Raw genomic sequence first — 56,781 nt, forward strand, 5'->3', positions numbered from 1 at the left:
TCGGCGCGCATGCCGGCGAGGCGCATTTCCATTTCCAGCGCGTCCGAGCGGCGCGCGTTCGCGCTGCGGTCGCGGTCGGCGTCGAGCGAGGCGAGGCGGCGGCGATAGGCGTCCATCACGCGTGCGGTCGTGTCGGCGGCGTAGGCGGCCTGCGATTCGTCGAGATCCTCGCTCACCTTTTCGTGCACCGCATCCACGGCGCGGATGGCCGCCTGCGCCGCCTGGATGCGCGCCGCGCGCTCCTCGGCCGCGTGCGGTCCCTGCGCGCCGCGCCGCACGCCGCGCAGCAGGAGCGGCAGGCCGACGATCGCCACCAGCAGCGAGGCGAGGATCACCCCCGTCGCGATGAAAATGGCGCTGTCGCGCCCGGGCAGCGGGCTGCCGTTGGCGAGCGCGACGGGCAGCGAGAGCACGCCCGCGAGCGTCACCGCGCCGCGCACGCCCGCGACCGTGGTGATCGCCACGGTGCGCAGGCCCGGCACCGCGTTCGCCACGCCGTGGCGCGCGGCGCCGCGGCTCGCCACCCAGCGCAGCAGCCAGACCCAGCCGAAGCGCATGGCGTAGAGCGCCGCAAGCACGGCGGCGATGTAGCCGATGAGGCGCAGCATCTGCACGTTGCTCGTGTGGTGCGCGTCGAGCAGCGCCTTGCCGAGAATGCCCGGGAACTGCAGGCCGAGCAGCGTGAACACCATGCCGTTGAAGACGAACTCGATCATCGACCAGGTGCTCGTCGCGCGCACGCGTGTCGACACCGGTCCTTTGTGCGCGACGCTCGTGAAGTTCATCGTCATCCCGGCGGAAACGGCTGCGAGCACACCGGACACTTCGAGGTGCTCGGCGAACAGATACGCCGCGAACGGAATCAGCAAGGTGAGCACGACGCCGGGCGCGGGGTCGCCCTCTTCGGTCGTGTTGAGAAAGCGCGCCGACACGAAGCTGAAGAGCCAGCCGATCGCCGCCCCAAGCGCCAGACCGCCCGCCGCGATCACGACGAAGCTGAGCGCCGCCGCGCGCAGCGAAAAGTAGCCGGTGAGCGCGGCCGCCACGGCGAACTTGAGCGCGACGAGGCCCGAGGCGTCGTTCATCAGCGCTTCGCCTTCGAGGATGTGCATGAGCTGCGCGGGAATGCGGTCCTTGCCGGCGATGCCCGCGAGCGCGACGGCGTCGGTGGGCGAAAGCACGGCGGCGAGCGCGAACGCCACGGGCAGCGAGATCTGCGGCACGAGCCAGTGCACGAAATAGCCCACGGCGACGACCGTCAGCAGCACGAGCCCGAGTGCGAGCATGAGGATCGCGCGGCGCTGCAAGAAGAACTCGCGTTTGGGCATGCGCCAGCCGTCCGCGAACAGCAGCGGCGGAATGAACAGTGCCATGAAGATGTCGGGATCGAACGTGACGTGCGGATTCACGAGCGGAAACGTGAGCAACGCGCCGATGCCGATCTGCACGAGCGGCAGCGGAAGCTTGAGGGGCACGGTGCGCGCGAGGATGCCGGACACGGCAACGGCGAGCAGCAGAATCAGAACGGTGAAGAGAATGTCCATCGAAAAACGTAGCGGGGGCCAAACGGGACCAAACGAGGCCAAACGAGGCCAAACGAGGCCAAACGGGACCAGGGGGAAGCGTCGAAGAGGGGACGACGCCTCTTTTCACGCGCGGTGCGGCACGGCGTTCTGGCGCGCATTAGAGGAGGGCGCGCCGGTCGAGGGACAGTGTAGCCTGACGCGTCTGTAAGCTGCCGCGAAGCGCGCAGGGCGAACGCGTCGCAAGCCCGATATGTGCCGAAAATGCGGCAATTTGTCCGCCCTGTGTGCGCCACCACCGAAGCAAAGGCCCGTGGAAAGGCGCACGATATCGGTGCGCCGTGCGAGGTCTCGCGCGGTGCACGGCGTGCCCCTTCGCGGCGCACGCGATGGGCGCGAACGCATTTCGCGATGCGTGCCAGATCGCAGTGCGAGCGAGCACGGACCTTGCTTAACCCCTCCTGTGACGCAACGAAAATCAGGCTATGGAGGACGAGCGCGGGCCGTGCAGAGGCTGTGCGGACTGCAGCGTCCTTCCTACGCGCTAGAGGATGGCATGATCACAGAGCAACAGGACAAAACAGCCGTGACCCCTCACGGCTTCGATCTCAGCGTCACTTCGGGGCTGCAGCGCTACAGCGCACACCATGGCGACCTCACGCTCACGAGCGTGTTCCAGCCGGTGTTCAGCCTCTCGCACATGCGTGCGGTGGGCTACGAAGGGCTACTGCGCGCGCACGATCCGCTCGACCGCCCGGTTTCGCCGCTCGACGTGTTCGGCGACGCCGCGCGCGTGGGCGAAGCGCTGCTGGTGGACCGGCTCGCCCAGGGGCTGCATCTGGAGAACTTCGCGCTGCTCGGCGCGGAGCGCGAGTGGCTCTTTCTCAACGTGCATCCGGGCACGCTGATCGAGGCGTATCACTCGGCGGCGCTGCTCGCGAACCTGCGGCGGCTGAACATCGCGCCGCGGCGCGTCGTGCTCGAGGTGCTGGAAGACGACGCGACCGATCTCGACGCCCTCGCGCAGGCCGTGGCGACGTTTCGCGAGCGCGGCTTTCTCGTGGCGCTCGACGACTTCGGCGCGGGCAACGTCGATATCGGCCGCGTGTGGCAGCTCAATCCCGACATCGTGAAGCTCGACCGCATCATGCTCATGCACGCGCAGCATCGCGCCGACATGGCCGCGACGCTGCCCGCGCTCGTGGCGCTGTTGCACGACGCGGGCAAGCTCGTGCTGATCGAGGGCGTGGAGACGGAACACGAAGCGCAGCTCGCGCTCGCGTGCAACGCCGACTTCGTGCAGGGCTTCTTCTTCGCGCGGCCCGCGCCCGGACTCGCCGACGCCGCCCAGGCGCAAGCCGTGATCGCCGAGGCGACCGAGCGTTTTCGTCAGCAGACCGAAACGCGCGAGCGCGGCGAGACGAATCGCCTCGTGCCTTATCTGCGTGCGTTCGAGCGCGCGGCCGAACGGCTTTCGGCCGGCGAATCGATGGAGGAGGTGTGCTGGAACTTCCTCGCGCTCGATCATGCGGCGCGCTGCTATCTGCTCGATTCGAACGGCCGGCAGGCGGGCCGCAACGTGGTGCTGCGCGTCGATCGGGCCGAGCGCGATGCGCGCTTTTTGCCGCTCGAGGACGCACAAGGCGCGAGCTGGCTGCGCAGGCCGTACTTCCGCACGGCGCTCGTCACGCCGGGGCGCGTGCACGTGACCGGACCGTATCTGTCGATCAACGAGGCGCTGCCGTGCCTGACGCTTTCGATGGCCGTGCAGGTGGGCGAGCGCCTGTGCGTGCTGTGCGGCGACATCGACTGGTTCGAGTAGGCGTGCATCTGCGATCATGTCGTGTTTCTCACGACATGGCGCGCAAACATGCCACATGAACGGGTGCTGCTGGAGGTCATCGCGACCACCGTCGCCGATGCGCAAGCCGCCGAGCGCGGCGGCGCGGATCGTCTCGAACTCGTCACCGCACTGGGCGAGGGCGGCCTCACGCCCAGCATCGGCATGATCGAAGCCGTGGTCGCGGCGGTGGCGATTCCCGTGAACGTGATCGTGCGGCCGCACAGCCGCGCGTTTATTTATGATTCCAACGATTACACGGTGATGCTGCGCGACGTGCGCGCCGCGAAGCTCGCGGGCGCGCATGCGGTCGTGATCGGCATGCTCACGCCTTCGCATGAAGTCGATCGCGAAGGACTGCAGCGCGCGATCGAGGCCGCCGACGGCATGTCGCTCACGTTTCATCGCGCGTTCGACGAAGCGCGCGATCTGCAGGAGGCGTTCGACGTGCTGCTCGGTTTCGACGCCGTGACGAACGTCCTCACCTCGGGCGGCAAGCCCTCGGTGCTGGACGCGCAGGCGCAGATCGCAACGCTCGTGCAGCGCGCGGCCCGCACGCATTGCACGGTGCTGGCGGGCGCGGGACTCACGCTCGACCGCGTGGCGCAATTCGTGAGCGCGACGCGCGTGCGCGCGGTTCACTTCGGCTCGGGCGTGCGCATCGACGGCAAGGGACTCGCTCCCGTCGACGAAAACAAGGTGCGGCGCGCGCGGAACCTGCTCGACGCCTGACCCATAAAAAAGCGCGCGCCATGCAGATGAACGGCGCGCGCCTGCCGGCTTCACTTCACCTTATTTCGCCACGACCACCGGAATGCCGCGCAACGCGCCAGCACCCTTGAACGACGCGAGGGCTTCCTGGACCGCGGCGCTCGTCTTCACGTCGATGGCAAGGCGCGCCGCCAGTTCGCGCTCGCTGCGTTTGACCGCAGCGACGTTCGCCAGCTTGACGTGCCCATAGCCGCGCACACGTTGATGCAGATTCGCGAGCTTGGCGATGTCGTCGGCGTTTTCGGCGGTGAGGCTAGCGAACGCACCGCGCAGCGTCGCCTCGTAGTCGCCGGCGAGGGCGCGCTCCATGCGGCGCTCCAGTGTCTTGCCGAACGGATCGAGCCACGTGCCGCGCACGCTGCGGCCCTTCTTGAGCAGCCCGAACGCACTCCACATCCACTGGCCGAACTGCATCTTGCGCGGAGGCTGGCCGTTCTTTTCACGCGCGATGAGCGGCGGCGCGAGGTTGAACTTCACGGTGAAGTCGCTGCCCGCCGTGCCCTCGAACTGCGCCTCGAGCGCGGCGCGCAACGCCGGGTCGGCGTGCAGGCGCGCGACTTCGTATTCGTCCTTCACGGCAAGCAGCCGATAGAACGTGGTCGCGACGGCGCGCGCGAGCGTTTTCTCCGCACTCTTGTCGGCGCTGCGTGCGGCATCGACCAGCGCGCGATAGCGCTTCTCGTAGCTCGCGCCGCCATACGCGAGCAGACGCGCTTCGCGGTCGGCGATCAGTTCGTCGAGCGTTTGCGTGAGCTTGCGCGCCGTGGCTTTCGCGGCGGCTGCACGTTGCGTGCCGAGCGCTTCGAGCGCAGCGGGATCGGCGGCGGCCATGCGGCCGATGGAGAACGCGAACAGGTTCGCCTGCACGGCCACGTTGTTCAGTTCGATGGCGCGCGTGAGCGCCGCGAGCGAAACCGGCACGAGACCAAGCTGCCACGCGAAGCCGAGCATCACGATGTTGGCGCCGATCGTGTCGCCGAGATAACGCTGCGCAAGCGCCTGCGCGTCGCATGCGGAGAGCGGATCCTGTGCGTTCGAAGCACCGCCGGTCGCCGCGTGCCGCATCTTCGCGAGCAGCGCGTCGGCGTGCAGGTTCGCTTCGGGGTTCTGCACGAACGACGCGTTCGGAATCTCATGCGTGTTCACGACGATACGCGTGCGGTCGTGCCGCACGGTTTGCAGCGCGTCGGCGCTCGCGCCCACCACCATGTCGCAGGCGAGCAGCAGGTCGGCCTGCTGCGTGTCGATGCGCACCTGGTTGAGCAGCGCGTCGGTCGCCGCGAAGCGCACGAACGAGAGCACCGAGCCGCCCTTCTGCGCGAAACCCATGAAGTCGAGCACCGAAGCGCTCTTGCCTTCCAGATGCGCGGCCATACTGATGAGCGCGCCCACGGTCACGACTCCGGTGCCGCCCACGCCCGTCACGAGGATGTCGTAGGGCGCGTTGTCGAGATGCGTGGCCGGCATGGGCAGCGCATTCACGCGCGCGGTGAGCGCCTGCGGATCGAACGCGGCGCCCGCGGCCTTCTTGAGCTTGCCGCCCTCGACGGTCACGAAGCTCGGGCAGAAGCCGTTCACGCACGAATAGTCCTTGTTGCACGACGACTGGTCGATGCGGCGCTTGCGGCCCAGCTCCGTTTCCACGGGCTCAACTGAAAGGCAATTCGACTGCACGCCGCAATCGCCGCAGCCTTCGCACACTTCCTCGTTGATGAAGAGACGCTTGTCCGGGTCGGGGAATTCGCCCTTCTTGCGGCGGCGGCGCTTTTCGGCGGCGCAGGTCTGGTCGTAGATCAGCACGGTCACGCCCGGCGTTTCGCGCAGTTCGCGCTGCACCGTGTCCAGTTCGCTGCGGTGATGGAACGTCGTGCCCTTCGGGAACAGACCGTGATGGCCGTCGTACTTCTCGGGCTCGTCGCTCACCACCACGAAGCGCGAGACGCCTTCGGCTTCCACCTGGCGTGCGATCTGCGGCACGGAAATGCTGCCGTCCACGGGCTGGCCGCCCGTCATCGCCACGGCGTCGTTGTAGAGGATCTTGTAGGTGATGTTGGTCTTCGCCGCGACTGCCTGGCGAATCGCAAGGATGCCTGAGTGAAAGTAGGTGCCGTCGCCGAGATTCTGGAACACGTGCGGCATCTTCGTGAACATCGAGTGCGCGGCCCAGTCCACGCCTTCGCCGCCCATCTGGATCAGGCCCGTGGTGTCGCGCTCCATCCACGAAGCCATGAAGTGGCAGCCAATGCCGGCCTGCGCGATCGAGCCTTCGGGCACCTTGGTCGACGTGTTGTGCGGGCAGCCCGAGCAGAAGTAGGGCGTGCGGCGCACCGCGTCGGCGGCGTTCGAGAGGATTTTCGGCGCGACGAGATCGACCACGCGCTCGCGGCGGTCGAGCGCCGGACGGTGCTTCGCGAGCCACGCGGCGAACACGGGCAGGATGCGCGAGGGGCGCAGCTCGCCCAGCTCCGAGAGCAGCAGCGTGCCGTCTTCGGCGTGCTTGCCGATCACGGTGGGGCGCGCGCCTTCCTTGCGGTTGTAGAGGTAGTCCTTGATCTGCTGCTCGATCACCGGCCCCTTCTCTTCGATCACGAGCACGTCGGTGAGGCCCGCGACGAACGCGTCGATACGCGACATCTCCAGCGGGAACGACAGGCCCACCTTGTAGATGCGCACGCCCGCGCGATCGAGGTCGTCGACGGTGAGATCGAGACGGCGCAGCGTTTCCATCAGGTCCAGATGCGCCTTGCCGCAGGTGACGATGCCCACGTTCGCATGCGGGCTCGGCGCGATCCACTTGTCGATGCTGTTCATGCGCGCGAAGTGGCGCACGGCGTCGAGTTTGGCGGCGAGGCGCTGCTCGATGGCGAGACTCGGCAGATCGGGCCAGCGGTTGTGCAGGCCGCCCGGCGGCGGCGTAAAGCCCGCAGTGGCCAAATCGGGTGCTTGCCAGTCGGTTTTGATGGCATCGAGATCGACGGTCGAGCCCGACTCCACCGTCTCCGAAATCGCCTTGTAGCCCACCCACGCGCCCGAGTAGCGCGAGAGCGCCCAGCCATACAGGCCGAATTCGAGCATGTCCGCGATGTTCGACGGATTCACCACAGGCATGTGCCACGCCATCAGCACGACGTCGCTCTGATGCGGCATGGACGACGACACGCAGCCGTGGTCGTCGCCGGCCACCACGAGCACGCCGCCGTGCGGCGACGACCCGTAGGCGTTGCCGTGCTTGAGCGCGTCGCCGGCGCGATCGACGCCCGGGCCCTTGCCGTACCACATCGCGAACACGCCTTCGACGGTGCGCTCGGGGTCCGCTTCCACGCGCTGCGTGCCGAGCACGGCGGTGCCGCCCAACTCCTCGTTGATGGCGGGCAGGAAGCGCACGTCGGCGGCTTCGAGCAGTTTCTTCGCCTTCCACGCCTGCTGATCGACCATGCCGAGCGGCGAGCCGCGATAGCCGCTGATGAAGCCCGCGGTGTTCAGGCCATGCGCGCGGTCGAGTGCGCGCTGCATGAGCGCGAGGCGGATCAGCGCCTGGGTGCCGGTCAGGAAGATGCGGCCGTGCGTGGCGGTGAGGTTGTCGGTGAGCTTGTAATCAGCGAGGGGCGGCGTATCAAGCGGCGAGGATGTGTCGCCGAACGCGGGGCGCGCGGTCATTGGGGGGAGTCTCCATATATCGACCGCAGTGAGCGCTTCAGCTGTCGCCCGGAGTTAGTGCTTCAGCACTTACCCCGGGCCCATGCAGAGCACTTGCTGCGATCTCATGCTTAGCTTTGCTGTCGTACGCCCTCCGAGGAGAGCGGCGAAAGAGACTCTATTTTTTCTCGCCAATGACGGAAATTTTTTGCTAACTCTCCGGCGCTGCCGCCTATTCGCGCGAGAGCCTGCCCGCGCCGGGCGAATTTGGAGAGAGATTTTCCCTGCGCGGCCGCGATCCCGCCCGGATCGGCCTTCGGGACAATCCGTCAGATCGTCCGCGGTGCGTAGGGCTTCGCGCGATCGAATGGCACGACATCGTGAAAGTGCGTGTAGTCCATCGTGCTCACGCCGTCCGCGTCGCTCATCAGGTCGACGTAGCGGTAGTCCCAGCGGATCTGGCGGTCCGACCAGCTAAAGCGCGCCTGCATGGTCTGCGCGGTCGATTCGTCGGAGCCCTCGATCACGACATGCAGCGTACCGTGCTGCTCGGCCAGCATCTCGGGTGTGACGCCGTAGAGCGGGCTCGATTCGTCGATCACGTGCATGAGATTCCAGCCCAGCGTGAAGAGCGGATGCTGGTCGCGCACGAGCTTGAGGTCGTGGATGCGCCGCGCGCGAAAGCCGTCCGACGAGGTTTCGATGCGGATGAGCCGCAGCTTCGCGCCCGCTTCGGCGATCACGTTCTGGCGGGCGTTGGCCGCGCGCGCCATCAGCGTCATGCGGCCTTCGATGGGGTGCACCACCACCTGGCTCGCGAACATGATCTTGGCGCGCGGGCGCGAGAAGCGCGCGAACACGAGGCCGGTCGCCAACGCGATCCCCGACATGCCGACGAAGATCTCGAACGTGGCGACGATATGCGCGTAGAGCGTTTGCGGATGCATGTCGCCGTAGCCGACGGTGGCGAGCGTCTCCACGCTGAAGAAGAACGCGCCGAGGAAGCCCTTTGGATACTGGTTGGCGATGGGTGCGGCGCCGAGCTGGTAGAGGCACGCGAACACGCCGTTCATGAGCAGGAAGAGGGCCGCGAGCGACGCAAAGAAGGTGGGCCAGCGCATGGTGAGCGCCGTGTGATAGAAGTCGCCCCAGGACTGCGGCATGCCGTAGACGAGCACCTCGCGCGTGCCGATCATCAGCTTGCGCGGCGTGCCGCGTCTGGCTCTTTTCCTCGGCCCCGCGGGCGTTTCGGCCTTGCAGGCGTCCATATCCACGCCGGGCGAAGCCCCGGATGCCGAATCGGCTTGCTGGGCTGCTTCCTGGTTGGCGAAGCGCTCCGGCGTCTCGGACGTCATGATGGTCCCTGCGGATCTGAAGTAAGGAGAAGAGCGTAGCAATGCCGCAGGGACAGGACAAGCGGGCACGCGCCGACGGGCGCTGGCAGGGCGCAGGGCTAGCGCGACGAGAGCAGCAGCGAGACGCGGCAGGAACGGCGTCGAACGAAAGGCTTACGGAAACCCATGCGGCTTCGGAATGCCCGCGCCATGTTCGATATCGGCGATGGCCTGGCGGCGCGCGGCGTCCACGGCGAGCGTCGCCGCGTCGAATCCCGAGTTGCCGCCGACCGTGACCCACGGCTGCACGGCCTTGTCGCGATGCGTGATCTGATACTCGGCGTCCCAGCGAGCGCCCTGCAGTTCGAGCGGATGCACGTGGATGGCGTAGACGCCGTATAGAAAGAGCTGTTCGGACATGGCTAACCTCCTGTCGACCAGAGTTGGCGCTTTAGCTGTCGGCCGGAGTTAGTGCTTCCGCACTTACTCCGGGCCCATGCAACGCCATTACTCTGGCCCCATGCACAGCTGTCGACCAGAGTTGGCGCTTTAGCTGTCGGCCGGAGTCAGTGCTTCAGCACTTATTCCGGGCCCATGCAACGCCCTCACTCTGGCCCCATGCAGAGCCCCCGTCTCTTGCAGCGCTGCCGGCAGTCCCCGAGCGGGCCCTGGGCTCACCGGGCGACTTACAGCTCGAGTTCGCCGAGAATGCGATGCGCCAGCGCCTTGGCTTCTTCGAGAGCTTCTTCCGGCGTGCCCGATGCGGCTTCGACTTCATACACCGCGTTTTCGAGTTCCTCGCCGTCGTCGCGCGCCAGGGAGACCAGGCCCTGGTACTGGCCGGCGTTCATGGGCCGCACTGTGGCGACGGCCGTGTAGATCCCCTTGGTGTAGCTGACGTCTTCCATAACGTGCTCCTCGTGGAAGGAAACTCCCCTCGACGGGTCACAGTCGATGAAGGCGCGCAAGCGTCGCGCCTGACCCGCAACAAGAGGGAGATTCCATGCTAGCACGTTGCCCGCGCGGCTGCGGGACACGCATATGACGACGGCGCGGCGCTTTCATGTCAGCCCCGCGCCGTGTCCGGGCGGCGCGCCAGACTGCGCGCCGCGGGCGCCTTCAGTCGGCGAGCAACGCGACGACTTCGTCGAGCGTCGGCGAATGCGCGCCGGGCCGGCGGCACGCGGCCGCGCCCGCGGCGAGCGCGAAGGCGAGATGCTGGCGCCAGTTGCGCTGCGGCGCGCTCATGAGGCTGAACAGCAGCCCGCCGATGGACGCGTCGCCGGCACCTACCGTATCGGCCACTTCGACGCGCGGCGGCGCCGCCTCGATCACCTCGGTGCCCACATAGAGCGTGGCCGCCTGCGCGCCGCGCGTGACGAGCAGCGTGGCGGCCGGATTGAGCGCGCGCACGGCGTCGATGGCGTCGGCCTCGCTCTTGCCGGCGAACAGCATGCGCAGGTCTTCATCGGAGACCTTGATGAGATCGGCGAGCGCGGCCATGCGGCGAAGGATCGGCTCGTAGCCGTGCGCCATGAGGTTGCGGTAGTTCGGATCGAAGCTGATCTTCACGCCGGCCGCGCGCAGCTCGGCGGCGAGCGTGGCGAGCGTTTCGCCGAGCGGCTGGCGCACGAGGCTGATGCAGCCGAAGTGCGCCCACTTCGCATGCGCGCGCCAGCCTTCGGGCAGCTTCGCGGGATCGAAGGCGAGGTCGGCGCTGTGCTCGCCGATGAAGTAGTACGCGGGCGGATGCGTCTGATGCACGATCGCGAGCAGCGGCGCGCGCTCCACGCGCTGCATGAAACGCATGTCGAGACCGGCGGCCACGCTTGCGTTCCAGAGCTCGTCCGAGAAGTTGTCGACGCCGAGCGCTCCCACGCTCGCCGTGGGCAGCCCGAGGCGCGCGACCGCGCGCGCGACGTTCCAGCCCGCGCCGCCAGGATGCGCGCGCCAGTGCGAGTCCATGCCCGGTGCGCCGGGCTGCGACGTGTGCGGCGTGCCCTCGGGCGCGGGAGTGCGCACGAGATCGGTGAGAATGTCGCCGGCCGAGATGAAGGCCGGGAAGCCGGACGAAAAGTCCGGGCCGGTGCTGCAGGTGCTCATCGTCGTGTTCCTCTCTCTAGTTCTGGCCGCTCGTGCCCGTCATGCGTTCGCGCCACCGGCGTCGGCGGCGGTCGCTTCCTCGCGGCCGATGACCGGCGCCATGCCGCGTCCGGGCAGCGCGTTCAGCGCTTCGTAGCACGCGCCCATCGTGTGATAGTCGGTCTTGCCGGCGGGACTCTTCTCGTCACTGTACTTACGGTTGTCGCAGGTGAGGATGCGATACCACGCACCGTAACGATGATCGACGAAATTCGCCCAGCTGTAGCGCCAGATTTCGTCGTACCAGTCCCAGAATCGCTCGTTGCCGGTGCGCTTGCCGAGCAGCGCCGCCGTGGCGAAGGTTTCCGCCTGCACCCAGAAGTACTTGTCGTGATCGCACACGGTGCCGTCTGGGCCGAAGCCGTAGTAGAGGCCGCCGTGATCGTTGTCCCAGGCGTGCGCCATGGCGGCGTCGAACAGTTCGATCGCGCGCGGCAGCAGCCAGGGCAGCGGCCGGTGCCGTTCGAGCAGCAAGAGCAGCTTCGCCCACTCCGTTTGATGGCCCGGCTGGAAGCCCCACGGGCGGAAGATGTTCGAGCTGTCTTCCTCGTTGTAGTGCCAGTCCACCGACCAGTCCGCGTGAAAGTGCTCCCACACGAGCCCTTGCGAGAGCTTCGCCTGGCGCAGCGTGATGTTCGAGGCGACGCGCTCGGCGCGGTCGAGATAGACGAGATGGCCCGTCGCTTCGTGGGCCGCGAGCAGCGCCTCGGTCGTGTGCATGTTGGCGTTCTGGCCGCGATAGCCCGAGACGATCCAGTCGGCGCTCGCCTCGTCGGCGTAGAGGCCCGCCGCGCCGTCCCAGAAGCGGTGTTCCATCAGATCGAAGGTCGCGCCGATCATCGGCCGCGCTTCCTCGATGCCGGCCATCGCCGCATGCGCGTAAGCGAGCAGTACGAACGCGAGGCCGTAGCAGTGGCGCGTGGCGTCGAGCACGCGCTTCTTGCCGTCGCGCCAGTCGATCTCCCAGTCGTAGCCCTGCAGATGCGGGTCCCAGTGGCCCTCGCGCAGGAACTGCAGGCCGTGGCGCGCGTATTCGAGGTGCTGCGGATCGCCGAACTCGCGATACGCCATCGCGTAGTTGAAGACGTACCGGCAGCTGCTCACGAGGTGCCGCGAGTGCGCGTTGTAGATCGAGCCGTCGTCGCGGAAGTAGTGGAAGAACCCGCCCGAGGGATCGAGCACGTTCGGCGCGTAAAAGCGCAGCGTGTCCTGCACGTGGCCGAGCAGGAAGCCGCGGTCGCGAAAGCTCGCGACGCCCGGTACGGCGACGGGGTTTGCGGGGGCGGGAGTGGCGGTGTCGGCGGTCATCGTCATGGCTTTCTCTTCTGTCCTGGACGTGGCTTCAGCGTATTTCGTGTGTGTTCAGCGTGTTTTCGACGGCGCGCGTCAGGCGCTTTGCGGCGCGCCTGCAGCGTGGTGGACGGCCTGCGCGGCAACGAGATTCGATGACGCCGCACCCAGCGTGCTCGCACGCGCGACGAGCTGCACCGGCAAACGGATTTCGCTCGCGGCAGGCGTTTCTTCGAGCAGCAGTTCGACGCCGCGCCGCCCGAGTGCTTCCTTGTCGACGGCGATCGTCGAAAGCGGCGGCGTGGCGTGCGTGGCGCCCGCGATATCGTCGAAACCGATGATGGCGATGTCCTCGGGCACGCGCAGGCCATTGGCGAGGCACACGCGCATGGCAGCGAGCGCGGCGGCGTCGTTGTAGGCGAAAAGCGCGTCGGGCGGCGGGCGCGATGCGGCGCGCGCCGCGTCGATCAAGCGTTGCATGGCGAGCGACGCGCCCGTGTCGGGATCGAGGCCGCCGTCGATCGTCGTTTCGAGCGACGGGTCGAACAACAGGCCCGCCTCGAAGAACGCGCGCCGGTAGCCGAGGGCGCGCTGCGCGATGCTGTAGTGCGCGAGCGAGCCGCCGATGAACGCAATGCGCCGCCGTCCCAGCTCGAACAGATGCTGCATGGCGAGCGCGGCGCCCGCCGCATTGTCGATGTTCACCGAGCGCAGACCAGCCGCCCACAGATCGATCAGCACGAGCGGGCGTTGCAGCGCGACGAGCGCGGCGAGCATTTCCGGTTCGACGAAGCCCGCTACGGCGATGGCGTCGGGCGCGTGCAGGCGCAACTGCTGGACGGTGTCGTCGGCGGGGCCGGCGGTGAGCAGCGCGGGCACGATGCCGTGTTCGCGGCACGCGTCTTCCACGCCGTGCAGCACGTGCGAGAAGAACGGGCTCGCCGCGAAGTTGTTGTGCTGGCGGTGGAGCAGGAAGGTGAGCCGGCGAATGCGCGGACGCAGTTGCGCGCAGTCATAGCCGAGCGTGCGCGCGACCTCGACGATGCGCTCGCGCGTGGCCTCGGAGAGGCCCGGCTGATTTTTCAACGCGCGCGACACCGTGCCGATCGACACGTTGGCGGCCTGCGCGACGTCGCGAATGGTTGTCCCCATGATTCCTGGCTAGCGGTGGCGCGGTGAGCGTTCCGGGTGTGGTCAGGTGTGCGGCGATTGTATAGTAAAAATCTGTTCGAAAAACCGGAATCGACGTCTCGAATTCCAGGTAAATACCAGTAAACAATGAAATAAACGCAAACATTAGTGTTTAGTAAAATTAGCTAAACACGTGCGGGCACGACGGTTGCGGAAAGGCGGATGCCAACATTCGACTTTCGGAGGCCTCATGCTCGGCACCCTGCTTCTGGTCATTCTGATCCTGCTGCTCATTGGCGCGTTCCCGGCGTGGCCGTATAGCCGCTCGTGGGGCTATGCGCCTTCAGGCACGCTCGGCATCATCGTCGTCGTGGTGGTCGTGCTGGTCTTGATGGGGACGATCTAGCGACTGCGCAGCAGTCAAGCAACGCAAGCAAAACGGGCCGGCGCGCGGCACGAGCCGCGCGGCCGGCCCGTTGATGTTGCGGGCTGCCGCAGGGGAGGCTCAGGTCGCTATGCTGTACCGGCCGTTTCGCCTGATGCCGAACTGAGCGTGGGCACGAGGTTGGCGCTCGCGTTGCCGTCGGATCACGACGAGGCCGCTCGCTTCCTGTTTCGCGCGGCGCTTGGCGAGCGCCGCGAGCGAGGCGATGGCGTCGCTGCTGTGCTGCGCACCTTCGCCCGGTGCCACGTGCACGCAGCCGATCGCCATCGTCACGAAGGTGAAGAAGGTGGCGTTGCCGTGGCGATCCTCGCCGTGAATGCCGCCCGCGAGGCGGTCGCCCGGCGCGTAGAAGCGCTGCGCGCCCTCGTTGAACGTTTCGATCGCCTGGCGCGCTCGCTCGCGCCACGTCTCGCTCTGGAACAGGATCAGGAAGTCGTCGCCGCCCACGTGGCCGAGGAAGTCGCGCGTGGGGTCGCAGGCGTCGGCGAGCACCGTCGCCGCGAACTTCAGCACCTCGTCGCCCTGCCAGTAGCCGTACTGATCGTTGAAGGGCTTGAACTGGTTCAGGTCGACGTAGCACGCGTGAAAGCCCGCGTCGTGCGACAGCAGCCGCTCGATATGCGAACTGATGGGAATATTGCCCGGCAGGAAGGTGAGCGGATTGGCGTAGCGCGCCGCCTGGATGCGCACCTCCGTCACGGCTCGCACGAGGCTCTCGCCGGTGCCGAGCCCGGCGTACCGGCCGTTATCGGTGATGACGAAACCATCGGCGAGATAGCGCTGGTCGTCGCTGACGAGCAGCGTCGCCATCTGCTCGACCGTCATCGACTGCTCGATCACCACCGGCTGCGCGTTGGCGAATTGCAGGCAGGCCTTCTTGCCGAACAGCTCGCGGTGATACGGCAGCGCATAGCGGTCCATGAACGCGCGCCGGTTGATGAGCGCGACGGGCGCCTCGTCTTCCACCACGGCCACTGCGTGCAGGTCGGGTTGACCGTTGAACAGTTCGAGCACGTCGTTGTTGGTCGCCTCGCGCGGCAGCGCGGGCGCGCGCACGAGCATCTTGCTGGCCGGCGCGCCGCCACCCGCGGGCTGCGTGGCGGCGCTGCGGGTGGCCTCGGGGAACACGGCGATATGATCCGCGCGAATCGCCTCGCGCGCTTCGCGGGCGAGCACGCGCAGCGGCTCCACGTTGGGGCGGCCGAAGAAAAAGCCCTGGCCGCAGTCGATGCCCATGTCGCGCAGCACGATCAGGTCGGCCGCGTTCTCGATGCCTTCCGCCACGAGCCGCGTGCCGCTCGCCTGCGCGAAATGCTGCACGGCGCGCACGGCTTCGAACTTGAGCGCGTCGTTGGCGATGTCGTGGATGAAGAAGCGGTCGATCTTCACGACATCGGGCTGCAGTTGCACCCAGAGGTTGAGGCTGGCGTTGGCCGTGCCGTAGTCGTCGAGCGCGAACTGGGCGCCGGCCGCGCGCAGCGTCTCGACGACGGGCGAAAAGTTGCGCAGGTCGTGGATGGCGCTTTGCTCGGTGAGCTCGATCACGACGCGCGTGGGGTCGATCGGGCCGTCGAAGAGGGCGAGTGCGGCGTCGCCGTCGGCGGTGAGCTGGCGCAGCGCGTCGGCGCTGAAATTGAGGAACAGCTTGCCGGGGCAGTCGAGTTTCGCGAACGTTTCGATGCAGGTTCGGGCGGCGGCGCGTTCGAGCGAGGCGGTGCACTGTTCGTCGCCGGCGCGCGCGAAGAGGGCGGCGGGCGTTTCGAGCGGCGAGCCGGCCGGCCCGCGAATGAGGCCTTCATAGCCGAGGATCGCGCCACCCTCGAAATCGACGATGGGCTGGAAGACGGCGCGCAGCTGGCGCTGGGCGATCAGCGCCCCGACGCCGGGCGCCGCGTGCAGGAGTGGCGCGGGAGCAGACATGGACAGGCCGGAACGGGCGAAGACGATGAACTTAACGGCATATGATCGGATGAATTAAATGAAATTTTGGTGACAGCGCCGCGAAGCCCAATCTTTGGGCATGTGACGCGGGGAGGGGAGGCTGGCGGGGGAGGGTGAAATGCCGGGCGCTCGCCACGGCGTTTGCTGCGGCGGGGCGGCGGCTTCTCGCCGCCCCGGGTGACGTACTTGATGCAGATTAACGGCGCGCAGCAGTAGCCGTGCGCTCGTTCGCGCCGGCGCGCGATTCGTCGCCCGCGCTGGCGGCGCGCTCGGCGCTCATGTCGCGGGCGCCCCAGCGCTGGGCGAGCGCCGCGCACACCATGAGCTGGATCTGGTGGAACAGCATGAGCGGCAGGACGACCGCACCCACGGCGTTCGAGGCGAAGATGACCTTCGCCATCGGCACGCCGGCCGCGAGGCTCTTCTTCGAGCCGCAGAAAATGATGGTGATCTGGTCCGCGCGCGAGAAGCCGAGCTTCTTGCTCGTGAACATCGTGATGCCGAGCGCGAGCGCGAGCAGCACGGCGTTTACCACGAGCAGGCCGCCGAGCGCGGTGAGCGGAAGGTGATGCCAGAGCCCTTCGTTCACGGCCTCGGAAAACGCGCCGAACACCACGAGCAGGATCGAGCCCTGATCGACGAACTTGAGCACGCCCTTGTTGCGTTCGATCCAGCGGCCGATCACCGGGCGCAGCAGTTGGCCCGCCACGAACGGCACGAGCAGTTGCAGCACGATGTTCCACACGGTGTGCCAGGCCGAGCCGCCGCTCGCGCTCTGGTTCGTGACGATCAGGCTCACGAGCGCGGGCGTGACGAAGATGCCGATCAGGCTCGACGCCGAAGCGCTGCACACGGCGGCGGGCACGTTGCCGCGCGCGATCGAGGTGAACGCGATGGACGACTGCACCGTGGAGGGCAGCGTGCAGAGGAACAGCACGCCCGCGTAGAGCGCCGGGGTGACGAGCGGCGAAAGCACGGGCTTGAGAGCCAGGCCTAGCGCCGGAAAGAGCACGAAGGTGCTGAGCAGCACGACGATGTGCAGCCGCCAGTGCGTCGCGCCGGCGATGATCGCCTCGCGTGAGAGCTTGGCGCCGTGCAGGAAGAACAACAGGCCGACGGCCACATTGGTCAGCCAGTTGAAACCGGTGGCGGCCTGGCCGTGCACGGGGAACAGGCTCGCGAGAATCACCGTGCCGACGAGGCAAAGGGTGAAGTTATCGGGCAGGAATTTCGGACGTGCCATCGGACAATCTCAAGTGCGCGCCTGGGCGCCTGGCTGCGCGCAGATCGATGTGCGTGCAACGGGTGAATCGGATCGTCTATTGTCGGCGCAAGCCGATTGAAAAAGCAAATTCATTTGAAGCATCGATTAATGACGGATGCGCATGTATCGCCGGCATCGATCTCACCTTTATGCCGGATTCCTTATCGACGTGCGAGGGGCATTCCCGGGCCGCAAAAGCCGTCAGGACTCCGCGCATTCTTCAGATCTTCAGACGTCCATCAACCATAAAACGAACCGTTCCCGGACTTGCGCGGAGAGCCGTGCCTGGCGGCCTTCCCAGGGCTTGCCCGAAGGCAGAAAACCCAGCAGTAACATGGTGTTACAACCCTTCGGGCGGCATAACATCTTTTGGCTCGACACCCATACAGCACGCCCATAAATTACCGTCAATGGGACGCCGCGACCGTTGTGGCGGCAATCGTTACGCGCCAGCGCGGCGAGCGTCCCGGGACTGGCCCGCCATGGCCCGAACGGCGGGTGCCAGGCGCGAACGTCGGGCAGGTGAAACGTCACAATGCAGGCAGGGTTGTCAAAACTCGGACAGTGGGTCTTGGGGGCCGGATTTGCGGCCTTCGTTGCGCTCGCCCATGCTCAGCCCGGTATTCCAGGGCACGGCGGGGGCGGCGGCTTCGCGCGCGCCCCTTCCATGCCCACGAGGCCCGCCATGCAATCGATGCCCGCGCCGCGCGGCGGCGGCATGGCGTGGGGCAGCGGCTACCACGGCGCCCCTGAACGCGGCCGTGGCCCCGCCGCTTACACCGGTGCCGCTTCGCCCATGCGCGTGGCCGACCAGGGCGGCCGGTACGAGCGCGGCGGTAACCGCTCGCCGAACCAGTGGCAAGGCCAGGTTCAGCAGCCGGCCCCGCATCGCGATTACCGCTACGGCACGCCGTTCGGCGGCTACGGTGGCTATCGCGGCAATCCCATCACGCCCGTGAGCGCGGAATCGCGCCAGGTGCCGCATCCGCCGCCCGAGTCGCCGGTGCGCGCGGGCTCGATCCGCGAAGACGTCGCGCGCTACAACGAGGAGCGCGGCGGTACCTACCGGCCCTTCACGCGCAACGGCGGCGAGGTCCCGCGTCCGCCCATGCCTTCGCCCTACCGTAATTGAGCGGTGCCACGCCGCGCGCTTTCGCTTTCTTCCCTCCGCACGCTTTATCCCGCCGTCTTTGTTTGACTCTCCTCAGGATTCGCTTCAGGCATTGACCTGTTAGCGCCGCCGAAACACGTCCAAAACAAGTTGCGTTCGTCCACGCCGCGAAAACTGACGCGCGGATACCACACTTTTTTGGAAATCTCTCGTCATGCAGAACCCTTTCGTCTCAAATCTCGCTTTCGTTTTGGCGGCGCGTCATTCGCAGCTACGCGCGTGCGGCAGCGCCCCACTGGGCGCGGCGCGGCAGCCTGCGACTAACCGTGACGCAGCGCAGCGCAAAGCAAAGTCGACAGCGGCAAACCGGGTGCTATCGGCGGCAAACTAATCCGCCCGATATACCGGCAATAACACCGGTTATTTTTGACCATAAAAATGGTCCGCAAAGATGGATCCGCCCAGAACGGCCACGCCTGCGAACGACGAAAAAACCAGGCATTGCGCTAGCGCCTCAGCCGCCCGACACCCTTTTTTGACAAAGACTGGAGAACCCATGAATACAACGGTCAGCCGCGCGCTGCGCACTACCCTGAAGGCGAGCGCGCTCGCCGCTGTTCTTGCCGCCGCGTCGTCGTCGGCGTTTGCGCAGTCGAGCGTCCAGCTCTACGGCCAGGTCGACGAGTGGGTCGGGGCGACGAAATTTCCGGGCGGCCAGACCGCCTGGAACGTGAGCGGCGGGGGCATGTCCACGTCGTACTGGGGCATGAAGGGATCGGAAGATCTGGGCGGCGGCTTCAAGGCGATCTTCACACTGGAAAGTTTCTTCCGCGCGCAGAACGGTCAGTACGGCCGCTTCGCGGGCGACACGTTCTTCGCGCGCAATGCGTACGTCGGCCTCGAATCGCCGTACGGCACGGTCACGGCGGGGCGCCTGACGACGCAGCTGTTCGTCTCGACGATTCTCTTCAACCCGTTCATCGATTCGTACACCTTCTCGCCGATGGTGTACCACGTGTACCTCGGCCTCTCGACGTTCCCGACCTACACGACCGATCAGGGCGTGGTGGGCGACTCGGGCTGGAACAACGCCGTGCAGTACTCGACGCCTAACTTCAACGGCCTTTCGGGTTCGGCCATGTATGCGTTCGGCAACCAGGCCGGCCAGAACGGCTCGAAGAAGTGGAGCGTGCAGGGTCTGTACTTCCACGGCCCGTTCGCGGCTACGGCGGTCTACCAGTACGTGAACTTCAACAACACGCCGGGCGACATCGGCAGCATCGTGAGCGGCGACACGACCATCATCGGCCTGAAGAGCCAGGGCGTGGCGCAGGTCGGTCTTTCTTACGACCTCAAGTACGTGAAGTTCTTCGGCCAGTACATGTACACGGCGAACTGGCAGCAGGTGGGCAGCTGGCACGTCAACACCGCCCAGGGTGGCGTGACGGTCCCGGCCGGCCCGGGCACGGTGATGGCGTCGTATGCGTACTCGCGCGACGGCGGCGGCCTGAACCAGACGCGCCAGACGGCGGCGATCGGCTACGACTACCCGCTTTCCAAGCGCACCGACGTCTACGCCGCGTACATGTACGACCACTTCGACAACATGTCGAGCGGCCAGACCTACGGCGTGGGCATGCGCGCGAAGTTCTAAGCGGTGCAGCCTTCAAGGCCGGCGTTCGACGCGAAAACCCCGCGCTATTTGCAGCGCGGGGTTTTTTGCTTTCTGGCCGCCTCACATAGGAAGCGCGCCTGCGCGTTTCAACACTCGCATTTGATAAAACGAGGAAAATATCGCCGATTGATTCCCATTCTTTGATGTTCGAGTCGAAGGCCGCGCAATGGATACCCTCGTCAGCATGAAAGTGTTCCGCCAGGTGGTGGAGGCGGGCAGCTTCGTCGCGGCGGCCGAGCGCTTGAACATGTCCGCCGCGATGGCGAGCAAGCATGTGATGCACCTGGAGCAGCAGCTCGGCGCGCGGCTGTTGAACCGCACCACGCGCCGCGTCGCGCCCACCGAGGCGGGGCGCGAATACTACGAGCGCGTGGCCCAGGCGCTAACCGAACTCGACGAGGCCGGCCAGGCCGTGGGCGCGGCGAGCGTGGTGCCGCAGGGGCGGCTGCGCGTGTCGTCGCTCACGGCATTCGGGCTGCGTCATGTGATGGGCGCGGTCGCCGACTACGCCGCCGGATTTCCTCAGGTGACGGTCGACATCACGCTGTCCGACCGCGTGGTCGAGCTGATCGACGAGGGCTTCGACGTGGCGATCCGCGCCGCGCCGTCGGGGCTCAAGTCTTCTTCGCTGATCGCGCGGCCGCTCGCCACCGCGCACATCGTGCTGTGCGCCTCGCCCGAGTATCTGCGCCGCCACGGCGCGCCGAAAAGCGTGGCCGATCTCGCGCGGCACAACTTCGTCCAGTACGCGGGGGCATCGGCCCAGGAACTCGCGCCGTTCGCGGAGGGCGCGGGCGGCGTGAAGCCCAAGCCGGGCGGCAACCTCATCGTCAATCACCTGGAAGCGCTGCGTGTGGTGGTGCTGCAAGGCGGCGGGCTGTCGATGCTCGGCACCGAGGTGGTGGGCGACGATATCGCCGAAGGGCGCCTCGTGCCGCTGCTCGTCGACGCACTGCCGCCGCGCGAGCTGCCGATCTACGCCGTGTATGCGAGCCGCCGCCATCTGTCGGCGAAGGTGCGCTCGTTCGTCGATTTCCTGGCCGCGCGTTTTTCTGAGCGCGAGCTCTGGCCGGGCGTGGAGGCGATCCGCGCGGCGGCGCTCAATGCCGACGTCGCCCGTGTTGTGTCTACCCGGCGCTGAAACCGGGCGCGCCTCGCGCTCAGCGGCCCACGCCCAGCCGCGCCTTCGTCGCCTCGTACTCGTGCTTCAGGCGCGCCACGAGATCCGCCACCGAGGGCACGTCGTCCATCAGGCCCACCGCCTGGCCCGCACCCCACACGTCTTTCCAGGCCTTTGCCTTCGAGGTGCCCGCGCCGAAATCCATCTTCGACTTGTCCGACTCGGGCAGCGCATCCGGATCGAGCCCGGCGTTCACGATGCTCTCGCGGATGTAGTTGCCATGCACGCCCGTGAAGAGGTTCGTGTAGACGATGTCCGCGGCCTTTGCTTCGAGAATGGCGTGCTTGTAGTCGTCCACGGCGTGCGCTTCTTTGGTCGCGATGAAGCGCGTGCCCATGTAGGCGAGGTCCGCGCCCATGGCCTGGGCGGCGAGGATCGATCCGCCGTTGGCGATCGCGCCCGACAGCACGATCGGGCCGTCGAAGATGCGCCGTACTTCGCCCACGAGCGCGAACGGCGAGGTCGTACCCGCATGGCCGCCCGCGCCCGCTGCCACGAGGATCAGGCCGTCTACGCCCGCTTCGAGCGCCTTGGCGGCGTGGCGCAGGTTGATGACGTCGTGCAGCACGATGCCGCCGTAGCTGTGCACGGCGTCGAGCAGCTCGCGCGGCGGCGCGCGCAGACTCGTGATGAAGATCGGCACGTGGTGCTCGACGCAGACGCGCACGTCGTGCTCGAGCCGCGCATTCGACTGATGCACGATCTGGTTGACGGCGATCGGCCCGATGACGGCCTCGGGGTTCGCGTTCTTGTAAGCGGTGAGCTCCTCCCGGATCTGCGTGAGCCAGACACCCAGCTCTTCGGCGGGGCGCGCGTTGAGCGCCGGAAACGAGCCGACGATGCCCGCCTTGCACTGCGCGAGCACCAGCTCCGGATAGCTGACGATGAACATCGGCGAGCCCACGACGGGCAGCGAGAGGTTTTGCAGGACGGCAGGCAGTGCCATGGGGAGGTCTCCTTGCGGCGCTTCGATAGACGGCGTGGCGCGAATTCGGCCGTTCGATTATAGGCGCGGGGTCGTTCGGGCATCGCGCGTGCGGATCTCTCGTGCGGTATTCGAGGGAGTGTTCGGTTTCTACCGCAATGGGCTCAAAAGCACATTTTCGAGCCGCGCTCGCCTCATACAATGACCGCAGACCAACAAACACAAGAGACTAGCCCCATGCCTTTCGACGGATTCCAGCCTTTCACCGTTCGCACTGCGGGCGGCGTAGACATCTGCGGCGTGAAGGGCGGCGATGGACCGCCGCTGTTGCTGCTGCACGGCCATCCGCAGACGCACATGATCTGGCACCGGTGCGCTTCCGCGCTCGCGCAGCACTTCACCGTCATCGCGACGGATCTGCGCGGCTATGGCGCCTCCTCGAAACCGGCCAGCGACGACACGCACGCCGCCTATTCGAAACGCGCGATGGCGGCCGATCAGGTCGAAGCCATGCGCCACTTCGGCCACGAGCGTTTTCTCGTATGCGCGCACGACCGCGGCGCGCGCGTGGCGCACCGCATGGCGCTCGACCACGCCGACGCCGTCGAGCGGCTGATGCTGCTCGATATTGCGCCCACGCTCGCCATGTACGAGCAGACCGACCGCGAGTTCGCCACGCTCTACTTCCACTGGTTCTTCCTGATCCAGCCCGCGCCGCTGCCGGAAACATTGATCGAAGCGAACCCCGACGTCTATATCGAGCGCGTCATGGGCAGCCGTCACGCGGGTCTCGCGCCCTTCGCGCCGAAGGCTCTGGGCGCCTACCGCGCTGCGCTGCGCCAGCCGGGCGCCGTGCATGCGATGTGCGAGGACTACCGCGCCTCGGCCACCATCGACCTCGAGCACGACCGCGCCGACCTCGAGCGCGGCAACAAGGTGGCGTGCCCGCTACGCGTGCTGTGGGGCGCGGAAGGCGTGATCGAGCGTTGTTTCGACCCGCTCGCCGAATGGCGCAAGGTGGCGCGCGACGTGAGCGGGCGCTCGCTGCCGTGCGGTCATTACATTCCCGAGGAGGCGAGCGAGGCGCTGGTCGAGGAGATGCTGGCCTTCTTCGAGACCACGGAGCGCTGACGGGCTGCCGCGCCTCGGCCTCAACGCAGCGGCGGCAGGCGGCGCGGCACCGGGGTGGACTTGACGATGGCCGTGCTGGTTTCGGCGCGCTCGGTGACTTTCGCGAGAATCTCGTCGAGCTGTTCGATCGAATGCAGATACAGCCGGGCGATGAAGCAGTCGTCGCCCGTGACCTTGTCGCACTCGACGAATTCGGGAATGCGCCGCAGCACCTCTTCCACCAGATGCAATTGTCCAGGCAGCGGCTTCACGCGCACGATGGCCTGCAAGGTGTAGCCGAGCGCGCGCGGATCGATCTGCACCGTATAGCCGCCAATCACGCCTTGCGCTTCGAGCCGGCGCAGCCGCTCGGACGTGCTAGGCGCCGACAGCCCCACGTGCTTGGCCAGTTCGGCGACGCTCGCGCGGGCGTCCTCGGCCAGCGCCGCGAGCAGCATGCGGTCGATGTCGTCGAGCGGGGCGGCGGCGGGCGTTGGGTTCGGGCGTCGGTTCATGATTGCGCGGGTGCTCCGCCAGGTTGGCCTTTCAATCGAAGGCAAGGGTTGCCTATCGCCTAAGTTTAGCCATGTATTCCTCGCCCTGCAGCCGATAAACTGACTTGCAGATGCGAAGGGCCGCGCGCCTTTCGTCCGCCACAACGAGGATGCAAGCTCATGTCTTCCACCACTCCCGAAATTCGCCGCGGCGCCGCCGAGATGGTCGTCGCGATGCTGATGTCCGGCACCATCGGCTGGCTCGTGGTCGCCTCGCGCCAGGCCCCGATCAACATCGCCTTCTTGCGCTGCGTGCTGGGCGGCGCGACCCTCACGCTCGTGTGCGCCGCGCTCGGCCTGTTGCGCCGCAAGCACCTGCCGCCACGCACGCTCGCGCTTGCCGTCCTGGGAGGCGCTGCCATCGTTGCGAACTGGGTGCTGCTGTTCGCCGCCTATTCGCGTGCTTCGATCTCCATGGCCACGGCCGTCTACAACACGCAGCCGTTCATGCTCGTCGGTCTCGGCGTGGTCATTCTGCGCGAGCGCGTGAGCGCTTCGACGGTGGCGTGGCTGGCGGTGGCCTTCCTCGGCCTCGTGTGCGTGGTCGAGGTGCAGCCTGCCGTGCTCGCCGTGCCCGGCGAGTATCTGCAGGGCGTGGCCTGCGCGGCGGGCGCGGCGTTTCTCTACGCGATCTCGTCGATCATCACGCGCCATCTCAAGGGCACGCCGCCGCACCTCATCGCGCTCGTGCAGCTCGCATTCGGCGCGCTCGCGCTCGCGCCGTTCATCCACTACGGCACGCTGCCGGCTACGCCGCTGCACTGGGCGCAGCTCGTCACGCTCGGCATCGTGCACACGGGCATCATGTACGTGCTGCTCTACGGCGCGATCCAGAAGCTGCCTACGGCGATGACGGGCGCGCTCTCGTTCATCTACCCGGTGGTCGCGATCCTCGTCGACTGGTTCGCGTTCGGCCAGCGTCTCGCGTGGATCCAGGTGGTGGGCGCCGCGCTCATCCTCGTCGCGGCGGCGGGCGTGAACCTCGGCTGGCGGATCGTGCCGCAGCGGCGCAGCGCGCGTTCCGCCTGAGGCGTCGCGAGCGCGCCGCGCTGGCGCGGCGCTTCGGCATGCGGCGGTTGGCGCGCGGGCAGCATAATGTTGCGATTCGAACCCGCGACTCCCTGCTCCTCATGACGCCTTCGCACGCCCCACGGGACGAAGCCGAACTCACGCGCGCCAAGCGCCAGGCGCTGGCCTTTCTGCTGGTTGCGGCGCTCGTGTTCGCCGGCACGGCACTCTTTTTCCCGCCAGGCGTCGTGACGGATGGCGTCAAGTCCGTGAGCGAAGCGGCCATGGTCGGCGGCCTCGCCGACTGGTTCGCGGTGGTCGCGCTGTTCCGGCGCGTCCCGATTCCGTTCGTTTCGGCGCATACGGGCGTGATTCCGCGCAACAAGGAGCGCATCGCCGACGAACTCGCCGCCTTCGTGCGCGACAAGTTTCTCGACGTGGGTTCGCTCGTCGGGCTGATCCGGCGTCACGATCCCGTGGCGCGGCTCTCCAGCTGGCTCACCGCGCCGCAGAATGCGCAGCGCCTGGGCGACTACGCGGTACGCATGATGTCGGGCGTGCTCGGCCTAACCGATGACGCGCGCATCCAGAGCTTCATCCGCGACAGCCTGCACGCGGCGCTCGCGCGCGTCGACTTCTCGAAGTCGGCGGGCGCGATTCTCGACACCCTTACCCGGGATGGCCGCCACCAGGAGCTGCTCGACCAGATGCTCGAGCAGTTCGCCACCCTGTTGCGCGACGAGGGCACGCGCGCGTTCGTCGCGTCGGCCATCGTCGACTGGCTCAAGAGCGACTATCCGACGACCGAGAAGTTTCTGCCGAGCGAGTGGATCGGCGAGAGCGGCGCGCGCGTGGTGGAAAGCGCCGTGAACCGGCTGCTGCTGCAGGTGAGCGAGGATCGCGAACATCGTCTGCGCCAGAAGTTCGACGAAGTCGTGGAAAAGCTGATCGTGAAGCTCAAGAGCGATCCGGCGTTCCTGCGCAAGGGCGAGGAGCTGAAGGCGAGCCTGAGCGAGGGCGGTGCGCTCAACGATTACACGCGCGCGCTGTGGGACAGCCTGCGTGCGTGGCTGCGCGACGATCTGGAGCGCGAAGATTCGGCGCTGCACGCGAAGGTCGCCGCCACGGGCCAGTGGCTAGGCGAGACGCTCGCCGCCGACGCCGACCTGCGCGCCTCACTCAACGGCCATCTCGAAGACGCCGCGCGCGCCATGGCGCCCGACTTTGCTCGCTACCTTACGCACCACATTCGCGACACCGTGAAGAATTGGGACACGCGCGAGACCGCCCGGCTCATCGAGTTGAAAATCGGCAAGGATCTGCAGAAAATCCGCGTGAACGGCACGGTGATCGGCGGCGCGATCGGGCTCGGACTCTACCTGTGTTCGCATCTGTTCGAGCTGGTGCGGCTCAAGCTCGGGCAGTGAGATTGATTCGGATTCCAGATGAATGGTTTGTGCGAAGATGCGCCAGGCCTGCGCTCGTAGGTCATCTGTAGGGAAATCACCGATGCTTCGGGAATTCCGGCGCGAGTATGATGACCTCGACAGTTTGATCACGTCAGAGCTAATTCCAACGCTCGTCCGGAAAACGGACGAGCGTTTTTTTTGCGCTTTCCCAGCGTTTGTCCTGCGGCGCGGCTAGACCGCTGCCGCCGGTGCTTCGAAGCGTTCGCCGTTTATGACCAGGGCGCCGCTCTTCGCCAGCTCCCCGGCCAGCTCGCGCAGCAGCCCGGGCCACGCGCTGCGCGGGGCGAGTTGTTGCGCCGCGGCGCGCAGCGAGGCGGCGTTTTCCAGCATCGCCAGTAGCGCGTCGAAGGTCATCGCGCGCACTTCCAGCAGCTTGAAGACGATCAGCACCTTGAGCGCGTTCTTCGCGTTGCGGGCCGGGTCGGCGCGCAGCCAGGCGAGGCGCGAGAACGCGCGCTCCAGCGCCGCCTCGACGTGGGTGAACGGCTTGCCATGGCCCGGAATGACCACGCTGACGTCGAGCTTCGCGATGGCTTTGAGCACCGCGTGCTGCTCGGCGAACCCGCTTTCGCCTTCGAGCTCGGGAAAGATCACACCGAAGCCATGCTCCCAGAGCGCATCGGCGGTGATGAGCAAGCGCGGTCCGGCTGCATAGAGCATCACCGAGTCGGGGTCGTGCCCCGGCGCGCCGATCACTTCCCAGTCGAAGCCGCCTAGCGCGAGCCGTTCGCCTGCCGCGAGCGTGCCTGTGAACGCGAATCGGTCGCAGGTCTGCCCGGTGGCGAGGAAGCTCAAACGCGCTTCGTCCCAGTCGCGCACAATCGTCGCGCTCGGCGCGGGGATCAGCGTCGCGCAGGGCCATTGCGCCTGCAGTCGCGCGTTGCCGCCGCAATGGTCGGAGTGCAGATGCGTGTTGACGATAAGGTCGAGCGCGCGCGGGCCGAGCGCCTGGCGCACGAGCGCGAGCGTCTGTTCGGCGTGCGTGGCGTAGCCGGTATCGACGAGTGCGGCGCGCGCCTCGTCGACGAGCAGCACGTTGTTCGACGACAGCCAGCCGCGCTCGAAGACGCGGATCGATTCAGGGAGGGCGGGCGCGGCGCTCATGCCGGTGCGTGCTCGGCCTTGGGCATGACGAGGATCGTCGCGCGCCCCACCACGAGCGTTTCGTCCTTCTGGTTCACGGCCTCGCCCACGACCTTCACGAGATCGCCGTTCAGGCTCGGCTTCCACCACGCTTCGTCCACGCGCCACTCGAACGTGATCGTGTCGTTCGCGTGTGCGGCGCGCTTGAGCTTCATGTCGAATTCGAGCCCGAGCGGTTGCGCGTACTGCGAGTAGTGCGTGGCGAGCAGCGCCATGAAATGCGCCGTGGGTTGCGTGCCCGATGCGATCAGGCCGCCAAAGCGGCTTTGCGCCGCGTAGGCTTCGTCGTGATGCAGCGGGTTCAGGTCGTTCACGAGCAGTCCGAATGATTTCACCGATTCGGGTGTGAGCTGAAGCGTCGAGCGGAACGTCTCGCCGACCGTGACGACGCGGGCGGGCGCGTTCATTGTTGTTCTCCTTGCGACGCGAAGCGCTTCGCGACCCATTGAGCGTGCCGCGTCTCGATCGCGTCCCAGACGGCGCGCTTTGCTGCGTTGTCGAGCGTGGACCAGCTCGCAATTTCGTCGATGGTGCGCAGGCAGCCCTCGCACAAGCCGCTGCGCTCATCCATACGGCAGATGTTGATGCAAGGCGAGGGCGGCGGCGTGACGGTGTCGTGTATCGCGGACATGCTCACGCGTCGCGCAGCGCGACGTCCACCACGGGCGCGCCGGTCAGCGCTTCGAGTTCCTGTGGCGAGAGGTTGAACACCGCATGCGGATGGCCGGCAGCGGCCCAGAGGCTTTCGAGCGCGAACAGATCGGCGTCGATCAGCGTGACGGGCGTCGTGGCGTGGCCGATCGGGCACACGCCGCCAATGGCGTAGCCGGTCTTCTCGCGCACGAACTTCGCGTCGGCGCGGCCGATCTCGCCCACGTGCGCGGCCACTTTCTTTTCGTCCACGCGGTTCGCGCCGCTCGCGATCACGAGCACGGGCGCGTCGTCTTCACGGCGGCGGAACAGGATCGACTTGGCGATCTGCGCGACTTCGCAGCCCAGACCCGCGGCGGCTTCGGCGGAAGTCTTGCCGGTCTCGGGCAGCATCACGACGGGTCTGGCGTGGCCGCGCTCGCGCAGCATCAGGGCGACACGGCGCGCGGACTCGGGCAGGGCGTCGAGGTTATCGAGGGTTTCCGTCATAGATTGATTTCCTTCGTACTGCGATTCGATGGGTCGCGTGTCACGAGCATGCGGCTTCGCTGCGGGCCTTCGCGAGCAGGGCCTTACCCGCGCGCGAGACGTTCGCCCGGCCGATGGCGGTCGAAATGAAGTCGCCCGCCGCGACGACCTGGTTCAGATCGATGCCGGTATGAATGCCCAGGCCGTTCATGAGGTACAGCACGTCTTCGGTCGCGACGTTGCCCGTGGCGCCCTTCGCATACGGACAGCCGCCCAGGCCCGCCACCGAGGCGTGGAAAATGGCGATGCCTTCTTCGAGCGCCGCATAGATGTTGGCGAGCGCCTGGCCGTAGGTGTCGTGGAAGTGGCCCGACAGGCGCTCGCGCGGGAACACCTTCGTCACCGCCTCGAACACTTCGTGCACGCGCTTCGCCGTACCCACGCCAATGGTGTCGGCAATGTCGATCTCGTCGCAGCCGAGCGCGGCGAAGCGCTCCACGACATCGACGACCGAAGCGACCGGCACTTCGCCCTGATACGGGCAGCCGAGCGCGCACGACACGCTGCCGCGAATGCGCACGCCGCGCTCCTTCGCGGCTTGCGCCACCGGTGCGAAGCGCTCGATGCTTTCTGCGATCGAGCAGTTGATGTTCTTCTGCGAGAACGCCTCGCTCGCCGCGCCGAAGATCACGATCTCGTCCGCGCGCGCGGCGAGCGCGCCTTCGAAGCCGCGCAGATTCGGCGTGAGGACCGAGTAGATCGCGCCGCTGCGCCGCTCGATGCCGGCCATGACTTCGGCGCCGTCGGCCATCTGCGGCACCCATTTGGGCGAGACGAACGAGGCGGCCTCGATGTTCGGAAAGCCCGCGGCCGAGAGCCGGTTGATCAGTTCGATCTTGGTTGCGGTGGGAACGAATTCCTTCTCGTTCTGCAGGCCGTCGCGCGGGCCGACTTCGACGATCTTGACTGCGGTGGGTAGTGCCATTGCCGTGTCTCCAACAATTTTTTGAAAAGGCTTCGCGATGTGCCGCCGCGATGTTCAGTAACCGCGCCCGACATGCACCACGCCGCTCACGGTCTCGCCGCGAGCCAGCGCGCCGATCTTGTCGGCGACCTGCGAGATCGCTTCGTCGCGTAATGTGAGCGCCGAACTGTGCGGCGTGATCGTGATGCGCGGCTCGCGCCAGAAGAGATGATCGGGCGGCAGCGGCTCTTCGCGGAACACGTCGAGCGTCGCCGCCGCAAGCGTGCCGTTGGCGAGTGCGTCGAGCAGATCCTGTTCGTTCAGATGCGTGCCGCGCGCCACGTTCACGACATACGCGCCGCGCGAGAGCTTGCCGAAGGTGCGCGCGTTGAGCACGCTTTCGGTGTCGGGCGTGGCGGGCAGCAGGTTCACGAGCAGTTTGACGCCGTCGAGGAAGGCGTCGAACTGCTCGCCGTGCAACTCGCCCGAGTACGTTTCGATGCCTTCTATCGTCTTCATGCCGCGCGAAAAGCCGCGCACCGGCACGCCGAGCGAGGCGACCGCGTGCGCGACCTGCGCGCCCAGTACGCCGAGGCCGAGCACGCCCACCGTGAAGGTCTCGTGCGGATGCGGCGCGAGCACGTGCCATTCGCGGCGCGCCTGCGCGAGCGCGTATTCGTCGAAACGGCGCAGGTAGCGCAGTACAGCGTGCTGCACGTACTCGCTCATTTGCCGGCCCATGCCCGAGTCTTCGAGCCGCACGAGCATGGCGGTGCCGGGCAGCGTGCCCGGTCGCTCGCGTTCGTGGGCGAGGATCGCGTCGACGCCCGCGCCCAGATTGAAGATAGCGCGAAGCCCCGGCACGCCGAAGAGTTCGCGCGGGGGGTGCCAGACGACAGCATAGTCGGCGGGATCGGTGTCGCCGGGCTGCCACTCGCGCAACTCGGCATCGGGCAGCGCGCGCGCGAGGCCGTGGAGCCACGTGGAGGCGTCGGTCTGCGGGAACCAGAAAATGATCTTCATGATGGGTGAACCTGTCCCTGGTAACGGCTGTGCGGCTCGAGCCTACGCGCGCTGTTGCGTTGCGTGCAGCCCGCGAGGGCCGCGAGAGCCGCGTGCACCGGCACCATTCTACTTTTTCAGGCCCGCGCCCGCCGCGCAAATCGCGGCGCGCCAGCCCGCGGCCTGTCTCGGGCAGGACCCGGCCGGGCGCGCCGAAAAGCTAAGCAAAAAAAATTGGTTCGGCGTGCGCGGCTCGCAGGCCACAATCGATTCACGCCGTGTTCCAGCGAGGAAAAAATCATGCTTTCGTGCGCGCAAATGCGTTGGCCGCCCCGCCTCGTCACCGTGCCGGGCCTGCACGGCAGCGACGGCGCTCACTGGCAGAGCTGGCTCGAACGCCAGTTCGCGCGTTCGCTGCGCGCGGAACAGGACGACTGGGACGCGCCCGATCTGGCGGTGTGGGGCGCGGGGCTCGCGCGGCGGCTGGCGGGCGAGCGCGGGCCATTCCTGCTGGCCGCGCACAGCTTCGGCTGCCTCGTGGCGGCGCATGCGCTGCACACGGGCATGCTGGGGGAAAGCGGTGCTGACGTTGCCGGTGTGTTGTTCGTCGCGCCCGCGAGTCCCGAGAAGTTCCGCTTTGCCGGCGCGTTCGAGGCGCGGCAGCTGCCCGTGCCATCCATTCTCATCGGCAGCGAAACCGATCCGTGGATGCCGCTCGAAGGCGCCCGCGCGCTCGCGCAGCAACTGGGCAGCACGTTCGTGAATCTCGGCGATGCGGGTCATATCAACACGGCGGCAGGCTTTGGGCCGTGGCCGCGCGCGAAGTATTTCGTCGATACGCTCGTTCACGGCGCGGCGCCGGGGCGCTTGCGCGACGCGGCATTCGACCGGGGCGGTCCGGCGTACGCCTGAAGTCAGGCGTAGCGAACCGCGGCGCCGTGCCCGCTCAGTGCCTGAGCGCCGCCCGCAACAGCCGTGCCGTATGGAGCGCGATCATCCCTTCTTCGTCGGTGCGGATCGCGAAAACGGGAACGCGGCTTTCGCGCGTGCTCACGCGCTCGTTGCCGTTGCTGCTGCCCACCTCGTTGACTTGCGCGTCGAGCACGGTGCCGAACACCGGCGCGAGCCGCTCGCACACCTGCGCGCGAATGGGCGCGGCATGCTCGCCGATGCCCGCCGTGAACACGAGCGCGTCCAGCCCGCCCAGCACCACGGCGAGCTTGCCGACGTCCTGCGCGATGCGATACGTATAGAAGTCGATCGCGAGCCTCGCCCGGTCGCTGCCGCTCGCGAGCAGCTCGCGCATGTCGCTGCTCAGGCCCGACAGGCCCTTCAGGCCCGACTCCTGATACAGGACCTTCTCGATGGCGTGGTAGTCCATACCCTTCGCCATCATCCAGAGCACGGCGCCTGCGTCGAGCGCGCCGCAGCGCGTGCCCATGGGCAGGCCGTCGAGCGCGGTGAGGCCCATGGTGGTCTCGATGCTCTTGCCGTCCTTCATCGCGCACAGGCTCGCGCCGTTGCCCAGGTGCGCGACGACGACGCGCCCGCGCGCAATGTCGGGCGCGACCTGATGGAGGTGCCTGGCAATGTATTCGTACGAGAGGCCGTGAAAGCCGTAGCGCCGCACGCCCTCGCCGTAGTAGCTGTACGGCAGCGCGAAGAGCTGCGCCATGATGTCGTTGCCCGCATGGAACGCGGTGTCGAAGCACGCCACCTGCGGCAGCTCCGGCGCGGCCTGACGCACCGCACGAATCGCGGCGAGATTGTGCGGCTGATGCAGCGGCGCAAGCGGGGTGAGCGCGTCGAGCTCCTGGATCACTTCGTCGTCGATGAGCACAGCGTCGGCGTAGCGCGCGCCGCCGTGCACCACGCGGTGGCCGATCGCGGCGGGCGGCGTGTCGCGCAGGCCAACGGCGAGCACGAGGCGCAGGAGGCGAAACGCGGCGTCGTGATCGGCGACCTGGGCAACCGGAAACTTCTCGTCGACGATCAGGCGCCCGTCGGCCATATTCGCGACCACGCGCGGCGCGACGCCGATGCCCTCGATCTGCCCGCCCGCGCCATGCAGCGCGCGCGCACCGCCTTCCACGTGGTCGTCTTCGATCACGCGAAACACCGAACACTTGATGCTCGACGACCCCGCATTCACGACGAGCACGACATGGCCTTCCACGGCCGGCTGGGCTTGGACGCTGCTCACAGGATCTCCGTTGCTTTGCGCGCACGTCGCGCATGCGCAAGCAGGACGGCGATCGCGCAACTGCCGATGCGCGAGCGCACGCTGTCGGCGCGGCTCGTGAGGATGATCGGCACGCGCGCGCCGAGGACGATGCCGGCTGCTTCCGCGCCGGCGAGGAAGGTGAGCTGTTTGGCGAGCATGTTGCCCGCTTCGAGGTCGGGCACGAGCAGGATGTCGGGGTCGCCTGCAACGGGCGACGTAATGCCTTTGATGCGCGCGGCTTCGGCGCTGATCGCGTTGTCGAAGGCGAGCGGGCCGTCGAGCAGGCCACCCGTGATCTGGCCGCGGTCGGCCATCTTGCACAGGGCGGCGGCGTCGATGGTGGAGGGCATCTTTTCGGACACCGTTTCCACGGCGCCGAGGATGGCGACCTTCGGCGTGCCCACGCCCAGCGACTGCACGAGGTCGATCGCGTTGCGCACGATGTCGGCCTTGTCGGCGAGCTTGGGGAAGATGTTGACGGCCGCATCGGTGATGAAAAGCGGCTTGTGGTACGACGGCACGTCCATCGCGAACACGTGCGAGAGGCGTCGCTCGGTGCGCAGGCCATTGGCGCCGAGCGCGACTTCGTGGAGCAGCTCGTCGCTGTGCAAGCTGCCCTTCATGAGCAGTTCGGCCTGACCCTCTCGCACGGCGCGCACGGCGAATTCGGCGGCGGCGTGGCTGTGCGGCGCGTCGATGATGGTGATGCCGTCGAGGCGCAGGTCGGCTTCCTCGGCCACCGCGCGGATCTTCGCTTCGGGGCCGACCAGAATCGGCACGATCAAGCCGAGGTTCGCGGCGTCGAGCGCCCCGGTGAGCGAGGACACGTCGCACGGGTGCGCCACGGCGGTGGGCACGGGCGCAAGGCCGCCACAACGGGCGAGCAGAACCGAATACTTGTCAGGCGATGAAGGCATGACGGTCTCCTCCAGGATGCGCATCTGGACCATGCTGCGGCGCGCAAAGCCGTAACAGTGTAGACCAGCGCGAACGAGGCGGTCGGCTGGATGCACGCCGGGCCGGCGCGGCATCGTGACGCGTCGCGGCGAGGTCCGGCAGTCGCGCCTGTCATGCTTCGTTCACAAGGCGTTGCGATCATCGAAGAGGCACTAGATCCCGCCGCGAACCTTGACTTTCACAGGGCCGCCGCCTAAGTTTTTAGATGCCGCAGTGCAACATGATCTGGCTCTTTTCACGTCGCGGTCGCGTGGCGTACGAAACGCGCACGCGGCCGCGAATACCTTTTGCCGGCCCCGTTGCCCGCAATGCCGCCGCTCCGAGGGCGGCAGAACAGGGGCAGCGGCCAGGCCTCGCGCGTCGTTCGTCGTGACGGCACGCGTCCACGGCCCGCGCCGGCCTGGCGCTTGCTTGCCGCGAGGCGAGCCGGCGCTCCCTTAAAGGAGATTCGTCTCGTGGCAGTTCCCGCCTCCTCGCCGCTCGTTTCGTCGCCGTTTTCGTTTCTGCCCACGCTCGCATCGGGCACGTCTTTCTGGCCCTTTGCGCCTTTCTGGCCCCTCGCGGGCGCATCCGACGAGGAGTCATCGCCCCAGACGCCGCTGACCGAAGCGGCTTCGGCCGTGTCCTCGGCCGTGAACCAGGCAATCGAAACGGCGCAATCCGCACCCACGGTTGCGCAGCCGCTCTATGACTACGTCTACGACGCCTGGCAGCGCAGCGTGCTGTTCCTCGACGTGCTGCGCGAGCGCGGCAACCAGACTTATGTGCACGAGCAGGCGGGCATGCCGCCGGTACTCGCGTTCGACTATGAAGTGATCGTCGATGGCCGCGAACTCGACGATCCGTGCAATTACGCGCTGCTGCGCATCAAGCCCGAAGAGGGCGTGCCGACCGATCCGCGCATGCGCCCCTTCGTCGTGATCGACCCGCGTGCGGGCCACGGCCCCGGCATTGCCGGCTTCAAGATGGACAGCGAAGTCGGCATCGCGTTGCGCAAAGGCCACCCGTGCTATTTCGTGACGTTCTTCCCGCTGCCCTGCGAAACGCAGACGATCCAGTCGGTCGCGCAGGCCGAAGCCGTTTTCATTCAACGTGTGCGCGAGCTGCATCCCGACGCGGACGGCCTGCCGTTCATCATCGGCAACTGCCAGGGCGGCTGGGCCGCAGCGCTGCTCGCGGCCTCCGCGCCAGCACTGGTCGGCCCGCTCATGCTCGCGGGCTCGCCGCTGTCCTACTGGGCCGGCGTGCGCGGCAAGAACCCCATGCGCTATTCGGGCGGCATGCTGGGCGGCTCGTGGATGTCCTCGCTCGCGGCGGACCTGGGCGACGGCCGCTTCGACGGCGCGTATCTCGTGCAGAACTTCGAGTACCTCAATCCGGCCAACACGTACTGGGGCAAGCTCTACAACCTCTATTCGAAGGTCGATTCCGAGCGCGAGCGCTTCCTCGAATTCGAGCGCTGGTGGGGCGGCCATTTCCAGCTGAACCGCGCCGAGATCGACTGGATCGTGCAGAACCTCTTCGTGGGCAACCACCTCACGCGCAATGAAGTGTTCGCGAAGAACGCTCGCTCGCCGGTGGACCTGCGCAACATCCGCACGCCGATCATCGTGCTCGCCTCCTGGGGCGACAACATCACGCCGCCGCAGCAGGCGCTCAACTGGATTCCTGATCTCTACGCGAGCGTCGACGAGATCGTCGCCAACGAGCAGGTGATCGTGTACTGCCTGCACGACAAGGTGGGGCACCTCGGCATCTTCGTTTCGGCGAGCGTGGCCAATAAGGAGCACACCGAACTATTCTCGGCGCTCGATCTGATCGACGTGCTGCCGCCGGGTCTCTACGAAGCGAAGATCACCGACTCGACGCCGGAAGCCGGGCGCCTCGAAGCGCTCGAAGGGCGCTACGAGATCCGCTTCGAGCTGCGCACGATCGAAGATATTCTCGCGCTCGACGACGGCCGCGACGACGAACAGCCCTTCGAGGTGGTGCGCCGTCTCGCGGAAAACAACCAGCGCCTGTATGACCTGTTCGTCTCGCCGTTCGTGCGTGCGTCGAGCAACGCGTTCAGCGCGCATGCGCTGCGCGAGTCGCATCCGTCGCGCGTGGAGCGCAGCGTGCTGAGCGACGCGAATCCTACGCTGGGCGTGCTGCCCGCCATGGCGGAAGCGGTGCGCGCGCATCGCAAGCCGGCCGCGCCCGACAATCCGTTCACGCTGCTCGAAAGGCAGGCGTCGGCGACCATCGAGGCAAGCCTCGATGCGTATCGCGACGCGCGCGACGCCTGGGTCGAGAGCACGTTCTACAACGTGTACACCGCGCCGTGGGTGCAGGCCTGTGTGGGCGTAGCGCCCAACCAGCCGCTCGAGCCGATCGCGCCGCCGCTCATGGCGCTGCGCAAGGAGCTTGCGCAGTACCGCCTGCGTGCGGCGCGCGCGCATCTCGCGAAGGGCTCGCTCGTCGACGCGTTCATGCGCATCGCCGCGTATATCGTCGATGAAATGCATGCGGTGCAGTACCGGCCGTTCCAGCGCATGCGCGAACTCGCCCGGGAGTATCTCGGCGATCGCCAGCCGAGCATCGCCGAGCTGAAGGAATCGGCGCGCCGCCAGGGCGCGATCGTGCAGCTCGATCCGCAGGCCGCGATCGACGCCTTGCCCGAGATCGTGCCCGACATGAAGACGCGCCGCGCGCTGCTCGCAGCCGTGTACCGCATCGCGACCGTGTCCGGGCCGCTCGAAGGCGAGCGGCGCGAGCGCTATCGCCACGTGCAGCGCGCGCTGGGCGTCGAGCCGGGCAGCGAGAAGACGGGACTGCCGCCGCTCGATGGCGGCGGGTCGTCGTCGGAGGGCGGCGGTGTTTCGGGCCCAGGCGGTGGCACGGCTGGCGACGGCGGCGCCGAACAGGGCGTCCAGGCATCCTCCGCCGCGCAGGCTGAGGGACCTGAGCCTGCAACTGAAGCCCCGACAGCTTCCGCAAAGTCCTCCCGCGCGAAGGCCGCTCTTGCGGGCGAACACGCCGCGCCCACGAAACCCATGCGTGCGGCGCGCGCCGGCGTGAAGGTAAAGGCCGCGGAACCGGCCGAAGCGAAGAAGGCGCCGGCTGCCGCCAAGACGGCGGCGCGCCGCTCGCGCGCGGCATCGACGCCCACCGCCACGCGGGCTGCGGGCACGACGGCCACGCGCCGCCGCGCGACGCGCAACGCAGGCGAGTAACGAAGCCCGTTCTCGTTTCACCCTGCACGCGCCGCATCCCCACCGATGCGGCGCGTCGTTTTGAGCTCGACACACCGGCAGCCAGATCGGCAACTGCATCCGCGGCCATCACCGGCCGTCTTCCACTGCGAGGTCAGCCATGCATAATCCATCCGAACGGCCGCTTGCCGGCATGCGCGCGCTCGTCACCGGCGTGGCGAACGCCGATTCGATCGCTTACGGCTGCGCCCGCGCGTTCGCCGATCTCGGTGCGCAACTCGCCGTCACCTATCTCAACGACAAGGCCAAGCCCTACGTCGAACCGCTCGCCAACGAACTGGGCGCGCAATTGCTGCTGCCATTGAACGTCGAGGAAGACGGCCAGCTCGACGCCGTGTTCGACGCCGTGCGCGAAACGTGGGGATCGCTCGACATCGTGCTGCACTCCATCGCCTATGCGCCGAAAGAGGATCTGCAAGGCGGCCTGCTCGATTCGTCGGCGCAGGGTTTCGCGTATGCGATGGACGTGTCGTGCCACTCGTTCATCCGCATGGCGAAGCGCGCCGTGCCGCTCATGCCGCACGGCGGCACGCTCTTCGCGATGAGCTACGACGGCGCGAACCGCGTCGTGCCCAGCTACAACCTGATGGGCCCCGTGAAAGCGGCGCTCGAAGCGTCGTGCCGTTATCTCGCGTACGAACTCGGGCCGATCGGCATCCGCGTGCACGCGATCTCGCCCGGGCCGCTCAAGACGCGCGCAGCCTCGGGGCTGCCCGACTTCGACCGCATGCTCGCCGAGGCCGTGGAGCGCGCGCCGCTCGGCGAACTCGTCGACATCATGGACGTGGGTTACGCCACCGCGTATCTCGCCACGCGCTACGCCCGCCGCATGAGCGGCAACACCGTGTATATCGACGGCGGCGCGCACATCATGGCTTAGCACGAAAGCCGCAAAGCAAAGCTCGCATTGGTATAAGCCGTGCGCCCCGGCTCGCTAGAATCGGGCGTTCGGCGTGCTTACGAAAATCATGCAGGCAGGCCGAAACGCCTTTCAACGACAGACGGGGATCACCATGGCAGGTTTGGGACGCACGGCGCGCTGGCTCGGCGCGGGCATCATCGCATTGAGCGCAGCGGCGGCGCATGCCGAAACGTCGCTGCTGAACGTCTCGTATGACGTGACGCGCGAGCTGTACAAGGACATCAACGCGAGCTTCATCGCCGACTATCAGAAGAAGACCGGCGAGACCCTGTCGATCAAGCAGTCGCACGGCGCGTCGAGCGCGCAGGCGCTCTCGGTGCTGCAAGGCCTGCAAGCCGACGTCGTGACGATGAACCAGCCCAACGACATCGACCTGCTCGCGCAGCAGGGTCATCTCGTGCCCGCCAACTGGCGCACGCGCTTGCCCGACGCGAGCGCGCCCTACACGACGACGATGGTGTTCCTCGTGCGCAAGGGCAACCCCAAGCACATCAAGGACTGGGACGATCTCGCCAAACCCGGCGTGCAGGTCGTGATCGCCAATCCGAAGACTTCAGGCAATGGACGCTACGCGTATCTGGCCGCATGGGGCTATCGCAAGCAGCAGGGCGCGAGCGACGCCCAGGCGCTCGACTTCGAGCGCGCACTGCTGAAGAACGTGCCGGTGCTGGACGCGGGCGGCCGGGGCGCGACGACGACCTTCACGCAGCGCGGCATCGGCGACGTGCTCGTGACCTTTGAAAACGAAGTGGCGCTCATCGATACGGGTGTGGGTGCGAAAGACTTCGAAGCGGTCTATCCCTCGGTGAGTCTGCTGGCGGAGCCGCCGGTGACGATCGTCGACAAGGTGGTGGACAAGCGCGGCACGCGCAAGAGCGCACAGGCGTATCTCGACTATCTGTATTCGCCCGCCGCGCAGGAGATCATCGCGCAGCATCATCTGCGTCCGCGCGATGCCGCAGTGCTCGCGAAGCACGCAAGCGAGTTCAAGCCGATCAAGACCTTCACGGTCGAGCAGGTGTTCGGCAGCTGGCAAAACGCGCAGGCGACGCATTTCGCCGATGGCGGCACGTTCGATCAGATCGTCGCGGACCGTAAGTGATCGGGGCGTCACGCAACGATAGTGCGTAAAACAAAAGCGCCTCGCGGTTTGCGAGGCGCTTTGCATTTCGGGCTGCGGCTTTAGTACCAGCCGCGACGGCCATGCCATTCGTTGCGGCCGTACCAGCGGCGGCCGTCCCAGTAGCGGTCGCCGTGCCAGCCGATCAGGACAGCCGGGGCGTAGGCCACGCGCACGGGCGGCGCGACGTAGACGGGACGCGGCGCGACATAAACGGGCTGCGGCGCGACATACACCGGTGCGGGTGCAACATAAACCGGTGCGGGTGCAACATAAACCGGAGCGGGCACGCCGACGTTCAGGCCGACCACCACACCGGCCATGGCGGTTTGCGAGGCGGCCAGGACGAGCGCTCCAGCACCCAGCGCGGCAAAGAGTTTGGTTTTCATTTTGAGCCCCTTCGGTTGAAGATTCGATGGCTTCAATGTAGCCAGGCGCTCGCCGGCTTGAGTTACCAAACTGCAACAAACTGCGCGCGAATCTTACCGGCGGTAATGGGAGGAAAGGGCGCTCGCCCGCCTGTGGCGCGCTTCCCGCATGTCTGGCGCAAGCGGCCGTGTTTCAATTCGTGATCGTCAGGGCAGCTCTGTAATGGCGCGCCGGGCGCGAACGCCCGGCGCGGCGAGAGCCGTCACTGCACCGCGACGCTCGCGAAGTTCTGGCGTCCGAACGGGCTCACCTGATAGCCGCTCACGTTCGTGCGCGTGATGGCGGAGGCGGTCGGGTAGCCAAGCGGAATCCACAGCGCCTGGTCGTGGATGATCTGCTGGGCGGCTTCATACAGCTTCACGCGCTTGGCCTGGTCGGCGGTGGCCTTGCCTTCGGCGATCAGCTTGTCGAGCTGCGGATCGCAAAAGCGCGCGAAGTTGATGCCCGACTGCACCGCATTGCAGCTAAAGAGCGGCGAGAGATAGTTGTCGGGGTCGCCGTTGTCGCCGGCCCAGCCCATGAAGAGCGTGTCGTGCTGGCCTTGCTTCGCCTGCTTGATCAACTCGCCCCACTCGATCACCTTGATCTCGGCCTTCACGCCGATCTTCGCGAAGTCGGCCTGCAACAGCTCGGCGCCCGCGCGCGGGTTCGGGTTGAGCACGCTGCCGTTCGGACGCACCCAGATCGTCGTCGCGAAGCCGTTGGGGAAGCCCGCGTCGGCGAGCAGCTGCTTCGCCTTCGCCGGGTCATACGGATACGGCTGGATCGACCGGTCGTAGCCCCAGGTGATGGGCGGCCAGGGGTTGGTCGCGGGCGTGGCGGTGTTGTCGAAAATCGCCTTCAGGTAGGTCGTGCGGTCGAACGCCATGTTCAGCGCCTGGCGCACCTTCTGGTTGTCGAGCGGCTTCTTCTGCGTGTTGAGCGCGACGAACGCCGTCATGAACGCTGGCGTCTCCACCACCTTGAGCGACTTGTCGTCCTTCGCCGCGGCCACGTCCTGGGGCTTGGGCGAGAGCGCGATCTGGCATTCGCCGGCCTTCACCTTCTGCGCGCGCACGGCGGCGTCGGGCGTGATCGCGTAGATCAGGCGGTCCACCTTCGGTTTCGGCCCCCAGTAGGTCGGGTTCACGTCGTAGCGGATCACCGCGTCCTTCGTGTAGCTCTTGAGCACGAACGGGCCCGTGCCCACCGGCTTCGCGTTGAGGTCGACCTGCTTGCCGCCCTTGAGCAACTGGTCGGCGTACTCGGCGGAATAGATCGACGCGAAGCCCATCGTGAGGATCGAGAGGAACGTTGCATTCGGCTCGTTGAGCTCGAACTTGACCGTGTTCGCGTCGACCTTCGTGACCGCCTTCACGAGCTTCACGAGGCCCATCGACTGCGCGTGCGGGAAGCCGCTCGCGCCGGCCACCTTGTGCCACGGGTTGTTGGCGTCGAGCATGCGCTCGAACGTGAAGACCACGTCGTCGGCGTCGAGCGTACGCGTGGGCTTGAACCACTCGGTCGTCTGGAACGCCACGTCGGGCCGCAGATGGAACGTGTAGGTCAGGCCGTCGGCGCTCACTTCCCACTTGTCCGCGAGTGCGGGCACGACCTTCTTCTGCGCTTCGTCATAGGCCACGAGCGAATTGAAGATGACGTCGGCGGACGCGTTGGTCGTGACGAGCGAGTTGAACTGCACGACGTCGAAGCCGTCGGGGCTCGACTCGGTGCAGACCGTCAGCGGTTTGGCGAGCGCGGGCGTGGCCGCTAAAGCGGCGCCAAGCGCGGTCGCGAGCACGAGAGCAGGCGCAAGCGTGCGCGCGGAGGGCGAGGTGAAGCGCATGGGATCTCCGTGGTTCTTCGGTGGCGGGCGGCGCCCCGTTTTGTTCGATTCAGGAGAGGCGAGAAGGCTCGGAAGGGCGCCCGGACGAGCCAAGCTTATCGAAGGGAAATTGTCGAGACAACAATTTAATCGACATACCCATATGGCATGGGGGGCGCCGTGCGGCAAGCCGAAGCGGCTTAGTGGCTCGCCGCGCGCGGCTTGCGCGGCGCCTTTTCGAACACGCGATCGTAGACCCAGCGCGGCAGCGCGCGCAGCAGCGTGGCGGCCACGCGCATCGGCCAGGGGAACACCGCGAACGACGTGCCGCGCGCGATCGCTTGCGCGGCCTTCGCGGCGAACTGGTCCGCGTCCATCAGGAAGGGCATGCGGTAGGGGTTCTTCGCCGTCATCGGCGTGCGGATATAGCCGGGCGCGATGGTGACGACGGGCACGCCGAACGGACGCATTTCCACGCGCAGCGCTTCGAGATAGGCGAGTGCCGCGGCCTTCGAGGCGCTGTAGGCACCCGAGCCCGGCAGCCCGCGCACGCCGGCCACGCTCGCGATGCCCACGAGCGTGCCGCGTCTGGCCTGCGCCATGGCCGACGCGAACGGCTCGAAGGTGGCGACCATGCCGAAGTAGTTGGTGTCCATCACGTCGCGGAACGTGGCGAGATCGCCTTCGCCCGTCAGCACGCCGCGGCTCACGCCCGCATTGGCGATCACGATGTCGGGCATGCCGTGCTGGGCGATGAAGTCGCGCGCGGCGGCAGCGAGCGCATCGGCGTCGCGCACGTCGGCGGGATAGATGGAGATGGGGTGATCGGGGTGGGACTGCCGGAAGCCGGCAAGGGCCTCGCCGCGGCGCGCGACGAGCCCGAGGACGGCGCCCTGCCGCGCGTATTCGGCTGCGAGCGCGGCGCCAATGCCGCTCGACGCGCCGGTGATGAAGACCTTCAGTGGCGCGTCTTGCATGGCGCTAACCTCACATCTTCTTCGCGCGGATCTGCGAGATGATGAAGTCCATCACCTGGGCCGTGCCCGGCAGCGCCTTGTCTTCCGGACCCTGGACCATGGCCGGGCCGGTTTCGTATTTGCCCTGGATGGCGATGGTCGGCACGCCGTCGATCTTGTAGGCGTCGAGCAGGGCCTTGTCGCGCTGCAGCGCGCTCTGCGTCGAGAACGAGTTGTACGCTTCCATGTACTTCTTCGCATCCACGCCTTGCGTCGCGAGGAACTTCGCCTGCTCTTCCGGCGTGAGCAGGTAGTTCTTGTTCACGTGGATTTCGTGGAACACGACCGGCGTGAGCTTCTGGGCGAGGCCGAGCGCGTCGAGCGCGTAGTACATCTTCGAGTGCGGGATGAAGTCGTCACGGAATGCCACCGGCACGCGCTTGAACACGACGTCCGGGCCCTGCTTCTTGATCCACGCTTCGAGATACGGGTCGAACGCGTTGCAGTGCGGGCAGCCGTACCAGAAGAACTCGATCACTTCGATCTTGCCCGCGGGCACGTCGAGCGCCTGGGGTGCCTTCAGGACCGTGTAGTCCTTGCCGGCCACGGGTGCCGCGGCCGAGGCGTGGGCCACGCCGGCGATCAGCGAAAGCGAGAGAAAAAGCGTACCGAGAAGTCGTTTCATGGCGTAGGAATCCACTGTTCTTGGACCGGCGGCGGCCGGTTGTCTGCCGCAGGACGCCGTTGGCGCGAACCAGACGCGTGCGGGTGCTGCGCGGGTGTAGCTTGTTGACGGACTTCGCGCCGCGCGCCGCGGCCGGGCCTCACGCGAACGCCGCTGAACGGTTGCGGCTTCGGTGGGCGGGCGCGCGGTGCGCGGCGCGCACGGCGATTACTGCTTCGTGAAGCGGATGACGGCCGTATCGATACCGGCGTCGGACAGGCGCTGACGCGTCGAGTTCATGTCGTCGAACTTCGTGAACGGACCGATGCGCACGCGATAGTACGTCACACCGCCGGCGTCGCGCTGCGTGACCTTCGACTCGAACCCCTGGAACGCGAGGCGCGCACGCTGCTGCTCGGCGTCGCCCGACGTCTTGTACGCGCCCACCTGCAGGAAGTAGCCGGTGTTGGCGTCGCCCGGTGCGGGCGCGGCGCTGCCGGGCTTGGCGCCCGGGGGCGTCGGCACGGCGTTGGCGGGCTTCTGCGGCGGGTTGTTCGCGAGGATCTGCGCCGGGTTGCTCGTCGAGTTGCTGGCCGACTGCGGCTTCTTCGCGATCGCCGTGCCGCTCGTGACGTTTTCACCCGTCGACGGTTGCGGCGCGACGGCCACGCCGTTGTTATTGGCGGCGTTGCTGTTCGAACCCGAGGGCGGCACTTCCACGATCTGCGGCTCTTCGAGCATGCCCGAGGACTGCGACTGGTTCGTGGTCTGGCCCGGCGCCGTGTTGGGCGGCGTGCTTTGCGCGGCCTGCGGCACCGGCTGGCCCGGCGACTTGCCCTGCAGCGCGCGGTTCGGGTCGACCTGCTCGTTGTTCTGGCCGACGTCGGAAGCGGCCGGCGGCGCGACCTTCGAGACGAACGGCGTGGGCGCGCGCGTGATGTAGAGCGCCACCACCACCGCGATCGCAAGGCCGACGATCAGGCCCAGCACGATGCCGAGAAAGGTTCCCCCGGACTGCTTCGACTGCTGTTTTGTAGTGCGGCGCGGTTTTGCCATCGTCTGAATCACCTGCAAACAAGAGAATCCTGGAATGGCCGTCCGCGCGAGGCGGCGGCCCCAAACAAGCTGCTGCGCGCGGGTCTCGCGCGTCTCGTTACATGCGCTCCGGCGCGGACACGCCGATCACGGCCAGGCCGTTCGCGAGCACCCGGCGCGTGGCCGCGAGCAGGGCGACGCGGGCGTCGCGTTCGGCGGCGTCATCGACGAGAACGCGTTCGGCATTGTAGAACGAGTGAAACTCAGCGGCGAGTTCGCGCAGATAGAACGCCACCGCGTGCGGCGCGAGTTCGCTGGCGGCATGCGTGAGCATGTCGGGGAATTCGCCGAGTTTCGCGATGAGCGCGAGCGCGCGCTCGCTGGCAAGCGGCGCGAGATCGACCTTGGGCAGCGCGGCCGGATCGCCGCCGAACTTGCCCTGCCAGTCGCCGAGAATCGACGAGATGCGCGCATGCGCGTACTGCACGTAGTACACCGGGTTTTCGTCGTTTTCCTTCAGCGCGAGGTCGATGTCGAACACGAATTCGGTGTCGGCCTTGCGCGAGATGAGGAAAAAGCGCACGGCGTCGCGGCCGCGGCGGATGGTCGCCTCGTCGAGCAGGTCGGGCGAGACTTCGCTGCCCGGGTTCGCGCCGCCCGACCATTCGATCAGGTCGCGCACCGTCACGTAGCTGCCCGCGCGCTTGGAGATCTTCACCTCCTGGCCGTCGCGCATCACCGTGACCATCTTGTGCAGCACGTAGTCGGGATAGCCCTTCGGAATGCCGATGCCGAGCGCCTGCAGTCCCGCGCGCACGCGCGCGATGGTGCCGTGGTGATCGGAGCCCTGGATGTTGATGACCTTCGTGAAGCCGCGCTCCCACTTGGTGACGTGGTAGGCCACATCGGGCAGGAAGTAGGTGTAGGTGCCGTCGGACTTGCGCATCACGCGGTCCTTGTCGTCGCCGTAGTCGGTGGTCTTGAGCCACAGCGCGCCTTCCTGCTCGTAGGTCTGGCCCGAAGCGACCAGCGCCTCGACGGTCTTCTCGACGCGGCCTTCCGTGTACAGCGACGACTCGAGGTAGTAGCGGTCGAACTTCACGCCGAACGCCTGCAGGTCGAGATCCTGCTCGTGGCGCAGATAGGCGACGGCAAAGCGGCGGATCGCTTCGAGGTTCTCCGGGTCCTTCTCGCCCGTGACGGGCTCGCCGTCCTTGGCCGCGACCGTTTCGCCCGCGAGGTAGTCGCGCGCGATGTCGGCGATGTATTCGCCGTTGTAGGCCGCCTCGGGCCATTCGGCGTCGCCGGGCTTGAAGCCGCGCGCGCGCGCCTGGGTGGAGACGGCGAGGTTGCCGATCTGCACGCCCGCGTCGTTGTAGTAGAACTCGCGGTGCACGTCATAGCCCTGCGAGGCGAGCACGTTCGAGATGGCGTCGCCGAGCGCGGCCTGGCGGCCGTGGCCCACGTGCAGCGGGCCCGTGGGGTTGGCGGAAACGAACTCGACGAGTACGCGTTTGCCGGCTTCGCGCTGCGAGCGGCCGAATGCCTCGCCCTGCTCGAACACGGCGCCGATCACGGCGCGCTTCGCGTTGGCGGTGAGACGCAGGTTGATGAAGCCGGGGCCGGCCACTTCGGCCGCCTCGACGAGGCCGGCGGCCTCGGGCTGGGCGAGCACGGCGTCGACAATCTGCTGGGCGAGCTGGCGCGGATTCGCGCGCATGGGCTTGGCGAGCTGCATCGCGACGTTGCAGGCGACATCGCCGTGGGCGGCGACCTTCGGGCGCTCGAGCGTGATCACGGGCACGACGAATGCGCCTTCGCTCGCGCCTTCGGTGGCCTTCGCCACCTGGGCTACGGCTTGCGCGAGCAGGGTCTCCAGGGTGTGTTTCTGTGCGGGCAGCATGCTGGTTGCAAGTCCTGTGCGGGTAATGGGATGCGGGGCCGGGGCGTCCAGGGGCATGCATGGCCTCTGGCTTTCCGGCGCTGACCGCCTGATACGGGTGAGGGCGCGCCAGCCTCGCGGTGGCCCGATTGCCATGCGCCAATGCGCGGCGGGCCTCGTTGCGGCAGGCGGCGTGGCGGCGTACCTGACGCCAGAACGTCCGGGCGCCGCGCCCTGCGGGTAATTCCGTCCTGACGGATTTTAGCAGGTGCTAATATGTGAAATGAGGTAGCGCGACATGGGTCGCCTTGGCCCGTCTGGCTTCGCAGGCCGGAACGTCACGCGCAGATCCAAAAAATCATAAAGGGAACAGACATGCTGGTTACTTTTAAATGTCACGCGGCGCCCGACGTCACGATGCTGGAGAACCTCGCACAGTACCTTCTCGGCATCATCGGCAAGCGGCTCGGCCCGCGCGGCGTGATCACCCACGACGAACTCGATACCGCCATCACCAAGCTCGAAGCAGCCATCGCCACTGACAAGAAAGAGCGCCACGAGCAGGAAGGCCACTTTCACGAAGGCGAGGATGACCACGTGCATCACGAACTGCCGGTCGGCCTCGCGCAACGCGCCTTTCCGTTCCTCGATATGCTGCGCGCCGCGAAGAAGGAAGACAACGACGTTTTGTGGGGCATTTGAGGTCCGTGCTTGACGTCCTTGCGTGACATGACTGGGGGCGAGCGCGCCATTGCGCCTGATTGACCCGCCCAATTCAACGTTCCAAAAGCAAAGAGCCCGCAATCTCGCGGGCTCTTTGCTTATGTTCACCTTCGGCTCACCTTACTGGCTGGCGGCCGCCGGTTCGGCAGCAGAAGCCTCCGACTTCATCATTTTCTTTTTCTTCGGCTTCTTCACGTGCTTTTCGGTGGGCGCCGAATACGACGTCGCCGGGCTCGCCTGCTCCGGCGCGGCCGGCTGGGCGAACGACGGCTGCGCGAGCGCCGCGACGCCGAAGGCGGTCAACATCAACATCAGCTTCTTCATACGATTTCTCCGTCGAGGTTGCTTCGATTTTGCGTTTTAAGGATTTGCTGATGAGCGAGCCGGCGCGGCCTTGCCGCATGTGGCCGGGTGTCATGCAGGTGATACCGGGTCTTGCCGGGCCATCTTACAAAGCCGAAAAATCGCGCGCGCGTAATCTTCACCTTGCCGGATGGCGTATGTCGGGCGGCGACAACAGGGGGTAGCGCAACGGGGAAAAGCGCGCCGCGAGGGCGGCGCGCCGTGCGGCCTAGAGCTGCGGCGCGAGCGCGCGGCGGGCGTCCTCGTCGGAGAGCGACATACGCTTTGCATAGTCGGCGAGCTGGTCCTGGCCGATCTTGCCCACCGAGAAATACGTGCTGTCCGGGTGTGCGAGATAGAAGCCCGAAACGCTCGCGGCCGGCAGCATGGCGAGCGATTCCGTCACGCTCATGCCAATCTCGCCCGCCTGCAGGAAGTCGAACATGTCGCGCTTCACGAGGTGATCCGGGCAGGCCGGGTAGCCAGGCGCCGGGCGAATGCCCGCGTACTTTTCGGCGATCAGGGCGTCGTTGTCGAGCGTTTCGCTCGCCGCATAGCCCCACAGGTCGCGGCGCACGCGTGCGTGCAGCGCTTCGGCGAACGCTTCCGCGAAGCGGTCCGCGAGCGCCTTGAGCATGATCGCGCTGTAGTCGTCGTGGTCCTTCTCGAACTGCGCTTCCTTCACGTCCACGCCAATGCCTGCCGTCACCGCGAACATGCCGATGTAGTCCGCCACGCCCGAGTCCTTCGGCGCGATGAAGTCGGCAAGCGACCGGTTCGGCCGCATCACGCCGTCCACCACCGGGCGCACCGACTGCTGGCGCAGATTGCGCCACGTGAGCGCGACTTCGCTGCGCGACTCGTCGGTGTAGATCTCGATGTCGTCGTCGTTCACCGTGTTCGCGGGCAACAGCGCGATCACGCCGTTGGCCTGCAGCCAGCGGCCCTGAATCAGGCGCGAAAGCATCGACTTCGCGTCGGAAAACACACGGCGTGCCGACTCGCCCACGATCTCGTCGTTGAGGATCTGCGGATAGGGGCCGGCGAGATCCCACGTCTGGAAGAACGGACCCCAGTCGATGTAATTCGCGAGTTCGTTCAGGTCGAAATTCTTGAACACGCGGCGGCCGATGAACTTCGGCTTCACGGGCTGGAAGTTCGCCCAGTCGATCTTCGTCTTGTTCGCGCGCGCTTCTTCGAGCGTCACGAGCGGCGTCGCCTTCCGGTTGGCGTGCTGGTCGCGAATGCGCTCGTAGTCGGCCTTGAGCTCGTCGAGGTACTTCGCCGCGCCTTCGTCCGACAGCAGGCTCGACGCCACCGAAACCGAACGCGACGCGTCCGGCACGTACACAACCGGACCTTCGTAGTGCGGCGCGATCTTCACGGCCGTATGCACGCGCGAGGTGGTCGCGCCACCAATGAGCAGCGGAATCTTCTTGATGCGGAAGTAGTCGTCGCGCTGCATTTCGCTCGCAACGTAAGCCATTTCCTCGAGCGACGGCGTAATGAGCCCCGAGAGGCCGACGATATCCGCGCCTTCGACCTTGGCCTTCGCGAGGATCTCGTTGCACGGGACCATCACGCCCATGTTGACCACTTCGAAGTTATTGCACTGGAGCACCACTGACACGATGTTCTTGCCGATGTCGTGCACGTCGCCCTTCACGGTCGCGATGACGATCTTGCCCTTCGCGCGCACGTCGGCGCCCGACTCGGCGAGCAGGCGCTTTTCTTCCTCGATGAACGGAATGAGGTGGGCCACGGCCTGCTTCATCACGCGCGCCGACTTCACGACCTGCGGCAGGAACATCTTGCCCTGGCCGAACAGGTCGCCGACGATGTTCATGCCGTCCATGAGCGGGCCTTCGATCACGTTGATCGGGCGGCCGCCGCCGCCCATGATCTTCTCGCGCGCTTCTTCGGTGTCCTCGACAATGAAGTTCGTGATGCCGTGCACGAGTGCGTGCGCAAGACGCTTTTCGACCGCCTGGTTGCGCCACTCGAGGTTCTCTTCCTTCTTCGCGGCGCCGGTCTTGAACTTGTCGGCGATCTCGAGCAGACGGTCGGTGCCGTCGGCGCGGCGGTTGAGCACCACGTCTTCCACGCGCTCGCGCAACTCGGCGTCGAGGTCGGCGTACACGCCGAGCTGGCCCGCGTTCACGATGCCCATGTCCATGCCGGCCTGAATGGCGTGGTAGAGGAACACGGTGTGGATCGCTTCGCGCACGGGGTCGTTGCCGCGGAACGAGAACGACACGTTCGACACGCCGCCGCTGATCTTCGCGTAGGGCAGGTTCTGCTTGATCCAGCGCGTGGCTTCGATGAAGTCCACCGCGTAGTTGTTGTGCTCCTCGATGCCCGTGGCCACCGCGAAGATGTTCGGGTCGAAGATGATGTCCTCGGGCGGGAAGCCCACTTCGTTCACGAGGATGTCGTAGGAGCGCTTGCAGATCTCGGTCTTGCGCGCGAATGTATCGGCCTGGCCCTGCTCGTCGAACGCCATCACCACGCTCGCCGCGCCATAGCGGCGAATCAGCTTCGCGTGATGCACGAACTGCTCCTTGCCTTCCTTGAGCGAGATCGAGTTGACGATGGCCTTGCCCTGCACGCATTGCAGGCCCGCCTCGATCACATCCCACTTCGACGAGTCGATCATGATCGGCACGCGCGCAATGTCGGGCTCGGAGGCAATGAGGTTCATGAAGCGCACCATGGCCGCCTTCGAGTCGAGCATGGCTTCGTCCATGTTGACGTCGATGACCTGTGCGCCGTTTTCGACCTGCTGGCGCGCAACCGCGAGCGCCTCGTCGAACTGCCCGTTGAGAATCATCCGCGCGAAAGCCTTCGAGCCGGTCACGTTGGTGCGCTCGCCCACGTTGATGAACAGCGTGCCTTCGGTCACGTTGAAGGGTTCGAGGCCGGAAAGGCGCAGGGTATGGTCAGTCATGGCGTGGGACCGGATCGTAGGGTGTGGGGGCGGGACTCGGAAGCAGCGGTCGAAATTGCCTTCAGGCGGCGTCGCGATACTGGCCGGGCCAGCGGCGCGGCTTGACCTCGGCGAGCGCTTTGGCAATGGCCGCGATGTGCTCGGGCGTCGTGCCGCAGCAGCCGCCCGCCACGTTCACGAGACCGGCGCTCGCGAATTCCTTGAGCAGTGCCGAGGTATCGGCGGGCGTTTCGTCGAAGCCTGTGTCGCTCATCGGGTTGGGCAGGCCCGCGTTCGGATAGCACGAGACGTAGGTGTCGCAGAGCTTCGCAAGCTCGGCGATGTACGGGCGCATGAGCGCCGCGCCCAGCGCGCAGTTCAGGCCGAACGTGAGCGGTCTCGCGTGGCGCAGCGAATTCCAGAACGCTTCGACGGTCTGGCCCGAGAGAATGCGGCCCGATGCATCGGTGACGGTGCCCGAGATCATGATCGGCAGATTCTCGCCCGTGTCTTCGAAAAGCTGGTCGAGCGCGAACAGCGCGGCCTTGGCGTTGAGCGTGTCGAAGATCGTCTCGACGAGGAAGAGGTCGCAGCCGCCGTCCATGAGCGCCTTCGCCTGCTCGTAGTACGCATTGCGCAGTTCTTCGAACGTGACGTTGCGCGCGCCCGGATCGTTCACGTCGGGCGAGATGCTTGCCGTTTTCGGCGTTGGCCCGATCGCGCCCGCGGCGAAGCGCGGCTTGTCCGGCGTCGAATACTTTGCGCACGCGGCGCGCGCGAGCTTCGCCGACTCGACGTTCATCTCGATGGCGAGATCGCCCATGCCGTAGTCGTCCTGGGCCACCGTGGTCGCGCCGAACGTGTTGGTCTCGATGATGTCCGCGCCCGCCGCGAGATACTGCTCGTGAATCTCGCTGATGATCTGCGGCTGCGTGAGCGAGAGCAGTTCATTGTTGCCCTTGATATCGCGCGGGTAGTCCTTGAAGCGTTCGCCGCGATAGGCGGCTTCGTCGAGCTTGTAGCGCTGGATCATCGTGCCCATCGCGCCGTCGAGGATCACGATACGCGAGGCGAGCAGCGCGGGAAGCGCTGCGCCGCGCGTGTATTTGGCGTCCCCGGCGGAGCGCGGGGCAAGGGCTGCGGGCTGGTTCATGGATCGCGGGCGTGGTGCCGGTTGAACTGGGAAACCCCACATTGTAGCCGCTGCGGCAACGCGCCGCTGCGGGCGGCGTCGCGCGCAGGCAACCGCTGTGGCGCGCGCCGGACGGCCAAAAGAAAACCCCGGCCGGGCAAGCCGGACGGGGTTTCGTGTGAAGGACGCTGCGCGTTGAGTGCCGCGGGGTGCGCTAGCGTCAGTGAAGCACGACGGGTTGCTGCATGAGGCTGTCGAACTGTCCGAGGAATTCGTCGACTTCGTCGAGCGACTGGTCTTCGTCCATCAGCTTTTGCACGTCTTCGCGAAAACGTGCCGCCATCACGCCGTCGATGAAGATCTCGCGGCGTGCGTTTTTGTCGACGATCTCGTAGCCGCCCGCGCGCATCGCGCTGTGGCCGTCCTGCGGTGGGAACTCGACGACGCAATAGTTGGGACTGTTGTAGATCATTTGCATGGCGACACTCCTTTTTCCTGTGCTCCCTGACCTTCTCGGTCAATACATGGAGCGTCCGTTCTGGAATTCAAGGGGTGGGTCCCGCATCACCTCTTATGTGGACTGCTCTCCCTTTTTTACTTCACTTCTCAACTGCGTCTGCTGCCACTGCCATGATGCTTTTACTTCGAACTACTTAGACCAACTGTTTGAGAAACGTTTCTAGCAAAGCGGTGAAACGGTGCGACTCCTCTACCGGGGCCAGATGTGCGGCATCGAGCACCACGAAATGCGACCCTTCTATCGCGCTTGCAAGGGCCTGCGTCATGGCCACCGGCGTGCCGCTGTCGTGGCGGCCCGCGACTGCGAGCGTCGGCACGCGCAGTTGCGCGAGCCTCTTTTGCACGTCGAAATCGCGTAGCGCCTCGCAGGCCATCGCATAACCTTCTGAAGGGGTCCGTAATAAAACGTCACAAATGCGCTCGACAGTCGGCGCATGCGCATGCCGGAAGTCGGCGGTGAACCACCGTGCCATCGTTGCGTCGACGAGCGCCCCGAGGCCTTCGCTGCGTACTGTGGCGGCGCGCTCGTTCCATGTTTCGCGCGCTTGTGGCGGCGTATGACTCGCCGTGTCGCAAAGCGTGAGCGTTGTCACGCGTTCCGGGAAATCGAGCGCAAACTGCTGCGCGATCATGCCGCCCATCGACATGCCCACGAGATGCGCATGCTCGATGCCAGTGGCGTCGAAAAGCGCATCGAGGTCGGCGGCGAGTTCTGTGAAGCCGAAAGGCTCGCTCGCGACGGCGCTCGCGCCGTGGCCGCGCACGTCATAGCGCAGTACGCTGTGGCGGTGGCGGAAATGTCCGGCGAGCGTGTCCCACACGCCAAGGTCGCCGCCCAGTTGGTGAATGAACGCCAGCGCGGGCCCACCGCTCCTGTCGTCGAAGACATAGTGCGTATCGATGCCATTGACAGTCACTTGCATGGGTTCCTCCTTCGCCTTCCAGGCTGGGAGTCAAGCCGTTTGCGAGGTACTGCATGCACGCGATGCTGGTGGAGCAATCCGCGCGCCTGGCGCGCGCAGACGATGCGCGATGCGATGTTCGTTAGCTTGTGTGTCGCGTCCCTGTTTGCTGCGCTGTTTATTGTGTCGTGCCGATTTTGTCCGTCTTGTGCAGCGGTGTATCGGTTTGTTCGTGCTGGTCCGTTTGTCGGTCCGTTCACTGGTCCGTTGTTTGCGCGCGGCGTCGTGCTGCCGTGTTTCGTCTGCTTGTTCTTTGGCCCTTCGTGATGCGCGCGATGCCTTGCGATCCTTGACGCATGGCTCGATTCCAGTATGCGCTATTTCGCGAATTTGTGTTGTGAAGCGGGCCGTCCGGATCGAGTGGTGCGTGCGCTTGCGCGCTCAGGGATGCTCGGGCGCCGGGCCTGGCGAAGCGGATGAGGGTTGCGCATCGCCAGTAGACGGTTGAGGCGGTGATTCTGTTGGCTGTTCTGTCTGCAAATTGGCGGGTGGCGCCGGCTGCGCAGACGGTTGCGGTTGCGCTTGTGATGCAGCAGGCGCAGAAGCCGGCGCCGCCTCCGGTGTTGCCGATTGTGCCGATGTTGTGTCGGGTGCCGCGCTGGGCGCCGGGGCGGTTGCGGCCGCCGCAGAATCGGGCGCTGGCGCGGGCGCGTTCGATGCGCTCGGCACCGTGAGTGCGCCACGCCACACCAGTTCGAACTGGTTGCCATTCGGTTCGGTTTGCACGAGGCGCACGGGCAACCAGCCGAGCGACTGCGCGAGCCACACGTCGATGCGCCGCTTGTCGCCCTCGCGACGCGGCAGACGCATGAAGTGGCGCGCGGTGACGTAGCCATGATCCGTGCTCACGGTTTCGTCGCCGATCGTGGTGATGGGCCAGGTCTCGCCGCTGTCGTTGTCCGCGACATAGAACTCGCGCGTGACGCCGGGCTTGTACGCGTCGGGGTCGCCGCGCACGAGGCTCGCAAGCTGCATCACCATGCTGAAGCGGTCCTGCGCGCCATCGGGCAGCGCGAGCGAGTTCGGCGTGCGCGTGAACACGATCTGCTTGTCGGTGCGATTGAAAACCGTCACATCCGAAGGGCGATGGCCGCGCTTTTCGATGTACTGATCGGGTGCGAGGCCGAAGGCGTCCACACGGCCCTTACTCGTCCAGCTGAACTCGCCGACGAAGGGCAGGGGCACACGCACGACCATCTCGTAGCGCTGCCCGTCGCTCGACCAGTGGATCGTGCCGGGCTGATTGCGCACGCCGTTATAGAACGTGTCGTACTGCAGTTCGCCCGATGGGGGCACCGAAAACTTCAGTCCGTGCGAGGCCTGCGTGGCTTGCGCCGAAGGCTGCTTGCCGTTGCCGGGCGCCGTGCCAGCGGTCCCGCTGGTGCCGGCGGCGCTCGCGCTGGCTGGCGACGCGGCTGCGGGCGCGGACGCCGCCTGCGTATCCGGCGGCGCAGCCGGCGCTTTGGGGTGCGGTTTGGGCGGCGTCACCGCGTGCAGCGTGTGCGGCTCGGCAGGCTTCGGTGCGGCTTTGGGCGCGGCATGCGCGGGCGCTGCCGCGGGGCCCGCGGGCTTGGCCTCGCGCTCGATGCGCTCGGGTTTGAGGAGCGCCACTTGCACCGGCACGCGCACGTGCGCGACAGGCGGCGGCGCGCCGTGATGCCGCTCGAACCATTCGGCCGCGAGCCAATGCAGCGCCGTGACCGCGACGAACATACCGACCCAGCGCCACGCGCGCATGCGCTGCGGCGTGCGTGAGTCGGTGTCGAGGCGGCGGCGTGCCTCGCGCGGGGCGGCTGGCGTGGACATCGGCGGTTCGTGAGTCGGTATCGGTCGTACGTTAATGTGACACAACCCGCCGGGTGCTTGCAGAATCGCAGACGCGCGCGAGCAGGGTCACATGTGTGCCGGCCCCGGGGACACAGCCCTCAGCGCGGCGTTGGACTGTACCCCAATTCGTAGGACAGTTTTTCGGCGCACGCGCGCAGCGCGGTGTCCACGACGCCGTTCCAGGCGATATCGAACGCGCCTTCGTGACCGAGCGCGATGAGCCCGAGCGCGAGTTCGCCGCTCGCATCGAACACGGGCGTGCAGAACGCGTGGATGGTCGGCAGCAACATGCCTTCCACGCGGGCAGCGCCATGCTCGCGCACTTCCGCGAGCGCCTGTTCGAGCGCATCGGCCGTGCGCGGCGTCGAGCCGTATGAGTACTGCTGCGCGCCCGCGAGTTCGCGCTCGATCATGGGGGCCGTCTTGCTGCGCGGCAGGTAGGCGGCGAACAGCAGGCCCGTGGCGGAACTGAGCATCGGCATTACATCGCCGAGCTTGAGCGACGCTTTCGCGGGGTGGCTCGACTCCAGCCAGTGCACGACGGTCGGCCCCTGGTTGCCCCACACGGCGATGCCCACGGTGATGTCGAGCGCGTCGCGCAATTCGGTGAGCGCGAGGCGCGCGAGCTTGACGCCGTCCACGCGCGCGAGACGCGCGAGTCCGAGCTGCAACGCGAAGCCGCCCAGTTCGTAGCGCCCCGAGAGCGGGTCCTGCGCGACCACGCCAAGGCGCATGAAGCTCACGAGATAGCGGTGCGCCTTCGCGGGGCTCATGCCCGCGCGCTGCGCGAGGTCGCGCAGCATCATCGCGCGCGGTTCGTTCGTGAGCACTTCGAGCAGGCGAAACCCCACTTCGATCGACTGGATGCCCGAGCGCAGTTTTTCTTCGCCGGCTTCGGCGCCTTCCGCAGCTTCGGCGGTGTCGTGGGTGTCGGCGAGATCTTCGGCGCTCGTGGCGTCTGGGGCGCTCGCGCGCGGCGAGGCGGATCGGACGGTTGGCGGCATGGGATGCGTTGTGGTGTTCAAACGTACGGCGACTGGGGGCTTGCGGCACGCCCGCTTGGGGCCCGCCGATTCACCATCGTAGAATACATTTCCCTTATCGTCACTCACGTCTGATTCCATGAAACTTGCCACGCTGAAGGACGGCACCCGCGACGGCCAGCTGATCGTCGTTTCCCGCGACCTGCGCAGCGCCGCCATTGCCGACGCGATCGCACCCACGCTGCAGCGCGTGCTCGACGACTGGCGCTTTTACGCGCCGCAGCTCGCCGAACTGTACGACGCGCTCAACTACGGGCGCGCGCGCAACGCGTTCAGCTTCGACGCGCGCGATTGCATGGCGCCGCTGCCGCGTGCGTACCAATGGGCGGATGGCTCGTCGTACGTGAATCACGTCGAACTCGTGCGGCGCGCGCGCGGCGCCGAGATGCCCGCCGAATTCTGGACCGACCCGCTCATGTACCAGGGCGGCAGCGACGACTTCATCGGGCCGTGCGACGACATCGTGTGCGCGTCCGAGGCGTTCGGCATCGACTTCGAGGCCGAAGTGGCCGTCGTGACCGGCGACGTGCCGATGGGCGCGAGCCCCGACGAAGCGCTGCGGGCCGTGCGGCTCGTTGCGCTCGTCAACGACGTCTCGCTGCGCAATCTCATTCCCGCGGAACTCGCGAAGGGCTTCGGCTTTTTCCAGAGCAAGCCGGCCAGCGCATTCGCGCCGGTGATGGTCACGCCCGACGAGCTCGGCGAGCACTGGCGCGAAGGGCGCGTGCACCTGCCGCTCATCGTGCACTGGAACGGCAAGAAGGTGGGTCAGCCCGATGCCGGCACGGAAATGGTGTTCCACTTCGGCCAGCTGATCGCGCACGCTGCGAAAACGCGCAATCTGCGCGCGGGCGCCATCGTCGGTTCGGGCACGGTCTCGAACAAGGACACAAAGCGCGGCTACTGTTGCATTGCCGAGAAGCGCTGCCTCGAAACGATCGAAAGCGGACAGGCGAGCACCGAGTTCATGAAGTTCGGCGACAGCGTGAAGATCGAGATGCTCGACGAAGCGGGCAAGTCGATTTTCGGCGCGATCGATCAGGCCGTGGCGTCGCTCCACGGCGAGCATTGACACGCAAACGCTGAAGGGTTTCGCCGGATGCCGCGCGCCACGCGTGCGGCTACACTGGCGAACGCCCTTTTTCTTCGAGCGCATCGGGCAGAGCAGTCAAGGTACGAGCCGTAGAAGCACGCAGCATCCGAACGTAAAACGACAAGGAGACACCGTGAACGCTTCTCGCCCCAGCCGTCTTGCTGTACGCATCGCCCTGCTTTTTTCTGTCTGTGTGCCTACGTTCGCGCTCGCGCAGGTCAAGATCGGTCTCGTGCTTTCGCTCACGGGTCCGGCCGCCTCGCTCGGCATTCCCGCGCGCGACACCGCCGCGATGTTCCCCACCGAGATCGCGGGTCAGAAAGTTCAGTACATCGTGCTCGACGACGCGTCCGACACGACCCAGGCCGTGCAGGACACGAAGAAGCTCAT

Annotated in this window: 49 protein-coding genes (2 of these 49 only partly in view); 16 read left to right on the forward strand and 33 right to left on the reverse strand. The window is 66.7% G+C overall.

All coding sequences use genetic code 11. The annotated features are described in order from the left end of the window. Positions 1-1,544: the 5' portion of a Na+/H+ antiporter gene (locus ACOJB8_RS07340; protein WP_069265171.1), read on the reverse strand. The gene continues 124 nt to the left of window position 1, outside the view; 1,544 of the gene's 1,668 nt are visible here — the first part of the coding sequence; its start codon is at positions 1,542-1,544; its stop codon lies off the left edge, out of view. 535 nt (positions 1,545-2,079) lie between these two features. On the opposite strand from ACOJB8_RS07340, the gene ACOJB8_RS07345 reads away from it, so the two are divergent. Together ACOJB8_RS07345 and ACOJB8_RS07350 are read left to right on the forward strand one after the other, a co-directional pair. Further along, complete coding sequence (locus ACOJB8_RS07345; RefSeq protein ID WP_069265170.1) at positions 2,080-3,345, forward strand: EAL domain-containing protein; 1,266 nt, start codon at positions 2,080-2,082, stop codon at positions 3,343-3,345. A gap of 48 nt (positions 3,346-3,393) precedes the next feature. Next, a complete protein-coding gene (locus ACOJB8_RS07350) occupies positions 3,394-4,095 on the forward strand; it encodes a copper homeostasis protein CutC (protein WP_475011878.1) in 702 nt (233 codons plus the stop codon). A 60-nt stretch (positions 4,096-4,155) separates the two neighbouring features. Here the strand turns inward: ACOJB8_RS07350 and ACOJB8_RS07355 are convergent, their stop codons facing one another. The 7 genes from ACOJB8_RS07355 to ACOJB8_RS07385 form a co-directional block, all read right to left on the reverse strand. Next, positions 4,156-7,791: an indolepyruvate ferredoxin oxidoreductase family protein gene (locus ACOJB8_RS07355; RefSeq protein WP_475011881.1), complete on the reverse strand. Its 3,636-nt coding sequence runs from the start codon at positions 7,789-7,791 to the stop codon at positions 4,156-4,158. Positions 7,792-8,099: 308 nt separating this feature from the next. Beyond that, positions 8,100-9,038, reverse strand: a complete 939-nt coding sequence (locus tag ACOJB8_RS07360; protein ID WP_342949631.1) for an ion channel — start codon at positions 9,036-9,038, stop codon at positions 8,100-8,102. 240 nt (positions 9,039-9,278) lie between these two features. Further along, positions 9,279-9,524 (reverse strand): hypothetical protein, encoded by a 246-nt coding sequence (locus tag ACOJB8_RS07365; RefSeq protein WP_069265167.1) that lies wholly within the window; start codon positions 9,522-9,524, stop codon positions 9,279-9,281. A 266-nt stretch (positions 9,525-9,790) separates the two neighbouring features. Next, on the reverse strand, positions 9,791-10,012 hold the full coding sequence (locus ACOJB8_RS07370; protein ID WP_069265166.1) for a hypothetical protein: 222 nt from the start codon (positions 10,010-10,012) through the stop codon (positions 9,791-9,793). Between the two features lie 211 nt (positions 10,013-10,223). Continuing rightward, entirely contained in the window at positions 10,224-11,207 is a 984-nt protein-coding gene (locus ACOJB8_RS07375; protein WP_069265165.1) for a carbohydrate kinase family protein, read from the reverse strand. Positions 11,208-11,246: 39 nt separating this feature from the next. Beyond that, entirely contained in the window at positions 11,247-12,554 is a 1,308-nt protein-coding gene (locus ACOJB8_RS07380; RefSeq protein WP_342949630.1) for an AGE family epimerase/isomerase, read from the reverse strand. Between the two features lie 78 nt (positions 12,555-12,632). Next, positions 12,633-13,688 carry a LacI family DNA-binding transcriptional regulator gene (locus ACOJB8_RS07385; protein ID WP_069265163.1) on the reverse strand — a complete coding sequence of 352 codons (1,056 nt, stop codon included), beginning with the start codon at positions 13,686-13,688 and terminating at the stop codon, positions 12,633-12,635. Positions 13,689-13,917: 229 nt separating this feature from the next. On the opposite strand from ACOJB8_RS07385, the gene ACOJB8_RS07390 reads away from it, so the two are divergent. Beyond that, on the forward strand, positions 13,918-14,073 hold the full coding sequence (locus tag ACOJB8_RS07390) for a DUF3309 family protein (protein WP_069265162.1): 156 nt from the start codon (positions 13,918-13,920) through the stop codon (positions 14,071-14,073). Between the two features lie 99 nt (positions 14,074-14,172). Here ACOJB8_RS07390 and ACOJB8_RS07395 read toward each other — a convergent pair whose 3' ends face one another. Continuing rightward, positions 14,173-16,032 carry an EAL domain-containing protein gene (locus tag ACOJB8_RS07395; protein ID WP_475011889.1) on the reverse strand — a complete coding sequence of 620 codons (1,860 nt, stop codon included), beginning with the start codon at positions 16,030-16,032 and terminating at the stop codon, positions 14,173-14,175. A gap of 217 nt (positions 16,033-16,249) precedes the next feature. After that, complete coding sequence (locus ACOJB8_RS07400) at positions 16,250-17,296, reverse strand: bile acid:sodium symporter family protein (protein ID WP_069265160.1); 1,047 nt, start codon at positions 17,294-17,296, stop codon at positions 16,250-16,252. Between the two features lie 706 nt (positions 17,297-18,002). On the opposite strand from ACOJB8_RS07400, the gene ACOJB8_RS07405 reads away from it, so the two are divergent. The 3 genes from ACOJB8_RS07405 (at position 18,003) to ACOJB8_RS07415 (ending at position 21,244) form a co-directional block, all read left to right on the forward strand. Further along, complete coding sequence (locus tag ACOJB8_RS07405; RefSeq protein ID WP_475011892.1) at positions 18,003-18,449, forward strand: hypothetical protein; 447 nt, start codon at positions 18,003-18,005, stop codon at positions 18,447-18,449. 535 nt (positions 18,450-18,984) lie between these two features. Next, positions 18,985-20,082, forward strand: a complete 1,098-nt coding sequence (locus ACOJB8_RS07410; protein ID WP_368606330.1) for a porin — start codon at positions 18,985-18,987, stop codon at positions 20,080-20,082. Between the two features lie 187 nt (positions 20,083-20,269). After that, entirely contained in the window at positions 20,270-21,244 is a 975-nt protein-coding gene (locus ACOJB8_RS07415; RefSeq protein ID WP_475011897.1) for a LysR family transcriptional regulator, read from the forward strand. A gap of 19 nt (positions 21,245-21,263) precedes the next feature. Here ACOJB8_RS07415 and ACOJB8_RS07420 read toward each other — a convergent pair whose 3' ends face one another. Beyond that, the gene (locus ACOJB8_RS07420) at positions 21,264-22,229 is read right to left on the reverse strand and encodes an NAD(P)H-dependent flavin oxidoreductase (protein WP_069265156.1); all 966 of its coding nucleotides are present in this window, start codon (positions 22,227-22,229) and stop codon (positions 21,264-21,266) included. Positions 22,230-22,445: 216 nt separating this feature from the next. Between ACOJB8_RS07420 and ACOJB8_RS07425 the strand changes: the two genes are divergently transcribed. Further along, a complete protein-coding gene (locus ACOJB8_RS07425; protein ID WP_069265155.1) occupies positions 22,446-23,339 on the forward strand; it encodes an alpha/beta fold hydrolase in 894 nt (297 codons plus the stop codon). Positions 23,340-23,359: 20 nt separating this feature from the next. On the opposite strand, the gene ACOJB8_RS07430 is transcribed toward ACOJB8_RS07425, so the two are convergent. Further along, a complete protein-coding gene (locus tag ACOJB8_RS07430; RefSeq protein WP_069265154.1) occupies positions 23,360-23,833 on the reverse strand; it encodes an Lrp/AsnC family transcriptional regulator in 474 nt (157 codons plus the stop codon). A 159-nt stretch (positions 23,834-23,992) separates the two neighbouring features. Between ACOJB8_RS07430 and ACOJB8_RS07435 the strand changes: the two genes are divergently transcribed. Together ACOJB8_RS07435 and ACOJB8_RS07440 are read left to right on the forward strand one after the other, a co-directional pair. Continuing rightward, positions 23,993-24,901, forward strand: coding sequence for a DMT family transporter (locus ACOJB8_RS07435; protein WP_342949582.1), 909 nt, complete (start codon positions 23,993-23,995; stop codon positions 24,899-24,901). A gap of 101 nt (positions 24,902-25,002) precedes the next feature. Then, positions 25,003-26,307, forward strand: a complete 1,305-nt coding sequence (locus ACOJB8_RS07440) for a DUF445 domain-containing protein (protein ID WP_069265152.1) — start codon at positions 25,003-25,005, stop codon at positions 26,305-26,307. 213 nt (positions 26,308-26,520) lie between these two features. Here the strand turns inward: ACOJB8_RS07440 and ACOJB8_RS07445 are convergent, their stop codons facing one another. Genes ACOJB8_RS07445 through ACOJB8_RS07470 form a run of 6 tightly spaced genes read right to left on the reverse strand, consistent with a single transcriptional unit; the run spans position 26,521 to position 30,598 of the window. Then, positions 26,521-27,453 carry an MBL fold metallo-hydrolase gene (locus ACOJB8_RS07445; RefSeq protein WP_475011911.1) on the reverse strand — a complete coding sequence of 311 codons (933 nt, stop codon included), beginning with the start codon at positions 27,451-27,453 and terminating at the stop codon, positions 26,521-26,523. Continuing rightward, positions 27,450-27,899, reverse strand: coding sequence for a MaoC family dehydratase (locus tag ACOJB8_RS07450; protein WP_475011914.1), 450 nt, complete (start codon positions 27,897-27,899; stop codon positions 27,450-27,452). The genes ACOJB8_RS07445 and ACOJB8_RS07450 overlap by 4 nt, the downstream gene beginning before the upstream one ends. Next, positions 27,896-28,123 carry a DUF1289 domain-containing protein gene (locus ACOJB8_RS07455; RefSeq protein WP_475011915.1) on the reverse strand — a complete coding sequence of 76 codons (228 nt, stop codon included), beginning with the start codon at positions 28,121-28,123 and terminating at the stop codon, positions 27,896-27,898. Before ACOJB8_RS07455 ends, ACOJB8_RS07450 begins: the two co-directional genes overlap by 4 nt. A gap of 2 nt (positions 28,124-28,125) precedes the next feature. After that, positions 28,126-28,632 carry a YbaK/EbsC family protein gene (locus ACOJB8_RS07460; protein WP_069265148.1) on the reverse strand — a complete coding sequence of 169 codons (507 nt, stop codon included), beginning with the start codon at positions 28,630-28,632 and terminating at the stop codon, positions 28,126-28,128. Positions 28,633-28,672: 40 nt separating this feature from the next. Then, positions 28,673-29,596: a hydroxymethylglutaryl-CoA lyase gene (locus ACOJB8_RS07465; RefSeq protein ID WP_069265147.1), complete on the reverse strand. Its 924-nt coding sequence runs from the start codon at positions 29,594-29,596 to the stop codon at positions 28,673-28,675. Between the two features lie 54 nt (positions 29,597-29,650). Beyond that, a complete protein-coding gene (locus tag ACOJB8_RS07470) occupies positions 29,651-30,598 on the reverse strand; it encodes a 2-hydroxyacid dehydrogenase (protein WP_342949577.1) in 948 nt (315 codons plus the stop codon). Between the two features lie 279 nt (positions 30,599-30,877). On the opposite strand from ACOJB8_RS07470, the gene ACOJB8_RS07475 reads away from it, so the two are divergent. After that, positions 30,878-31,489 carry an RBBP9/YdeN family alpha/beta hydrolase gene (locus tag ACOJB8_RS07475; protein ID WP_475011917.1) on the forward strand — a complete coding sequence of 204 codons (612 nt, stop codon included), beginning with the start codon at positions 30,878-30,880 and terminating at the stop codon, positions 31,487-31,489. A gap of 34 nt (positions 31,490-31,523) precedes the next feature. On the opposite strand, the gene ACOJB8_RS07480 is transcribed toward ACOJB8_RS07475, so the two are convergent. Next, on the reverse strand, positions 31,524-32,780 hold the full coding sequence (locus ACOJB8_RS07480) for an acetate/propionate family kinase (RefSeq protein ID WP_368618078.1): 1,257 nt from the start codon (positions 32,778-32,780) through the stop codon (positions 31,524-31,526). Further along, on the reverse strand, positions 32,777-33,718 hold the full coding sequence (locus ACOJB8_RS07485; protein WP_342949575.1) for a bifunctional enoyl-CoA hydratase/phosphate acetyltransferase: 942 nt from the start codon (positions 33,716-33,718) through the stop codon (positions 32,777-32,779). Before ACOJB8_RS07485 ends, ACOJB8_RS07480 begins: the two co-directional genes overlap by 4 nt. Positions 33,719-34,213: 495 nt before the next feature. On the opposite strand from ACOJB8_RS07485, the gene ACOJB8_RS07490 reads away from it, so the two are divergent. The 3 genes from ACOJB8_RS07490 (at position 34,214) to ACOJB8_RS07500 (ending at position 39,036) form a co-directional block, all read left to right on the forward strand. Further along, on the forward strand, positions 34,214-36,973 hold the full coding sequence (locus ACOJB8_RS07490; RefSeq protein ID WP_475011918.1) for a DUF3141 domain-containing protein: 2,760 nt from the start codon (positions 34,214-34,216) through the stop codon (positions 36,971-36,973). A 139-nt stretch (positions 36,974-37,112) separates the two neighbouring features. Continuing rightward, positions 37,113-37,892: an enoyl-ACP reductase FabI gene (gene fabI / locus ACOJB8_RS07495; RefSeq protein ID WP_368618080.1), complete on the forward strand. Its 780-nt coding sequence runs from the start codon at positions 37,113-37,115 to the stop codon at positions 37,890-37,892. A 133-nt stretch (positions 37,893-38,025) separates the two neighbouring features. Then, a complete protein-coding gene (locus tag ACOJB8_RS07500) occupies positions 38,026-39,036 on the forward strand; it encodes a sulfate ABC transporter substrate-binding protein (protein ID WP_069265142.1) in 1,011 nt (336 codons plus the stop codon). An 80-nt stretch (positions 39,037-39,116) separates the two neighbouring features. On the opposite strand, the gene ACOJB8_RS07505 is transcribed toward ACOJB8_RS07500, so the two are convergent. The 6 genes from ACOJB8_RS07505 to argS all read right to left on the reverse strand — a co-directional run bounded on the left by ACOJB8_RS07505 (position 39,117) and on the right by argS (position 45,845). Continuing rightward, positions 39,117-39,443, reverse strand: coding sequence for a hypothetical protein (locus tag ACOJB8_RS07505; protein ID WP_475011919.1), 327 nt, complete (start codon positions 39,441-39,443; stop codon positions 39,117-39,119). 242 nt (positions 39,444-39,685) lie between these two features. Next, entirely contained in the window at positions 39,686-41,308 is a 1,623-nt protein-coding gene (locus tag ACOJB8_RS07510; RefSeq protein ID WP_475011920.1) for an ABC transporter substrate-binding protein, read from the reverse strand. Positions 41,309-41,487: 179 nt separating this feature from the next. Beyond that, entirely contained in the window at positions 41,488-42,264 is a 777-nt protein-coding gene (locus tag ACOJB8_RS07515; RefSeq protein ID WP_475011921.1) for an SDR family oxidoreductase, read from the reverse strand. A 10-nt stretch (positions 42,265-42,274) separates the two neighbouring features. After that, positions 42,275-42,928 carry a thiol:disulfide interchange protein DsbA/DsbL gene (locus tag ACOJB8_RS07520; protein WP_069265132.1) on the reverse strand — a complete coding sequence of 218 codons (654 nt, stop codon included), beginning with the start codon at positions 42,926-42,928 and terminating at the stop codon, positions 42,275-42,277. 207 nt (positions 42,929-43,135) lie between these two features. After that, on the reverse strand, positions 43,136-43,981 hold the full coding sequence (locus ACOJB8_RS07525) for an SPOR domain-containing protein (RefSeq protein ID WP_342949569.1): 846 nt from the start codon (positions 43,979-43,981) through the stop codon (positions 43,136-43,138). 79 nt (positions 43,982-44,060) lie between these two features. Beyond that, positions 44,061-45,845: an arginine--tRNA ligase gene (gene argS / locus ACOJB8_RS07530; RefSeq protein WP_069265129.1), complete on the reverse strand. Its 1,785-nt coding sequence runs from the start codon at positions 45,843-45,845 to the stop codon at positions 44,061-44,063. Between the two features lie 354 nt (positions 45,846-46,199). On the opposite strand from argS, the gene ACOJB8_RS07535 reads away from it, so the two are divergent. Continuing rightward, complete coding sequence (locus ACOJB8_RS07535) at positions 46,200-46,526, forward strand: DUF1840 domain-containing protein (RefSeq protein WP_069265127.1); 327 nt, start codon at positions 46,200-46,202, stop codon at positions 46,524-46,526. 141 nt (positions 46,527-46,667) lie between these two features. Here ACOJB8_RS07535 and ACOJB8_RS07540 read toward each other — a convergent pair whose 3' ends face one another. From ACOJB8_RS07540 to ACOJB8_RS07570, 7 genes are all read right to left on the reverse strand, one after another. Beyond that, positions 46,668-46,871: an acid-shock protein gene (locus ACOJB8_RS07540; RefSeq protein ID WP_069265125.1), complete on the reverse strand. Its 204-nt coding sequence runs from the start codon at positions 46,869-46,871 to the stop codon at positions 46,668-46,670. 247 nt (positions 46,872-47,118) lie between these two features. Continuing rightward, on the reverse strand, positions 47,119-49,836 hold the full coding sequence (gene metH, locus ACOJB8_RS07545) for a methionine synthase (protein WP_342949568.1): 2,718 nt from the start codon (positions 49,834-49,836) through the stop codon (positions 47,119-47,121). 61 nt (positions 49,837-49,897) lie between these two features. After that, positions 49,898-50,968 (reverse strand): homocysteine S-methyltransferase family protein, encoded by a 1,071-nt coding sequence (locus tag ACOJB8_RS07550; protein ID WP_368618085.1) that lies wholly within the window; start codon positions 50,966-50,968, stop codon positions 49,898-49,900. A 199-nt stretch (positions 50,969-51,167) separates the two neighbouring features. Then, positions 51,168-51,425 (reverse strand): BTH_I0359 family protein, encoded by a 258-nt coding sequence (locus ACOJB8_RS07555; protein ID WP_028201771.1) that lies wholly within the window; start codon positions 51,423-51,425, stop codon positions 51,168-51,170. Between the two features lie 175 nt (positions 51,426-51,600). Beyond that, positions 51,601-52,389, reverse strand: coding sequence for a 3-oxoadipate enol-lactonase (gene pcaD, locus ACOJB8_RS07560; RefSeq protein WP_069265121.1), 789 nt, complete (start codon positions 52,387-52,389; stop codon positions 51,601-51,603). Between the two features lie 420 nt (positions 52,390-52,809). Then, positions 52,810-54,234 carry a DUF3108 domain-containing protein gene (locus tag ACOJB8_RS07565; RefSeq protein ID WP_475011927.1) on the reverse strand — a complete coding sequence of 475 codons (1,425 nt, stop codon included), beginning with the start codon at positions 54,232-54,234 and terminating at the stop codon, positions 52,810-52,812. Between the two features lie 119 nt (positions 54,235-54,353). Then, positions 54,354-55,259: an IclR family transcriptional regulator gene (locus tag ACOJB8_RS07570; protein WP_475011931.1), complete on the reverse strand. Its 906-nt coding sequence runs from the start codon at positions 55,257-55,259 to the stop codon at positions 54,354-54,356. Positions 55,260-55,377: 118 nt separating this feature from the next. Here ACOJB8_RS07570 and ACOJB8_RS07575 point away from each other — a divergent pair, with 118 nt between their 5' ends. Together ACOJB8_RS07575 and ACOJB8_RS07580 are read left to right on the forward strand one after the other, a co-directional pair. Beyond that, positions 55,378-56,370: a fumarylacetoacetate hydrolase family protein gene (locus tag ACOJB8_RS07575; RefSeq protein WP_475011935.1), complete on the forward strand. Its 993-nt coding sequence runs from the start codon at positions 55,378-55,380 to the stop codon at positions 56,368-56,370. A gap of 190 nt (positions 56,371-56,560) precedes the next feature. Then, positions 56,561-56,781 carry the 5' portion of an ABC transporter substrate-binding protein gene (locus tag ACOJB8_RS07580; RefSeq protein WP_368682831.1) on the forward strand. 910 nt of this gene lie beyond the right edge of the window, so only the first 221 of its 1,131 coding nucleotides appear in the window; its start codon is at positions 56,561-56,563; its stop codon lies beyond the right edge, outside the window.

This window comes from Paraburkholderia sp. BR10141 (assembly GCF_056155635.1).

Bases quoted from the DNA above. Each gene is read 5' to 3' on its own strand.
- ACOJB8_RS07345 (WP_069265170.1), top strand. From the start codon at position 2,080: ATGATCACAGAGCAACAGGACAAAACAGCCGTGACCCCTCACGGCTTC.
- ACOJB8_RS07350 (WP_475011878.1), top strand. From the start codon at position 3,394: ATGCCACATGAACGGGTGCTGCTGGAGGTCATCGCGACCACCGTCGCC.
- ACOJB8_RS07355 (WP_475011881.1), bottom strand. From the start codon at position 7,791: ATGACCGCGCGCCCCGCGTTCGGCGACACATCCTCGCCGCTTGATACG.
- ACOJB8_RS07360 (WP_342949631.1), bottom strand. From the start codon at position 9,038: ATGGACGCCTGCAAGGCCGAAACGCCCGCGGGGCCGAGGAAAAGAGCC.
- ACOJB8_RS07365 (WP_069265167.1), bottom strand. From the start codon at position 9,524: ATGTCCGAACAGCTCTTTCTATACGGCGTCTACGCCATCCACGTGCAT.
- ACOJB8_RS07370 (WP_069265166.1), bottom strand. From the start codon at position 10,012: ATGGAAGACGTCAGCTACACCAAGGGGATCTACACGGCCGTCGCCACA.
- ACOJB8_RS07375 (WP_069265165.1), bottom strand. From the start codon at position 11,207: ATGAGCACCTGCAGCACCGGCCCGGACTTTTCGTCCGGCTTCCCGGCC.
- ACOJB8_RS07380 (WP_342949630.1), bottom strand. From the start codon at position 12,554: ATGACCGCCGACACCGCCACTCCCGCCCCCGCAAACCCCGTCGCCGTA.
- ACOJB8_RS07385 (WP_069265163.1), bottom strand. From the start codon at position 13,688: ATGGGGACAACCATTCGCGACGTCGCGCAGGCCGCCAACGTGTCGATC.
- ACOJB8_RS07390 (WP_069265162.1), top strand. From the start codon at position 13,918: ATGCTCGGCACCCTGCTTCTGGTCATTCTGATCCTGCTGCTCATTGGC.
- ACOJB8_RS07395 (WP_475011889.1), bottom strand. From the start codon at position 16,032: ATGTCTGCTCCCGCGCCACTCCTGCACGCGGCGCCCGGCGTCGGGGCG.
- ACOJB8_RS07400 (WP_069265160.1), bottom strand. From the start codon at position 17,296: ATGGCACGTCCGAAATTCCTGCCCGATAACTTCACCCTTTGCCTCGTC.
- ACOJB8_RS07405 (WP_475011892.1), top strand. From the start codon at position 18,003: ATGCAATCGATGCCCGCGCCGCGCGGCGGCGGCATGGCGTGGGGCAGC.
- ACOJB8_RS07410 (WP_368606330.1), top strand. From the start codon at position 18,985: ATGAATACAACGGTCAGCCGCGCGCTGCGCACTACCCTGAAGGCGAGC.
- ACOJB8_RS07415 (WP_475011897.1), top strand. From the start codon at position 20,270: ATGGATACCCTCGTCAGCATGAAAGTGTTCCGCCAGGTGGTGGAGGCG.
- ACOJB8_RS07420 (WP_069265156.1), bottom strand. From the start codon at position 22,229: ATGGCACTGCCTGCCGTCCTGCAAAACCTCTCGCTGCCCGTCGTGGGC.
- ACOJB8_RS07425 (WP_069265155.1), top strand. From the start codon at position 22,446: ATGCCTTTCGACGGATTCCAGCCTTTCACCGTTCGCACTGCGGGCGGC.
- ACOJB8_RS07430 (WP_069265154.1), bottom strand. From the start codon at position 23,833: ATGAACCGACGCCCGAACCCAACGCCCGCCGCCGCCCCGCTCGACGAC.
- ACOJB8_RS07435 (WP_342949582.1), top strand. From the start codon at position 23,993: ATGTCTTCCACCACTCCCGAAATTCGCCGCGGCGCCGCCGAGATGGTC.
- ACOJB8_RS07440 (WP_069265152.1), top strand. From the start codon at position 25,003: ATGACGCCTTCGCACGCCCCACGGGACGAAGCCGAACTCACGCGCGCC.
- ACOJB8_RS07445 (WP_475011911.1), bottom strand. From the start codon at position 27,453: ATGAGCGCCGCGCCCGCCCTCCCTGAATCGATCCGCGTCTTCGAGCGC.
- ACOJB8_RS07450 (WP_475011914.1), bottom strand. From the start codon at position 27,899: ATGAACGCGCCCGCCCGCGTCGTCACGGTCGGCGAGACGTTCCGCTCG.
- ACOJB8_RS07455 (WP_475011915.1), bottom strand. From the start codon at position 28,123: ATGTCCGCGATACACGACACCGTCACGCCGCCGCCCTCGCCTTGCATC.
- ACOJB8_RS07460 (WP_069265148.1), bottom strand. From the start codon at position 28,632: ATGACGGAAACCCTCGATAACCTCGACGCCCTGCCCGAGTCCGCGCGC.
- ACOJB8_RS07465 (WP_069265147.1), bottom strand. From the start codon at position 29,596: ATGGCACTACCCACCGCAGTCAAGATCGTCGAAGTCGGCCCGCGCGAC.
- ACOJB8_RS07470 (WP_342949577.1), bottom strand. From the start codon at position 30,598: ATGAAGATCATTTTCTGGTTCCCGCAGACCGACGCCTCCACGTGGCTC.
- ACOJB8_RS07475 (WP_475011917.1), top strand. From the start codon at position 30,878: ATGCTTTCGTGCGCGCAAATGCGTTGGCCGCCCCGCCTCGTCACCGTG.
- ACOJB8_RS07485 (WP_342949575.1), bottom strand. From the start codon at position 33,718: ATGCCTTCATCGCCTGACAAGTATTCGGTTCTGCTCGCCCGTTGTGGC.
- fabI (WP_368618080.1), top strand. From the start codon at position 37,113: ATGCATAATCCATCCGAACGGCCGCTTGCCGGCATGCGCGCGCTCGTC.
- ACOJB8_RS07500 (WP_069265142.1), top strand. From the start codon at position 38,026: ATGGCAGGTTTGGGACGCACGGCGCGCTGGCTCGGCGCGGGCATCATC.
- ACOJB8_RS07505 (WP_475011919.1), bottom strand. From the start codon at position 39,443: ATGAAAACCAAACTCTTTGCCGCGCTGGGTGCTGGAGCGCTCGTCCTG.
- ACOJB8_RS07510 (WP_475011920.1), bottom strand. From the start codon at position 41,308: ATGCGCTTCACCTCGCCCTCCGCGCGCACGCTTGCGCCTGCTCTCGTG.
- ACOJB8_RS07515 (WP_475011921.1), bottom strand. From the start codon at position 42,264: ATGCAAGACGCGCCACTGAAGGTCTTCATCACCGGCGCGTCGAGCGGC.
- ACOJB8_RS07520 (WP_069265132.1), bottom strand. From the start codon at position 42,928: ATGAAACGACTTCTCGGTACGCTTTTTCTCTCGCTTTCGCTGATCGCC.
- argS (WP_069265129.1), bottom strand. From the start codon at position 45,845: ATGCTGCCCGCACAGAAACACACCCTGGAGACCCTGCTCGCGCAAGCC.
- ACOJB8_RS07535 (WP_069265127.1), top strand. From the start codon at position 46,200: ATGCTGGTTACTTTTAAATGTCACGCGGCGCCCGACGTCACGATGCTG.
- ACOJB8_RS07540 (WP_069265125.1), bottom strand. From the start codon at position 46,871: ATGAAGAAGCTGATGTTGATGTTGACCGCCTTCGGCGTCGCGGCGCTC.
- metH (WP_342949568.1), bottom strand. From the start codon at position 49,836: ATGACTGACCATACCCTGCGCCTTTCCGGCCTCGAACCCTTCAACGTG.
- ACOJB8_RS07550 (WP_368618085.1), bottom strand. From the start codon at position 50,968: ATGAACCAGCCCGCAGCCCTTGCCCCGCGCTCCGCCGGGGACGCCAAA.
- ACOJB8_RS07555 (WP_028201771.1), bottom strand. From the start codon at position 51,425: ATGCAAATGATCTACAACAGTCCCAACTATTGCGTCGTCGAGTTCCCA.
- pcaD (WP_069265121.1), bottom strand. From the start codon at position 52,389: ATGCAAGTGACTGTCAATGGCATCGATACGCACTATGTCTTCGACGAC.
- ACOJB8_RS07565 (WP_475011927.1), bottom strand. From the start codon at position 54,234: ATGTCCACGCCAGCCGCCCCGCGCGAGGCACGCCGCCGCCTCGACACC.
- ACOJB8_RS07570 (WP_475011931.1), bottom strand. From the start codon at position 55,259: ATGCCGCCAACCGTCCGATCCGCCTCGCCGCGCGCGAGCGCCCCAGAC.
- ACOJB8_RS07575 (WP_475011935.1), top strand. From the start codon at position 55,378: ATGAAACTTGCCACGCTGAAGGACGGCACCCGCGACGGCCAGCTGATC.